The organism is Streptosporangium amethystogenes (assembly GCF_000721075.1).
GTDB classification, from domain to species: domain Bacteria; phylum Actinomycetota; class Actinomycetes; order Streptosporangiales; family Streptosporangiaceae; genus Streptosporangium; species Streptosporangium amethystogenes.
Map to the genome: position 1 here is coordinate 113767 of NZ_JOEQ01000010.1, position 57324 is coordinate 171090.

The 57324-nt window shown below is 70.1% G+C and carries 51 protein-coding genes (2 of these 51 cut by a window edge); 30 read left to right on the forward strand and 21 right to left on the reverse strand.

What is annotated here, in order from left to right:
* Positions 1-20 carry the 3' end of a hypothetical protein gene (locus tag IG98_RS0116480; protein WP_030912579.1) on the forward strand. It extends 391 nt beyond the left edge of the window, so 20 of the gene's 411 nt are visible here — the last part of the coding sequence; its start codon lies off the left edge, out of view; it ends in the stop codon at positions 18-20.
* Positions 21-81: 61 nt separating this feature from the next.
* Here the strand turns inward: IG98_RS0116480 and IG98_RS0116485 are convergent, their stop codons facing one another.
* From IG98_RS0116485 to icmB, 4 genes are all read right to left on the reverse strand, one after another.
* Positions 82-1743, reverse strand: coding sequence for a cell division protein PerM (locus tag IG98_RS0116485; RefSeq protein WP_030912582.1), 1662 nt, complete (start codon positions 1741-1743; stop codon positions 82-84).
* A gap of 339 nt (positions 1744-2082) precedes the next feature.
* Positions 2083-2958 carry a succinate--CoA ligase subunit alpha gene (sucD, locus tag IG98_RS0116490; RefSeq protein ID WP_030912585.1) on the reverse strand — a complete coding sequence of 292 codons (876 nt, stop codon included), beginning with the start codon at positions 2956-2958 and terminating at the stop codon, positions 2083-2085.
* Positions 2958-4139: an ADP-forming succinate--CoA ligase subunit beta gene (sucC, locus tag IG98_RS0116495; RefSeq protein WP_030912588.1), complete on the reverse strand. Its 1182-nt coding sequence runs from the start codon at positions 4137-4139 to the stop codon at positions 2958-2960. The genes sucD and sucC overlap by 1 nt, the downstream gene beginning before the upstream one ends.
* Before the next feature lie 276 nt (positions 4140-4415).
* On the reverse strand, positions 4416-4823 hold the full coding sequence (gene icmB, locus IG98_RS0116500; protein ID WP_030912591.1) for a coenzyme B12-dependent isobutyryl CoA mutase small subunit: 408 nt from the start codon (positions 4821-4823) through the stop codon (positions 4416-4418).
* A 220-nt stretch (positions 4824-5043) separates the two neighbouring features.
* Between icmB and IG98_RS0116505 the strand changes: the two genes are divergently transcribed.
* From IG98_RS0116505 to IG98_RS0116515, 3 genes are all read left to right on the forward strand, one after another.
* A complete protein-coding gene (locus IG98_RS0116505) occupies positions 5044-5934 on the forward strand; it encodes a hypothetical protein (protein ID WP_030912596.1) in 891 nt (296 codons plus the stop codon).
* 211 nt (positions 5935-6145) lie between these two features.
* Positions 6146-7036: a hypothetical protein gene (locus IG98_RS0116510; RefSeq protein ID WP_030912599.1), complete on the forward strand. Its 891-nt coding sequence runs from the start codon at positions 6146-6148 to the stop codon at positions 7034-7036.
* A 203-nt stretch (positions 7037-7239) separates the two neighbouring features.
* Positions 7240-8148: a hypothetical protein gene (locus IG98_RS0116515; RefSeq protein WP_030912601.1), complete on the forward strand. Its 909-nt coding sequence runs from the start codon at positions 7240-7242 to the stop codon at positions 8146-8148.
* A 76-nt stretch (positions 8149-8224) separates the two neighbouring features.
* On the opposite strand, the gene pcrA is transcribed toward IG98_RS0116515, so the two are convergent.
* Positions 8225-10480: a DNA helicase PcrA gene (gene pcrA, locus IG98_RS0116520; RefSeq protein WP_245651597.1), complete on the reverse strand. Its 2256-nt coding sequence runs from the start codon at positions 10478-10480 to the stop codon at positions 8225-8227.
* 123 nt (positions 10481-10603) lie between these two features.
* Here pcrA and IG98_RS0116525 point away from each other — a divergent pair, with 123 nt between their 5' ends.
* Positions 10604-11323 carry a PIG-L deacetylase family protein gene (locus IG98_RS0116525; protein WP_030912607.1) on the forward strand — a complete coding sequence of 240 codons (720 nt, stop codon included), beginning with the start codon at positions 10604-10606 and terminating at the stop codon, positions 11321-11323.
* 32 nt (positions 11324-11355) lie between these two features.
* Positions 11356-12153 carry an ABC transporter permease gene (locus IG98_RS0116530; protein WP_030912610.1) on the forward strand — a complete coding sequence of 266 codons (798 nt, stop codon included), beginning with the start codon at positions 11356-11358 and terminating at the stop codon, positions 12151-12153.
* Positions 12154-12163: 10 nt separating this feature from the next.
* On the opposite strand, the gene IG98_RS0116535 is transcribed toward IG98_RS0116530, so the two are convergent.
* The 5 genes from IG98_RS0116535 to IG98_RS0116555 all read right to left on the reverse strand — a co-directional run bounded on the left by IG98_RS0116535 (position 12164) and on the right by IG98_RS0116555 (position 16918).
* A complete protein-coding gene (locus IG98_RS0116535) occupies positions 12164-12949 on the reverse strand; it encodes a CPBP family intramembrane glutamic endopeptidase (protein ID WP_051752220.1) in 786 nt (261 codons plus the stop codon).
* An 87-nt stretch (positions 12950-13036) separates the two neighbouring features.
* On the reverse strand, positions 13037-13306 hold the full coding sequence (locus IG98_RS44970) for a WhiB family transcriptional regulator (RefSeq protein ID WP_037970531.1): 270 nt from the start codon (positions 13304-13306) through the stop codon (positions 13037-13039).
* A gap of 144 nt (positions 13307-13450) precedes the next feature.
* A complete protein-coding gene (locus tag IG98_RS0116545; protein WP_030912620.1) occupies positions 13451-14920 on the reverse strand; it encodes a glutamate-cysteine ligase family protein in 1470 nt (489 codons plus the stop codon).
* Positions 14921-14967: 47 nt separating this feature from the next.
* A complete protein-coding gene (locus IG98_RS0116550) occupies positions 14968-15606 on the reverse strand; it encodes a response regulator (protein ID WP_030912624.1) in 639 nt (212 codons plus the stop codon).
* Between the two features lie 97 nt (positions 15607-15703).
* On the reverse strand, positions 15704-16918 hold the full coding sequence (locus tag IG98_RS0116555) for an ATP-binding protein (protein ID WP_037970534.1): 1215 nt from the start codon (positions 16916-16918) through the stop codon (positions 15704-15706).
* Positions 16919-17060: 142 nt separating this feature from the next.
* On the opposite strand from IG98_RS0116555, the gene IG98_RS0116560 reads away from it, so the two are divergent.
* From IG98_RS0116560 to IG98_RS0116610, 11 genes are all read left to right on the forward strand, one after another.
* On the forward strand, positions 17061-18701 hold the full coding sequence (locus IG98_RS0116560; RefSeq protein WP_030912629.1) for a PspC domain-containing protein: 1641 nt from the start codon (positions 17061-17063) through the stop codon (positions 18699-18701).
* Positions 18691-18909 carry a hypothetical protein gene (locus IG98_RS0116565; RefSeq protein ID WP_030912631.1) on the forward strand — a complete coding sequence of 73 codons (219 nt, stop codon included), beginning with the start codon at positions 18691-18693 and terminating at the stop codon, positions 18907-18909. The genes IG98_RS0116560 and IG98_RS0116565 overlap by 11 nt, the downstream gene beginning before the upstream one ends.
* Before the next feature lie 51 nt (positions 18910-18960).
* Positions 18961-19536 (forward strand): CGNR zinc finger domain-containing protein, encoded by a 576-nt coding sequence (locus IG98_RS0116570; protein ID WP_030912634.1) that lies wholly within the window; start codon positions 18961-18963, stop codon positions 19534-19536.
* 297 nt (positions 19537-19833) lie between these two features.
* Positions 19834-20277 carry a VOC family protein gene (locus tag IG98_RS0116575; RefSeq protein WP_030912637.1) on the forward strand — a complete coding sequence of 148 codons (444 nt, stop codon included), beginning with the start codon at positions 19834-19836 and terminating at the stop codon, positions 20275-20277.
* Positions 20278-20292: 15 nt separating this feature from the next.
* Positions 20293-21216: a PNPOx family protein gene (locus tag IG98_RS0116580; RefSeq protein WP_051752222.1), complete on the forward strand. Its 924-nt coding sequence runs from the start codon at positions 20293-20295 to the stop codon at positions 21214-21216.
* Positions 21213-21407 carry a ferredoxin gene (locus tag IG98_RS0116585; protein WP_030912642.1) on the forward strand — a complete coding sequence of 65 codons (195 nt, stop codon included), beginning with the start codon at positions 21213-21215 and terminating at the stop codon, positions 21405-21407. Before IG98_RS0116580 ends, IG98_RS0116585 begins: the two co-directional genes overlap by 4 nt.
* A complete protein-coding gene (locus IG98_RS0116590) occupies positions 21407-21829 on the forward strand; it encodes a nuclear transport factor 2 family protein (protein WP_030912643.1) in 423 nt (140 codons plus the stop codon). The genes IG98_RS0116585 and IG98_RS0116590 overlap by 1 nt, the downstream gene beginning before the upstream one ends.
* A gap of 93 nt (positions 21830-21922) precedes the next feature.
* Complete coding sequence (locus tag IG98_RS0116595; protein ID WP_030912646.1) at positions 21923-22432, forward strand: (2Fe-2S)-binding protein; 510 nt, start codon at positions 21923-21925, stop codon at positions 22430-22432.
* Positions 22429-24939, forward strand: coding sequence for a xanthine dehydrogenase family protein molybdopterin-binding subunit (locus tag IG98_RS0116600; RefSeq protein ID WP_030912651.1), 2511 nt, complete (start codon positions 22429-22431; stop codon positions 24937-24939). Before IG98_RS0116595 ends, IG98_RS0116600 begins: the two co-directional genes overlap by 4 nt.
* Positions 24936-25805 (forward strand): FAD binding domain-containing protein, encoded by an 870-nt coding sequence (locus IG98_RS0116605; RefSeq protein WP_030912654.1) that lies wholly within the window; start codon positions 24936-24938, stop codon positions 25803-25805. Before IG98_RS0116600 ends, IG98_RS0116605 begins: the two co-directional genes overlap by 4 nt.
* A gap of 358 nt (positions 25806-26163) precedes the next feature.
* Complete coding sequence (locus IG98_RS0116610) at positions 26164-27021, forward strand: SRPBCC family protein (protein ID WP_030912657.1); 858 nt, start codon at positions 26164-26166, stop codon at positions 27019-27021.
* Here the strand turns inward: IG98_RS0116610 and IG98_RS0116615 are convergent.
* The 4 genes from IG98_RS0116615 to IG98_RS0116625 form a co-directional block, all read right to left on the reverse strand.
* The gene (locus IG98_RS0116615) at positions 27015-28118 is read right to left on the reverse strand and encodes a CU044_5270 family protein (protein WP_030912659.1); all 1104 of its coding nucleotides are present in this window, start codon (positions 28116-28118) and stop codon (positions 27015-27017) included. The two genes, IG98_RS0116610 and IG98_RS0116615, sit on opposite strands and share 7 nt — an antisense overlap.
* On the reverse strand, positions 28115-28654 hold the full coding sequence (locus IG98_RS0116620) for an RNA polymerase sigma factor (protein ID WP_030912661.1): 540 nt from the start codon (positions 28652-28654) through the stop codon (positions 28115-28117). Before IG98_RS0116620 ends, IG98_RS0116615 begins: the two co-directional genes overlap by 4 nt.
* A 219-nt stretch (positions 28655-28873) precedes the next feature.
* Complete coding sequence (locus IG98_RS48725) at positions 28874-29107, reverse strand: DUF397 domain-containing protein (protein WP_342666826.1); 234 nt, start codon at positions 29105-29107, stop codon at positions 28874-28876.
* Positions 29108-29153: 46 nt separating this feature from the next.
* Entirely contained in the window at positions 29154-31607 is a 2454-nt protein-coding gene (locus IG98_RS0116625; protein ID WP_245651589.1) for an FdhF/YdeP family oxidoreductase, read from the reverse strand.
* A gap of 276 nt (positions 31608-31883) precedes the next feature.
* On the opposite strand from IG98_RS0116625, the gene IG98_RS0116630 reads away from it, so the two are divergent.
* From IG98_RS0116630 to IG98_RS0116660, 7 genes are all read left to right on the forward strand, one after another.
* The gene (locus IG98_RS0116630) at positions 31884-32603 is read left to right on the forward strand and encodes a CPBP family intramembrane glutamic endopeptidase (RefSeq protein ID WP_030912666.1); all 720 of its coding nucleotides are present in this window, start codon (positions 31884-31886) and stop codon (positions 32601-32603) included.
* A 14-nt stretch (positions 32604-32617) separates the two neighbouring features.
* On the forward strand, positions 32618-32983 hold the full coding sequence (locus IG98_RS0116635; RefSeq protein ID WP_037970538.1) for a PadR family transcriptional regulator: 366 nt from the start codon (positions 32618-32620) through the stop codon (positions 32981-32983).
* A complete protein-coding gene (locus tag IG98_RS50560) occupies positions 32980-33126 on the forward strand; it encodes a hypothetical protein (RefSeq protein ID WP_157594364.1) in 147 nt (48 codons plus the stop codon). The genes IG98_RS0116635 and IG98_RS50560 overlap by 4 nt, the downstream gene beginning before the upstream one ends.
* Positions 33127-33284: 158 nt before the next feature.
* Positions 33285-33746: a type II 3-dehydroquinate dehydratase gene (gene aroQ / locus IG98_RS0116645; protein ID WP_030912673.1), complete on the forward strand. Its 462-nt coding sequence runs from the start codon at positions 33285-33287 to the stop codon at positions 33744-33746.
* Between the two features lie 93 nt (positions 33747-33839).
* A complete protein-coding gene (locus IG98_RS0116650) occupies positions 33840-34667 on the forward strand; it encodes a hypothetical protein (RefSeq protein WP_030912676.1) in 828 nt (275 codons plus the stop codon).
* A gap of 223 nt (positions 34668-34890) precedes the next feature.
* A complete protein-coding gene (locus tag IG98_RS0116655) occupies positions 34891-37698 on the forward strand; it encodes a bifunctional glycosyltransferase/CDP-glycerol:glycerophosphate glycerophosphotransferase (protein ID WP_084195403.1) in 2808 nt (935 codons plus the stop codon).
* On the forward strand, positions 37695-38852 hold the full coding sequence (locus IG98_RS0116660; protein ID WP_051752263.1) for a glycosyltransferase: 1158 nt from the start codon (positions 37695-37697) through the stop codon (positions 38850-38852). Before IG98_RS0116655 ends, IG98_RS0116660 begins: the two co-directional genes overlap by 4 nt.
* Here the strand turns inward: IG98_RS0116660 and IG98_RS0116665 are convergent.
* The 3 genes from IG98_RS0116665 to IG98_RS0116675 are packed head-to-tail and all read right to left on the reverse strand — an operon-like array spanning position 38842 to position 41864.
* Positions 38842-39885, reverse strand: coding sequence for a sulfotransferase family protein (locus IG98_RS0116665; RefSeq protein ID WP_030912682.1), 1044 nt, complete (start codon positions 39883-39885; stop codon positions 38842-38844). The two genes, IG98_RS0116660 and IG98_RS0116665, sit on opposite strands and share 11 nt — an antisense overlap.
* A gap of 1 nt (position 39886) precedes the next feature.
* Entirely contained in the window at positions 39887-40897 is a 1011-nt protein-coding gene (locus tag IG98_RS0116670) for a sulfotransferase family protein (protein WP_030912683.1), read from the reverse strand.
* Positions 40898-40922: 25 nt separating this feature from the next.
* The gene (locus IG98_RS0116675; protein WP_030912684.1) at positions 40923-41864 is read right to left on the reverse strand and encodes a CDP-alcohol phosphatidyltransferase family protein; all 942 of its coding nucleotides are present in this window, start codon (positions 41862-41864) and stop codon (positions 40923-40925) included.
* Between the two features lie 353 nt (positions 41865-42217).
* On the opposite strand from IG98_RS0116675, the gene IG98_RS0116680 reads away from it, so the two are divergent.
* Both IG98_RS0116680 and IG98_RS50565 read left to right on the forward strand, forming a co-directional pair.
* Entirely contained in the window at positions 42218-43000 is a 783-nt protein-coding gene (locus IG98_RS0116680) for a hypothetical protein (protein WP_030912686.1), read from the forward strand.
* Positions 42988-43131: a hypothetical protein gene (locus IG98_RS50565; RefSeq protein ID WP_157594365.1), complete on the forward strand. Its 144-nt coding sequence runs from the start codon at positions 42988-42990 to the stop codon at positions 43129-43131. The genes IG98_RS0116680 and IG98_RS50565 overlap by 13 nt, the downstream gene beginning before the upstream one ends.
* 7 nt (positions 43132-43138) lie before the next feature.
* Here the strand turns inward: IG98_RS50565 and IG98_RS0116690 are convergent, their stop codons facing one another.
* Positions 43139-46570: a bifunctional glycosyltransferase/CDP-glycerol:glycerophosphate glycerophosphotransferase gene (locus IG98_RS0116690; protein ID WP_051752226.1), complete on the reverse strand. Its 3432-nt coding sequence runs from the start codon at positions 46568-46570 to the stop codon at positions 43139-43141.
* Between the two features lie 429 nt (positions 46571-46999).
* Here IG98_RS0116690 and IG98_RS0116695 point away from each other — a divergent pair, with 429 nt between their 5' ends.
* The 3 genes from IG98_RS0116695 to IG98_RS0116705 all read left to right on the forward strand — a co-directional run bounded on the left by IG98_RS0116695 (position 47000) and on the right by IG98_RS0116705 (position 52603).
* Positions 47000-48478 (forward strand): NAD(P)/FAD-dependent oxidoreductase, encoded by a 1479-nt coding sequence (locus tag IG98_RS0116695; RefSeq protein ID WP_030912694.1) that lies wholly within the window; start codon positions 47000-47002, stop codon positions 48476-48478.
* A gap of 151 nt (positions 48479-48629) precedes the next feature.
* Complete coding sequence (locus IG98_RS0116700; RefSeq protein WP_030912697.1) at positions 48630-51479, forward strand: bifunctional glycosyltransferase/CDP-glycerol:glycerophosphate glycerophosphotransferase; 2850 nt, start codon at positions 48630-48632, stop codon at positions 51477-51479.
* Positions 51476-52603 carry a glycosyltransferase gene (locus IG98_RS0116705; RefSeq protein ID WP_030912699.1) on the forward strand — a complete coding sequence of 376 codons (1128 nt, stop codon included), beginning with the start codon at positions 51476-51478 and terminating at the stop codon, positions 52601-52603. The genes IG98_RS0116700 and IG98_RS0116705 overlap by 4 nt, the downstream gene beginning before the upstream one ends.
* Positions 52604-52606: 3 nt before the next feature.
* Here the strand turns inward: IG98_RS0116705 and IG98_RS0116710 are convergent, their stop codons facing one another.
* Positions 52607-54106, reverse strand: coding sequence for a hypothetical protein (locus IG98_RS0116710; protein ID WP_030912701.1), 1500 nt, complete (start codon positions 54104-54106; stop codon positions 52607-52609).
* A 247-nt stretch (positions 54107-54353) separates the two neighbouring features.
* On the opposite strand from IG98_RS0116710, the gene IG98_RS0116715 reads away from it, so the two are divergent.
* Positions 54354-55190 (forward strand): polysaccharide deacetylase family protein, encoded by an 837-nt coding sequence (locus IG98_RS0116715; RefSeq protein WP_037970543.1) that lies wholly within the window; start codon positions 54354-54356, stop codon positions 55188-55190.
* On the opposite strand, the gene IG98_RS0116720 is transcribed toward IG98_RS0116715, so the two are convergent.
* Positions 55094-56434, reverse strand: a complete 1341-nt coding sequence (locus IG98_RS0116720; protein ID WP_245651591.1) for an acyltransferase family protein — start codon at positions 56432-56434, stop codon at positions 55094-55096. The genes IG98_RS0116715 and IG98_RS0116720 overlap by 97 nt on opposite strands.
* 160 nt (positions 56435-56594) lie before the next feature.
* Positions 56595-57324, reverse strand: partial view of a glutamine-hydrolyzing GMP synthase gene (guaA, locus tag IG98_RS0116725; RefSeq protein WP_425428052.1) — the final stretch only. It continues 842 nt past the right edge of the window; only the last 730 of its 1572 coding nucleotides appear in the window; its start codon lies off the right edge, out of view; the stop codon is at positions 56595-56597.

A 57324-nucleotide genomic window follows, 5' to 3' on the forward strand; every position in this document is an offset into this window, starting at 1 on the left:
AGTTTCCCTTCCCTCCCTGAGCGGGCCGCCTGAGCGAACTGTCCTGGACGAGGCGGCCGGGCGCGTGATCCGCGGCGGCGCTCAGTCGCGGTCCCAGGCGTAGGGGTCGACGTAGATCACATGGCCGCCCTTGTCGTCGGTCTCGTCGACGATGTCGCGCCGGGGTGGGCGCGGCGGCTCGGGACGGTGGGCCTTCGGCGAGCTCTCCGCGGCGGCCGAGGCGTGCTCGTCCTCCCAGTCGTCCCTGATGACCGGGATCGGCTGGGTGTCGCACTCCGTGGCGTCCAGCCAGTGACCGGGGAGCTTGCGGAGCTCCTCCGACTCCGCGAAGCCGACCTTGCTGGCCACCGAGCCGGCGGCCTTGGCGATCTTGACTCCGGCCTTGCGGACCGGCGCGGTGGCCGTGCCGACCCTGGCCGCCGCCTTGGTGACCGTCGTGTTGTGCCCCCGGAAGATCAGCCACCAGTTGGCCAGCCCGGCGGCGATCCCCGCCGCGACCCCCACCTCCAGCGTCACCGAGAGCATCACCTCCCACCCTTCCGGCCCCACCGCGGACAGCCTCGTGCCACCGAGCGGGCCACCGGAGAGCGCCGCCAGCAGACCCGCCACCGCCCCGGTCGCCAGCCCGCAGGCGAACCCCCACAGCGGTGCCCCCTCGTACGAAGGGGAGGGCGAGATCCGGACGACCAGAACGCCCGCCACCGCGCCGGCCAGGAAAGGCACTGCGATCACGACCATCACCCAGGCCGAGGTCGGGCCCGCCTCCGGCAGCGCGCCCAGGATCGGCAGGCTCGGCACCGTGCCCAGTTGCACGCCTGTCGGCGCGACCAGCGTGCCGGTGCCGACCGCGAAACCAGGTCCCGCGATGTAGGCCATGCCCCAGATGACGGCGTTGAGCAGGTAGAGCCCCTGGATCAGCAGGAGCAGCAGCCCGCCCACGAACCCCGGAGAAAGGATCCCGGACAGCTCCCCGACCTGCCCGAAGTTGACCGTGACGGCCCCGAGCACCATGACGGCGCCCGCCACGAGCATGATCATCAGTGCGGCGAACGTACCGACCACCACCGAGCGCAGCCGCTCGGGCAGCAGGCGCAGCATCGATCGCCAGGGCCCGATCGTCCTGGCGACGGCCACGGAGCCCGCGATGAAGGCCAGTACCAGGTGGCTGACCAGTACTTCACCGAGGAAGGGCTGGGTGATCTCGTTCCTGGCGACCAGCGCGATGATCCCGGCCAGCAGCGCGTACGGCGCCGCCAGTGAGATGCCCGCCTGGGCGATCAGGATCAGCTGTGCCTTGCGGCGGGCGTTGGACGCCTCCTTGGGAGTGTTCTTGGGCAGCCGGGCGGGCAGCCGGAGCCGCAGGTCCGCGTCCCTGGCCATCCACATCCCGGCGCGGTACAGCAGGAAGGCGGGCAGGACCGTCAGTCCGAGCGGGAGCAGGCCCACCGAGCCGCCGGGGATCGCGAAGCCCGCGTGGTGCGCGGCCAGCCAGAGCTGCGAGGCGGTACGGAACACCGCGGGCAGACCGGAGCCGAGCGCGCCGCGCGGTGCGGCGATCCAGCCGACCAGGGTGAGCGTGGTGAGCACCGCCAGCCCCACGCCGAGCGTCCAGGCGGCCGCGAGCATCCCGGAGACGGGAAGCGGCCGGCGGACGTCGTCGTCGTCACCCGTGAGGCCGGGCAGGGGGATGCGGCTGAGGACGTTGCGGGGAGCCGTCCGGAGCTGATCGAAGAGGGCCGTCACAGTAGTCGATGGTCTCAGGATCTTCGGTGCGGAAGAGACTTCCGCGCCCCGCGTGTCGCGGACGGCGTGACAGAAGCGGCCTGTGGTATCCCGGCGAAGCCGGTCCGGCTCACCTCGCGCGCCGCACACGGTCCTCCCCGTGCCATCCCGGCGGTCACCGGTATGGGAGAGCGGATATCGGTGACGTCCGGAACGGTGAAGGGCGCCCGGCGGGATGCCGGGCGCCCTCGGTCGTGCTCGGTGCGGTGGAACCCGCACGGTGCCGGCGACGGGGGCGCCGCCGGATCGCGCGGCACCGTGCCGCGTTCGCTCACCCGGGACCTGCGTCCCGGCCCCCCGCTAGAGGGACTGGATGAGCTCGCGCATCAGGCGGGCGGTCTCGCTCGGGGTCTTGCCGACGCGGACGCCGACCTTCTCCAGAGCGTCCTTCTTGGCCTGGGCGGTACCGGCCGAGCCGGACACGATCGCGCCCGCGTGGCCCATGGTCTTGCCCTCGGGAGCGGTGAAGCCCGCCACGTAGGCGACGACCGGCTTGGTGACGTGCTGCTCGATGTAGGCGGCCGCGCGCTCCTCGGCGTCGCCGCCGATCTCGCCGATCATCACGATCGCGTCGGTGCCCGGGTCGTCCTGGAAGGCCTGCAGCGCGTCGATGTGCGTGGTGCCGATGACCGGGTCGCCGCCGATGCCCACCGCGCTGGAGAAGCCGATGTCACGCAGCTCGTACATGAGCTGGTAGGTCAGCGTGCCCGACTTCGAGACCAGGCCGATGCGACCGGCGCTGGTGATGTCGGCCGGGATGATGCCCGCGTTGGAGGCGCCGGGCGAGGCGATGCCGGGGCAGTTCGGCCCGATGATGCGGGTCTTGCCGCCCTTGGCGACCGCGTAGGCCCAGAACTCGGTGGTGTCGTGGATCGGGACACCCTCGGTGATGACCACACAGAGCGGGATCTCTGCGTCGATGGCCTCCTTGACGGCGTCCTTGGTGAACGCCGGGGGCACGAAGACGACCGACACGTCGGCGCCGGTCTCCTTCATGGCCTCGGCGACGGTGCCGAAGACGGGCAGGCCCTCGTGGACGGTGCCGGCCTTGCGGGCGTTGACACCGCCGACGACGGCGGCACCGGAGGCGAGCATGCGGCGGGTGTGCTTGGTGCCCTCACCACCGGTCATGCCCTGAACGATGATCTTGCTGTTCTCGGTCAGCCAGATGGCCATTACGCACCTACCGCAGCGAGTTCGGCGGCGCGCTTGGCCGCATCGTCCATGGTGTCCACCAGTTCGACGCCGGACAACTTGGCGTCGGAGAGAATCTGACGCCCGAGTTCGGCGTTGTTGCCGTCCAGCCGGACGACCAGCGGGCGGCTCACGGCCTCGCCGCGGGACTCCAGCAGCTGGAAGGCCGAGACGATGCCGTTGGCGACCGCGTCACAGGCGGTGATGCCGCCGAAGACGTTGACGAAGATCGACTTCACCGCGGGGTCGGAGATGATGATCTCCAGGCCGGCCGCCATCACCTCGGCCGAGGCACCGCCGCCGATGTCGAGGAAGTTGGCGGGCTTGGGCTGGCCGGGGAAGGCCTCGCCGGCGTAGGCGACGACGTCCAGGGTCGACATGACCAGACCCGCACCGTTGCCGATGATGCCGACGGAGCCGTCGAGCTTGACGTAGTTGAGGTCCTTGGCCTTGGCCGCGGCCTCCAGCGGGTCTTCGGCGGCCTTGTCCTCAAGGGCCGCGTGGTCCTGCTGACGGAAGGACGCGTTGTCGTCGAGGGTGACCTTGCCGTCGAGGGCCTTCACCTGACCGTCCGCGGACAGGATCATCGGGTTGACCTCGACGAGCGAGGCGTCCTCGTCGACGAAGGCGCACCAGAGCTTCTCGATGAGGTCGGCGGCGCCGTCGAGCGACGCCTCCGGCAGGCCGCCGGCCTGGGCGATCTCGCGGGCCTTGGCCCGGTCGATACCGTCCAGGGGGGAGATCGGAACCTGCGCCACCTTCTCGGGGTTGGTGTGCGCGACCTCTTCGATCTCCATACCACCCGCGGCGGAGCAGATGGCGAGGAACGTACGGTTCGCGCGGTCGAGCAGGAAGGAGAAGTAGTACTCCTCCGCGATCGCGCTGGCCTCCTCGACCAGGACCTTGTGGACCGTGTGGCCCTTGATGTCCATGCCGAGGATGTCGGTGGCCTTGCTTGCGGCGTCGGCGGCGTCGTCCGCCACCTTCACGCCACCGGCCTTGCCGCGGCCACCGGTCTTGACCTGGGCCTTGACGACGACACGGCCGGTCAGCTGCTCGGCTGCCGCCCGTGCCTCCTCCACGGTGTGCGCGACGATACCGCGCGGCACCGGGATGCCGTACTCCGCGAAGAGCTCCTTCGCCTGATGTTCGAACAGGTCCACGAGGGTCCGTCCTTGCTTGTCCGGCTGGTGTATAGATCTGAGTGGGCCGGCTCCACGATCGAAGGGGGAGCGCGGCGGTTTTGCGCCAATGAAGCGTAGCCCGCCTTATGGCATGGCCAGGTAACCGGGTCCCAGATCGCGCATCCCGAATGTTGTTCGCGTCACCGTCCTCGGACGCCGCCCGGCACCTGTCGCCAGACCGGTGTGGCCTGGCCGGCTACGCAAAGACCCGCCGGCGAGAGGAGGCGCGGGCATCCCGAACCTCGTCGGAACTCGTCAGGCGGGCGAGGGGATCGCGCTCCGCACCCAGTCGACGATCTCCTGGGTGGTGGCGCCCGGGGTGAAGATCCGCGCGACGCCCATCTCCTGGAGTGCGGGCATGTCGGCCTCGGGGATGATCCCGCCGCCGAACACCACGATGTCGCTCGCGTCGTTCTCCCTCAGCAGCTCCAGCACCCTGGCGAAGAGCGTCATGTGCGCGCCGGACAGGATGGACAGCCCGATCGCCGCGGCGTCCTCCTGGATCGCGGTGCGCACCACCTGTTCCGGAGTCTGGTGCAGGCCCGTGTAGACGACCTCCATCCCGGCATCCCGAAGCGCCCTGGCCACGATCTTCACCCCTCTGTCATGGCCGTCCAGCCCCGGCTTGGCGATGACGACGCGGATCCTCGGCACGGCGTCCATCCAGACCTCCTCCTCCGCGCTCTCCTCGCGACGTGGGAGCTGTCCACAGCGTAAGCCGGAGTCTTCCCGCCATTCCGCATTTCGCCCCCTCGGCGAGCGGTCCCGCCTGCCGTACGGCTCAAACTCGCGCAATCCGTGGCCGCGAGTTGTTGGTGCGCGCCATAGCCCGCGGGCCGGGGGTTGGCTAGCTTGGCGGATCTTGACTCCTGGGAGGAATCCGATGAGACGGTGGGTCACTCTGCTCGCGGTCGTACTGGCCGGTTCGGTGCTGCCCATGTCGGCGGCGGAGGCGGCGGGAACGGCGGGTGCCGTGGTCGCGGGGGTGGCACCGCCGCCGTCTCCGGTGACGAGGCTGAGGCAGCAGTTCGGCGAGCACACGGGGCTGCGGATCTCCGACGTCGGACGCGTCTATCGGGGCGGCAAGGCGGTGGTCACCATCTGGCGCAAGGGCCGGGTGGAGTTCGACGAGGCCGGGGTGTACGGCACGGACACGGTGGGACGGACCGAACTGGGCAAGGGGGCCGTGAAGGAGCTGGAACGACAGCTCGGCCAGCGGCTCGGCTCGACCCGGGTGATCTGTTTCCCGAACGAGGCGTACCTCTCCGGACCCGGCTACGAGACGTGGCTGCCCGAGGGGAAGACCTGGCTCGGACTGATCGGCCCGGCGAACATCAAGCAGACCGCCACCCTGCCGCAGATCGTCAACATCTTCGAGCCCGCCACCCTGGGCACGCTGCTGTCCCACACCGCCGTGCGCAGGAAGCTGCGCTCGGGCACGTTCCTGCAGGGCGCCGTGACGCTGCGCACGCTCTACAAGGTCTCCCCCTCGCTCCGCGACAGGCTGGCCGGGCCGCCCAAGGGCAGGAGCGCCGGGATCCCGGTCGGCTTCAGGCTCTGGCTGGACCGCTCGAACCTGGTCCGCAGGCTGAGCACCACCTGGCGGCAGCCGCTCAGCGGCAGTCCGGGCAAGTACACGACCACGGTCGTGGACACCCGCTACACCGGCTGGGGCTCATCCGTCACCCTCGTTCCGCCGCCTCCCGAGGACACCGCCGACGCCGGCCGGGTCGGCGCCGACTTCCCCGAGCCGGCCGTCCTGCCGATCGGCTGAATCGCGAAAAAACAAATCTGACGGTCCGTGATTGACCGGAAACAAAATATCCGCACCGCCTTCCGACGCCCCGGGAGATGTCTCTGCACGAAATATGCACGTTTAATTCAAGGTAATCCTCCAACTGCGCTATCCTTTCGTGATCTTGCACAGCGAGAGTGTGTCATCCCCTCCCCGACGGGGCGGAGGGGGCAGTCAGGAGGATTTTCCTTTGAAGCGATACATCGCCGGACTGGCGTGCGCCGCAACGGCCGTACTCGGCGCTCCGGCGCTGGCATCGACCGCGCACGCACAGGCCGCCGATCCGATCACCGCGCTGCAGGGCCAGCTCAAAAACGGCCATGGCGTCACCTACGTCGACACCATAAAGACGCAGGGCGGCTCCAAGAACACGATTGCCGGCCACCGTAAGGGTGAATTGCAGTTCGGCACCTCCGGGATCAGCGCGTCGGACCACACCACCCAGCTGCATTTCGATGAGGGTGCCCTCGCATTCAGCACCGAAGAAGACGACGCCGAGGAAACCGAGGAGCAGAAGAAGCTCAGCAAGCTGATCGCCGGACTGGCCGAGCCCGAGCGAGTCGTCCGGGTCAAGAAAAAGGCGTACCTCTCGGGCGGGGCCTTTGGCCAGTTTCTGCCGCAGGACAAGCCCTGGCTCGGATATCCGGAGGACACGCTCGGCCTGACCGGCTCGATGGGCCAGGTCGTCAACGCCGCCGAGCCCGCGACCCTCAAGGCCCTCCTCGCGCACGCCACGGTCAAGAAGCCGACCGCCTACGCCGGGAAGATCACTTTCGGCGAGCTGCAGAAGGTCTCGCCGTGGTTCCGCGCGGCACAGGGCGGGGGGAAGCTCTCCGGCGAACAGGCCAAGATCATGATCAAGTGGAAGCTGTTCCTGAACGCCGACCGGCTCCCCGCGAGACTGGCGACCTCGTACACGCAGTTCTCGGGTGGGTCGGCCTGGACCGTCGACACCCGCTACACCAACTGGGGTTCGAAGGTCACGATCGACGCCCCGCCGGCCGACCAGGTCGCCACGATGAAGGAGCTGCAGGCGGGCTTCGAGGCCGATACTCCCATCCCTCTACTGACCGTCAAGTGATCCTTCCGCACTGATCACACCCGGCACCGGACGGTCGTGCCCGGCAGGCTTCACCTGCCGGGCACGACCGCGTTTCACCCACCGGAGGCCGGTTCCCCTCGGCCATGCAGGGCCCGGCGATTCTTGATCCGATATTTCGGCATATAGGGAAGAATCTTCTTCCCCCTCCGCGACGACGCGAGGACACCTACGGGAGGACCCCTATGAGGCGAACGATCGCCGTCCTGACCGGCGCCACCGTGGCGGCCCTGATGGTTCCCGCGCTGGTGACCGCCGCCCCGGCGAGCGCCCAGACCGCGAAGACCGCTCAGGCCGCGAAGACCGATCCGGTCTCGGCGCTGAAGCGCCAGTTCAGAACCCACCGGGGTGTGAAGCTCACCGAGAACACGAAGATCGTCGGCGCGGGCAAGAAGCAGCGGGCGATCTTCACCAGGCGCAACGGCGTGCTGGAGTTCGGCAGGTCGGGTCTGGTCGCCTCGGATCTGACCACCACGTTCAACCTGCCCACCCAGGACGGCGAGTTCAAAGGCCTGTTCACCCCGTCGCGGACGATCTCGTTGAAGAACGTCTCCTACACCTCGGGCGGTTTCTTCGCCGACTCCATGCCCGAGGGCAAGAAGTGGTTGCGCGTCCGCGACGGAGGGCTGGTCCTGGTCAGTCCCGTCCAGCAGATCATCAGCACCGTCGAGCCGGGAACGCTGAAGGCGACCCTGGCCCACACCGGCGCCAGGCGCCCTGGCGGGACCTGGGACGGCACCCGGACCACCGTCCACTCGGGCACGATCACGCTGGGCGAGCTCTTCAAGGTCTCCCCCTCGGTACGCGCGATGCTGGGCGCGAAGCCCACCGGCAGGTCCGCCACCCTTCCGGTGACCTGGAAGATCTACATCGGCTCCGACCGGCTGGTCCGCCGGGTCGTGTCGTCGTACACCGAGTCCACCCGGGGCCTCAACAGCACCGAGCTGACCTACGTCAACGACACCCGCTACACCGGCTGGGGCACCAAGGTCACCGTCAAGGCGCCGCCCGCCGGCCAGGTGGCCGACTTCGACGAGCTCACCGTCGGCGCCGACCAGCCCGATGACCCCATCAGGGAACTCCTCGCGAACTGACGGAAGGGGCACGGCGAGCGGCGGCCGCCGTGCCCTTCCCCCGAGTCCGGAACCGGTGGGACCGGCCCCGGAGACCTCAGAGTTTCTCCAGTTGTTTCGCGTACGCCAGCAGCAGGACCTTCTCCCCCACCCCGCCACCGAAGTCGATCTTGGCCTTGGTCTTCTCGGCGACGCCGTCCACGGACACCACGGTGCCCAGGCCGAACTTGTCGTGGGTGACCCGGTCGCCGGGGGCCAGGTTGGGGATCTGCCTGCCCTCGGACTTCCTGACCGGGGCGGGGCGGGAGTCGCGGCGGGTGGCGGCGCTCCAGGCGCTCTTCTCCGGGCTGCCACGCCACTCGACCAGATCGGCCGGGATCTCCGCGACGAACCGGGAGGCCGGGTTGAACGCGGGCGAACCCCAGGAACTGCGGACGGCGGCCCGGGAGACATAGAGGCGCCGCTCGGCACGGGTGATGCCGACGTAGGCCAGGCGGCGCTCCTCCTCCAGCTCCTTCGGCTCGCCGAGCGAGCGCATGTGCGGGAAGACCCCGTCCTCCATTCCGGTGAGGAACACCACGGGGAACTCAAGCCCCTTGGCGGTGTGCAGCGTCATCAGCGTCACCACCCCCTGCCCCCCGTCGGCCGCTGGGATCTGGTCGGCATCGGCGACCAGGGAGACCTGCTCCAGGAACTCCACCAGCGTGCCCTCGGGGTTGGCCTCCTCGAACTCGGAGGCGACCGAGATCATCTCGTCCAGGTTCTCCAGGCGGCTCTCGTCCTGCGGGTCGTTGGAGGCGGTGAGTTCCAGACGGTATCCGGTGCTCGCCAGCACCTCCTGGGCCAGCTGTGAGGGCGACAGGTCGTCGGCCTTCACCATCAGCTCGTCCATCAGGGCGACGAACTCGGCGATGGCCTTGAGCGAGCGGGTGGCCATGCCCGGCGCGTCGTCCGCCCGGCGGAGCGCCTCCCAGTAGGGGATCCGCTCCCTGCTCGCGAACGCCTCGACCATCGCCTCGGCCCGCTCGCCGATGCCGCGCTTGGGCACGTTGAGGATGCGGCGCAGCGACACCACGTCGTTCGGGTTGGCCAGGAAGCGCAGGTAGGCCAGCAGGTCGCGGACCTCCTTGCGCTCGTAGAAGCGCACCCCGCCCACCACCTTGTACGGCAGGCCGGTCCTGATGAAGATCTCTTCGAACACCCGGGAGGCGGCGTTGGTCCGGTAGAACACGGCGACCTGGCCGGGCACCACGTCCTCGTGGTCGGTGAGCCTGTCGACCTCCTGGGCGACGAACATCGCCTCGTCGTGCTCGTTGTCGGCGACATAGCCGATGATCTTCGCCCCGGCCCCCTGGTCGGACCAGAGGTTCTTGGGTTTGCGGCTCTCATTGCGCGAGATCACCGCGTTGGCGGCGGACAGGATCGTCTGGGTGGAGCGGTAGTTCTGCTCCAGCAGGATCGTCCTGGCCTCCGGGTAGTCGCGCTCGAACTCCAGGATGTTGCGGATCGTCGCGCCGCGGAAGGCGTAGATCGACTGGTCGGCGTCGCCCACCACGCACAACTCGGCCGGGGCGACACCCCCCTCCCTGACCAGGTCTCCGTCGGCGGTGCGCAGCTCGGGGCGGCCCGCGAGCTCGCGGATCAGGGTGTACTGCGCGTGGTTGGTGTCCTGGTACTCGTCGACCATGATGTGGCGCCAGCGGAGCCGGTAGTGCTCGGCCACGTCGGGGAAGATCTGGAACAGCGTCACCGTCAGCATGATGAGGTCGTCGAAGTCCATCGCGCCGGCCTCGGTGAGCTTCTGCTGGTAGTTGCGGTACGCCTCGGCGAGCTTGCGCTCCAGGTGGGTGGAGGCCTGGGCGGCCGCCGTCTCGTAGTCGATCAGCTCGTTCTTGAAGTTGCTGACCTGGGCGGAGAAGGACCTCGGCGGGTAACGCTTGGGGTCGAGGTCCATCTCGCGGCAGACCATCGCCATCAGGCGCTGTGAGTCGGCCTGGTCGTAGATGGAGAAGCCCGAGGGGAAGCCCAGGCGCTTGGCCTCGCGGCGCAGGATCCGCACGCACGCGCTGTGGAAGGTCATCACCCACATCGCCGCCGAACGCGGGCCGATGAGCCTGTCGACCCGGTCCTTCATCTCCCGCGCGGCCTTGTTGGTGAAGGTGATCGCCAGGATCTCCTGCGGCTGCACACCCCGCTCACCCAGCAGATAGGCGATGCGGTGGGTCAGCACCCGGGTCTTTCCGGAACCCGCGCCCGCGACGATGAGCAGGGGGCTGCCGTGGTGCACGACGGCCTCGCGCTGCTGAGGGTTGAGCCCGTCGAGCAACGGGTGGGTCAGAGAGGAGGCTGGGATCGACACGTCCCCTAGGTTAGAACGACCGGCCGACAACCGGGTCCAACGGTCGTAAAGGAATGTGGACGGACCCCGCTGCGGTTGTCACGATCGAGCGTACGCGGAAAAGACGGAAGGGTTCCCATGCTGTCCGAAGGCGAGATCAACCGTGTACTCGCGGTCACCGCACATCCCGACGACGTCGACTTCGCCGCCGCGGGCTCGATCGCGCGATTCACCGACCGGGGCGTCGAGGTGACGTACTGCGTGGTCACCGACGGCGACGCGGGCGGCTTCGACCGCGAGCTGGACAACGGCGGCATGGCCGAGCTCCGCCGCGCCGAGCAGTCAGGAGCCGCCAAGGCCGTCGGCGTGACCGATGTGCGCTACCTCGGCTACCACGACGGGACGGTGACGCAGAGTCTGGAGTTGCGGCGTGACATCACCCGGGTCATCCGCCAGGTCAGGCCCGACCTGGTGATCACCCACAGCCCCGAGCGCAACCACCGGTTCATCGCCCCCAGCCACCCCGACCACCGCGCGGTCGGCGGCTGCGCCCTCGACGCCGTCTACCCCGACGCGCGCAACCCCTACGCCTTCCCCTCGCTCCTGCTCGACGAGGGCCTTGAGGCGTGGACCGTCCGCGAGGTCTGGTTGAACGGCGGCCCGGAGGCCGACCACCACGTGGACATCACCGACACCTTTCACCGCAAGCTGGCCGCGCTGCGCGCCCACGTCAGCCAGGTCGGCCACCTGGAGGACTTCGAGGGCTTCCTGCGGGACCGCTTCTCCCAGCGAGCCGTCGAGGCGGGCTTCGGCGAGGGCCGCTACGTCGAGTCCTTCCGGCGGGTCCCCACCGCCTGACCCCGGCTGAGACCACCGGGACCTCGCGCCCCTTGAACACCGTCGACCTGTCGTTCGCCACCGCCGCCGTCATCGTCCTGCTGGCCGCCGGGGCCGCCGCCGTCGCCTGGTCCGGCCACCTCGGGCACGCACCCGGGATACTCATGGCCTGCCTGCGCGCCGCCGTCCAGCTCGTCGCGGTCTCGCTCGTCATCGTGTGGGCGGTCGAACGGGCGCCCGCGGTGGCGGCCTTCGTGCTGATCATGTACGGGGTGGCGACCCTGACCGCGGGACGCAGGATCACCTCGGGCCGCGCCGCCGGGTGGGCCGCGGTGCCCATCGCGGCCGGGACCCTACCGGTGCTGGCACTGCTGTTCGGCGGCGGCATCGTCCCGCCGCAGGGCATCACGCTGATCCCGATCGCGGGCATCCTGCTCGGCGGGTGCCTGACGGCCACGGCGCTCTCGGGACGGCGGGCCATGGACGAGCTCGCCCACCGGCGTGGCGAGGTGGAGGCGGCGCTCTCCCTGGGCTTCTCGGACCGGGACGCGGCACTGGAGATCTGTCGGCCGGCCGCGGCGCAGGCCCTGGTGCCCGCGCTGGACCAGACGAGGACCGTGGGCCTGGTCACGCTGCCCGGCGCCTTCGTCGGGATGCTGCTGGGCGGGGCCGAGCCGCTCCAGGCCGGAGTGGTACAGCTCGTCGTGCTGGTCGCGCTGCTGGCCGCGGAGGCGGTGGCCGTGGTCGTCACGATCGAACTCGCCGCCCGCGGCCGCTTCGGCACCCCCGAAGCGTCGCCCGGCGCGCGCACCCGTGAGCCGGCGTGGAGACCGGGCAGGCGGAGGAGGTGAGGGCCGTGGGTCAGCGGTTCGGGGCGGGCACCTCTCCGGCCGCGGGGTCCGGCGGGGCCAGGCGGGCGAACAGGTAGCCCAGGGAGTTGGTCGCGACGTGGAACATCGCGGGCGCGGCCAGGCCGCCCCGCCTGCGCAGCTCGGTGAAGAGCGCCCCGGCGAGGCCCGTCGCGACCACGGAACCGGCCACGACGCGCGTCAGCTGCCGTCCGGGCAGGCCGGAGCCACGGCCGGGATCCTCCCCGGAGGCCAACCGGCTCAGGGCGGGGTTGGCGGCCGCCATGTCCACGGCGGGGAGGACGTGCCAGAGGCCGAAAAGGATCGAGGAAACGGCGGTCGCCGCACCGTGGCCGTGGGAGCGGGCGACGAGGGCGTGCACCACCCCGCGGAAGCCGACCTCCTCCAGCAGTACGGTGCCGACCGGCACCTGGACCAGTGCCTCCTCCAGCGCGCGGGCGCGGGAAAGCGACAGGGCGCGCTCGTCGCGGAAGAAGCGACGGGTGGCCGGGACCGCCACGCCCGCGGCGTAGGCCCCCGCCACGGCGGTGGCGAGCGCGCCACCGATCCGCAGGCCCCGCGAGCGCCGGTGGAACCCCAGATCGGACCAGGAGATCCCGGCACGGCGGGCCAGCACGAGCAGCGCACCGGTGGCCGCGGCCGAGGTCAGCGGTGCCAGCCTCGGCGCCAGGCGGTTGTTGAGCACGTTGGCCCCCACCAGCACCGCCACCGCCCCCGCCGACGTCCACGCCCCCGGTGGAGGCCCGGCACCGGTGTCCCGCGTCGGCTTCCGCTCCACCCTTCAGCCCCCTCGGACCTCGGTTCCACACCCCGCGTGCCGGGACCGCCCGAGCTCGTGGAGATCCTGTTCGAATCCGGTTCGAGGCTACGCGACCGGGGCCGGATCCGTGGCGGCCTGGCGCCAGCCGGCCGGGAAGCGCAGGTCACGGCGTTCCTTCACGGTCAGGCCGCCCCAGATCCCCTCGGGCTCGGCCGCCCGGACCGCGTACGCCCGGCACTCCTTGAGGACCGGGCACCGCTCGCAGACCGCCTTCGCCCGCGCCTCGTGCTCGGCCGATGGGGTCAGCGGAAAGAACAGTTCGGGATCGCTGGTGCGGCAGGCACCTCGCGCGGCCCAGCCGATCTCCTCGACCATTGCCCGCACGTCATCACCCCCTGATGGCTCGGCCCTCAGACTAGGCGGATCGCGGCGCCGGGACATCAACCTCCCGGCGGATTCACGCCTACTCATCTCGACGGATCGGGGAGAACGTCCCGCGTCCTTGGGGGGCCGATGCGATCAGAGGGTCGGCCACCCGTGGACCGGCTCGTTGGTGTGCATGTTCTCCATGTACCGCAGGGTCATCCGGCGCAGTGCCTCGTGTCTTTCGAGGTCGCCGAGCGCGTTCACCGCGTCGATCTGCCAGCTCGCCCCGGTCCTGCCCGTCAGGCAGCGCCGCTCGACGATCCCGAGCAGCCGGTCCCTGACGGCGGGGGCCACGTCCCACAGGTCGAGCCCCTCGTGGGCGAGCGGCAGCAGGCGGCGCAGGATCAGCTCCGAGGCGGTCACCTCGCCGAGTCCCGGCCAGAAGAGCCTGGCGTCCAGGCCGTGCCGGGCGGCGGCGTGCAGGTTGTCCCTGGCCGCGGCGAACGGCATCCGCGTCCACACCGGGCGTTCGGCGTAGGGGAGGACGCCCATGAGCCCGTAGTAGAACACCGCGTTGGCCACGATGTCGGCCACCGAGGGGCCGGCGGGCAGCACCCGGTTCTCCACCCGCAGGTGCGGGATGCCGTCCGCCACCGCGTAGACCGGCCGGTTCCACCGGTAGACGGTGCCGTTGTGCAGAGTCAGCTCACCGAGCTGGGGGGTGATCCCTCGGGTCAGCTCCTCGCGCGGGTCGGCCTCGTCGCACAGCGGCAGCAGCGCGGGGAAGTAGCGGGCGTTCTCCTCGAAAAGATCGAAGACCGAGGTGATCCACCGCTCGCCGAACCACACCCTGGGCCGCACCCCCTGGGCCTGCAGCTCCACCGGGCGGGTGTCGGTGGCCTGCTCGAACAGCGGGATCCTGGTCTCCTGCCAGAGTCTGCGGCCGAACAGGAACGGCGAGTTGGCCGCCATGGCCACCTGCGGGCCCGCGATGGCCTGGGCGGCGTTCCAGTGGGCGGCGAAGGTCTCCGGGCTGACCTGGAGATGAAGCTGGAGGCTCGTGCAGGCGGCCTCGGGGGTGATGCTGTCGGCGTAGGTCTCCAGGCGCTCCTCCCCCTCGATCGACAGGTGCATGTCCTCGCCCCTGGCCGCGAATATCTGCTCGTTGAGCAGTTTGTAGCGGGGGTTGGCCGACAGGGTGCCCTCGTGGACGTCGCTCTCCCGCAGCGTGGGCAGGATGCCGACCATCATCATGTGCCCGCCGACGGTGCGGGCCCGTGCCTCGGCGTGGTTGAGGCGGTCCCTGATCACCTTCTCCAGCCGGACCGCGCCCTCCTGCTCCAGGGACTCGGGCAGGACGTTGATCTCCACGTTGAACTGGCCGAGCTCGGTGGCCCAGTCGGGCTGGGCGATGGCCTCCAGCACCTCGGCGTTCTTCATGGCGGCCTCGCCACGGTCGTCCACCAGGTTGAGTTCGATCTCCAGCCCGGCTCTGGGCCGGTCGAACTCGAACCTGGACTCGTGGAGCATCCGTGCGAGGACGTCAAGGCACCGGCGGACCTTGTCCCGGTAGCGCCGCCGGTCCTCGCGACTGAACACCATCGCAGGTACGTCGCGTCCCATACTTCGCAGAGTCGCACATAAGTCACTGCTCGTACAGAAGCGGCCGGTCAGACCAGGCGCCGCGCCGTGGCCCAGCGGGAGAGCTCGTGCCGGTTGGAGAGCTGGAGCTTGCGCAGCACCGACGAGACATGGGTCTCCACGGTCTTCACCGAGATGAACAGCTCCTTGGCGATCTCCTTGTAGGCGTACCCCCTGGCGATCAACCGCAGCACCTCGCGCTCGCGCTGGGTCAGCGAGTCGAGCTCGGGGTCGATCGGCGGGGCCTCGCTGGAGGCGAACGCGTCCAGCACGAACCCGGCCAGCCTCGGAGAGAAGACCGCGTCCCCGTCGGCCACCCGGCGGATGGCGTCGGTGAGCTCGCGCCCGCTGATGTTCTTGGTCACATAACCCCGGGCACCGCCCCGGATCACGCCGATGACGTCCTCGGCGGCGTCGGAGACCGACAGGGCGAGGAAGCGGACCGTGGAGCCCGCGCCGAGGACCCGGCGCAGCACCTCCTGGCCACCGCCACCGGGCATGTGCACGTCGAGGAGGACCACGTCGGGCCCCAGTTCGGCGATCGCCCTGACCGCGGACTCCACGTCCTCGGCCTCCCCGATCACCTCGATGGAGTCGCCCAGCTCGGCCCGGACGCCGGAGCGGAACAGCCGGTGGTCGTCGACGATCAGGACCTTCACCGTGCTCATCGGGCCTCTCCCGCCGGTCGCGTCCGTCCGCCGTCGCACCGGGCGGCCCCACCGCCGACTCTGCCGGCGGCTCGCTCTGTCGTGGCTCGCTCGCTACTCACACCTTCTCCAGCTTCATGGTCAACATCACTTCCGTACCCTCGCCGGGCTCGGTCCGCACCCGGGCGCTGCCCCCGTGGCGCTCCATCCTGCCGACGATCGACTGGCGGATACCCATACGATCCTCGGGCACGTCCTCCATGTCGAACCCGACCCCTCGATCCCTGACGAAGATGGTGACCTCCTCCGGCTCAGCCTCGGCGTAGACGGAGATGACCTCGGACCCGGAGTACTTCGCGGCGTTGACCATGGCCTGCCTCGCGGCCTGCACCATCGCGGACAGCTCGGGGGTCAGCGGGCAGTCGCCCACGCAGACGACCTCGATCGGCACCCCGTGCGCGTCCTCCTCCTCGGCCGCCACCCGCCGCACGGCCGCGGCCACCGACGCGTCGGCGTCCTGCTGTGGTTGGTAGAGCCAGTTGCGCAGCTCCCGCTCCTGGGAGCGGGCGAGCCTCATCACCTCGCGCGAATCGGAGGCGTTGCGCTGGATGAGGGTCAGCGTGTGCAGCACCGAGTCGTGGACGTGGGCGGCCACCTCGGCGCGCTCCTCCTGCCGGATGCGCTCGCGGCGCTCGCGCTGCAGTTCCTTCCACAGGGCCGCCAGCCAGGGGGCCACGATCAGCGCGACACCGCCCACGACCACCAGCGTGAACATGATGCCGGAACGAGCCTCGACCAGCTCGTCGTTGGCCACCAGGAAGCCGATCGCGCCGACCACGACGAGCACCAGCCCGGCGAGGGTACGGACCCGGTTCTGGCGGACCTGTCCGACGGTGGTGGTCATCCAGCGCTGCCGCCGGTCCGGATCCGCCTGCTGCCACAGGATCAGCGAGCCGATGCCGCCCACCGCGATCGGCCAGGCCCCGATTCCGGCCCCCGAGGTTCCGGTGAGCAGGCCCAGGGCCAGCAGCGCCAGCCCGATCGCGGTGTACGCGGCGAGCTGACTCCAGTCCCTGGCGGGTTCCCTGCCCTCGTACGACTCGCTCGGGGTGAACATCCACAGGGCGGCGTACGCCACGGCCCCGAACCCGTCCAGGACGGTGAGCAGCACGAAGGCCAGCCGCAGCACGACCGGGTCGAGCCGGAGCTGGGCGGCGGCCCCCTGGGCCACCCCGGCCACCAACCGCCCCTCCGCCGGCCTCATCAGCCGAGGGAAGGGCGCGTCTTCGGAGGTCACGGGCGCCGTGTCATGAATTGTCGTTCGGTCAGCCATATCGTCAGCATCGTCACACGAACCACCATGCCAGCGCATCAGGCGTTCCCCTGAAGCGACCCTGAGAGAGGCGTCTCCACTCCGGGACGACTCAGGGGTGTCCCGGATGCGGCACGGGCCGGGGAAAGGCCACGATAAGTACATGAACGATACCGATCCGGCGAGCGCCACGCCCGGCTCGCCGCCCGGCTTCCCCTCGGAGGATCGCACTCTGCGGCGCAGCGACGAGGGTCGCATGCTGACCGGCGTCTGCGCGGGCCTGGGGCGGTATGCCGGGGTCGACCCGGTGCTGTTGCGAGTGGGTTTCGCGGTGCTGGTGCTCGGCTCGGGGATCGGCATCATGCTCTATGTCGCGGCCTTCCTGCTGATGCGTGAGGCCAACGGCGGTCCCGGCTACGTGGAGCAGTGGAGCCGGCGCGACTTCGACAGCGAAACGGTCCTGACCCTGCTGGCAGGGCTGTTCGCCCTCGGGCTCATCGTCAACATCTCTTCGGACGGCGTCGGCACCGCCACGGTCGTGGTCGGCACGGTGTTCGCCATCGCCCTGCTCACCGCCCACTCCCGCGGGGTGGACCTGCTGGCCGCCGCCAGGTCGCTGCCCGACCGGCTGCGCAGGCGCCGGGCGCCGTACCCGGCCGATCAGTGGCCGAACCCGTTCGGCCACGGACCGGGCGCCGCCGACGGCCGGCGTCCCGTCGGGGAGCAGGATCCGGCCGCCCGCGCCGCCGCGCCGCCGGCCTCGGGCCTCGCGGCGTACGCCGCCCGTCCGGGCGGCGAGACGGTCACGGAGCGGTACGCGCCCGCCCCTGATGCCGGCACGAGGGCCGAGACGGGGACTGAGACGGCCGCTCCGCCGTGGTCCACAGCGGAGCGGCCGCCGCCGGCCCCCGTCTCGGAGACCCGCACCGAGCCCGCCCCCGCCCCTGTCTCGAATACCTTCGCCGGGCCTGCCCCGGGCTCACCTCCCCGTCCCGCCCCGCCCCCCGGAGACATCCCACCGGAGCCCTACCGCCCCACCAGGCCGTCGTTCGACTCCTCCGGTGTGCCGTTCTCGCCGTACGGCCCCTACCAGCCGCTGGACCCCCGAAAGCGGCAGCAGCCGTACTCCCCCTACGCCCCTTACCCGCCGTCCGGGTACGGCGCGGCGGTGACAGCGCCGCCCAGGCCGCGGCGGCCCAGATCGTTCGTCGGGGGCGTCACCATCTTCCTGGCCTTGATCGTTGGAGGGATCATCGTGGCGATCCAGTCCGCTTCAGGATCGGTCAACATGACGGTCGCGGGCGGCGCGGCACTCGTCGTCATCGGCGCCGGCCTGCTGGCCGCCGCCTGGTTCGGCCGGGGAGCCGGGCTGGTCGCGACCGGCACCATCCTGTCGATCGCCCTGGTCGCGGGGCCCATGCTGGGCGGCATGCCGAAGAAGTTCGGCAACTATCACTGGCAGCCCACCAGCCTGTCCGAGATGGCCCGCAGCTACTCGGTGGGGGTGGGCGACGGGGTGCTGGATCTGAGCGAGCTGGCCCTGCCGCCGGGGTCGCGGACCATCGTGGACGTCTCGGTCTCGGTCGGCGAGATCAGCGTGATCCTGCCGGCGACCGCCAGGATCGAGGTAGAGGGCCATACCAAGTTCGGCGATGTCAAGATCGACCACACGGTGGAGGGGGGTGCCGACATCCGGCACATCAGAATCCTGGAGCCCGAGGTGCCCCCCAACGGCGACGTGGCGACCATCGTGCTGAACATCAAGGTCGGCATCGGGGATGCGGAGGTGCGCCGTGCCGCCTGAGCACGACCGGCCCGAACAGCGGCCCGTGTCCCGGCGCGTACACCGCACCGACTGGATGGCCCTGCTCAGCGGCATGCTGTTCATCGCGATCGGGATCGTCTTCATCAGCAGACCGGCCGTCCAGCCGCTGGTCATGCTCACGGTCCTGGTGAGCGGCCTGGGTTTGGCGGGGCTGGTCGCCATCCTGGCCAAGGTCATCCGGCGCTAGGGCCGTCCGGGCGTCAGAGCAACAGGTCATATCGGGCATTAGGCTCGGAGCATGTCGGCCCTGGAGTTCGTCAGCACCGTTCACGCGACGCGGACCGGTCTGACGGACCTGCTCTCCGACGTGCGGGGCATGACCGCGTGGGGCCGGGCGCACGCCGCCGAACTGGGGATCGACCCGGACTTCACCGCCTCCGAGAAGCTGCGGATCGAAGTGGTCGAGCTGCGGCAGGCGGTACGGGCGCTCTTCGCCAGGGCCGTGGCGCCGGGCGCCGCGAGTGACGCGGACGCGCACCGGCTCCCGGACTTCGCCGAGTCGCTCGACCTGGTGAACGCCACGGCACTGGCCGTGCCTTCGGCGCCGCGGCTGGAGTGGCCCGCCGGACAGGCGCCCTGGGCGCGGACGGTCCCGGGTGTCGGGGCGACGGAGTCCGAACGGATTCGGGCCGCCCTCGCGACGTCGGCGATCGAGCTGCTGGCCGGGCCCCGGCGCGAGCAGATCCGCGTCTGCCCCGCCCCCCGCTGCGTGCTCTATTTCATCAAGGAGCACCCCCGGCAGGAGTGGTGCTCGGTCGGCTGCGGCAACCGGGCCCGAGCCGCCCGCCACTACCGCCAGCGCCGGGACGGCTGACACCGGCGCCAGATCATGTCGCCGCACCCGGTGACGTCTGTCCGTACGCCTGGCAAGGTCGCACTTTCCTGACCGCGCACCAGGGTGACGTCGCCTCCGGTGGTCACCCGTTCCCACCTGGCGCGCGTCCATTCGGCGGGCTCCCCCCTCGGCTGCTCTCCTCATCCGGCCTCATCCCCGCCCATCAGGGGTGACTTATGCCACATTTTTCTAACGTGACAAATGCCGATTTTGCGTTAGATTACGGGCAGTAGATCTAACGGATCGAGCCGTTAGAAAACGTAGAGGAGAGATCAGATGACCTTCCAGACCGGCCATGTCGGCCTCAACGTGTCCGACCTCGACAGGTCCAAGGACTTCTACCTGAAGGTCTTCGGCTTCGAGATCTTTGGCGAATCGGACCAGCCGGACCGGCGCTACGCCTTCCTCGGTCTCGACGGGAAGCTGATGCTCACCCTCTGGCAGCAGAGCGAGGGCCGCTTCGCCACCGGACTGCCGGGCCTGCACCACCTGTCCTTCCAGGTACCGGACATCGAGGCGGTCCGCCAGGCCGAGACCGTGATCCGGGGACTCGGGGCCAGGCTCCACCACGACGGCGTGGTCCCGCACGGGGAGGGGGCGTCCTCGGGGGGCGTGTTCTTCGAGGACCCGGACGGCATCCGGCTGGAGATCTTCGCGCCCAGCGGCGCCGACGAGCGACCCGCGCCGACCACCGGCGCCCCCACCTGTGGCTTCTTCTAAGACACCGAGGAGACCATGAAACACGCGGGAGAGACGGCGGTGCGACGGCGAGCCGGGACGCACCTCGAGGCGTGGGGATCGGCCACGGCCACGCCGGAGATCCCGGCGGCGGCGGCCGACTTCCTGAGCCGGCAGCGGATGTTGCTGATCGGGGCCGTCGGCTCGGACGGACGGCTGTGGGCGAGCCCGCTGGCAGGGGCCGCGGGGTTCGCCCAGGCCGTGGACGAGCGGACGATCGTGATCGAGGCGGTACCGGGTGAGCACGATCCGCTGGCCGGACTGGCCGGCGGTGAGATCGGGATGCTCGCGATCGAACCGCGGACCAGGCGCAGGATGCGGGTCAACGGCACGGTCCGGCGGGAGGGCGGGCGGCTGATCGTCCGTACCGAGCAGACCTATGCGAACTGCCCCAAGTACATCCAGACGCGCGACATCTCAGCCGAGGCCACCGGATCTCCCGCGATCGCCTCGGTGGCGGAGGTGCTCGGCGGCGAGCACCGGGCATGGATCGAGGGTGCCGATACGTTCTTCGTCGCCACCCGGGTTTCCGGGCTCGGCGCCGACCTGTCCCACCGGGGCGGTAACCCGGGGTTCGTCCGGACGGTGGACGACCGGCGGCTGGTCTGGCCCGACTACGCCGGCAACTCGATGTTCATGACGCTCGGCAACCTGGAACTGGACGAGAGCTGCGGCCTGCTCTTCCACGACTGGGAGAACGGTGACGCGCTGCACCTGACCGGGCGCGCCCGCGTCGACTGGGATCCGGGCGACGTCCCGGGGGCACAGCGGCTGGTCGGCTTCGAGGTGGACCGCGCCGTTCACGTCCGGGGGGCCAGCCCGCTCCGCTGGACATTCGAGAAGTACTCCCGGTTCAACCCTCCGGCGCGCACCCCTCCTACAGGTGATGCAACGGGATTCAGAGGGAAGGAGAACTCATGACGAGGGTCATCGTGGACCGGGCGCTGTGTCAGGTGCACGCGCAGTGCGTGTTCGCCGCGCCCGAGGTGTTCGAGTTGGACGGCGACGACCAGCTGGTCTACGTCACCGAACCGGACGACACGCTGATTGACGCGGTCGAGGAGGCCGCGCGAGCCTGCCCCGTGCAGGCGATATCTCTGGAGGAAGTGTGATGTTCACCGAGGAGACGGCCAGGGCCAAGGTCCAGGCCGCCGAGGACGCGTGGAACACGCGCGACCCCGAGCGGGTCTCGCTCGCCTACACGCCCGACTCGGTCTGGCGCAACCGGGACGAGTTCCTCACCGGGCGCGCGGAGATCAGGGAGTTCCTGAGCCGCAAGTGGGCCAGGGAGCAGGACTACCGGCTCCGCAAGGAGCTGTGGACCTTCGGGGGCAATCGCATCGCCGTACGGTTCCAGTACGAGTGGCACGACGCGGACGGCCAGTGGTGGCGCAGCTACGGAAACGAGCTGTGGGAGTTCGCCGACGACGGTCTGATGCGGCGCCGCGAGGCGAGCATCAACGACCTCGGAATCGACGAAACGGACCGCCGTATTCTCGGCGACCGCGAACCTGAGGAACTTCCGTTGGCCTGAGGCCAAAGGGTTGACCGGGAAGAACAGGGGCGTAAGTTCTCATTTACCGGTTCTCACTTCTCCTGTACCCCAGTGGTTGCCGTTGGAGGACGTATGCCCCGAATAACCGTCAACGTCGATGGAATCGCATACGAGGAGGAGGTGGAGCCGCGCCTCCTCCTCGTCCATCTGCTACGAGATCGGCTGGGCAAGACCGGCACGCCCATCGGCTGCGACACCGGTAACTGCGGCGCCTGCACCGTGATGCTCGACGGCCAGAGCGCGAAGAGTTGCTCCGTGCTCGCCGTGCAGGCCGACGGGAGCGATGTCGTCACGGTCGAGGGCCTGGCGCGGGGAGGCGAGTGGCATCCCATGCAGCGGGCCTTTCACGAAGAGCACGCCCTGCAGTGCGGGTACTGCACCCCCGGCATGATCATGGCGGCGATCGACCTGCTCAGGGACGATCCCGATCCGTCGGAGGAGGCGGTCCGCGAGGGGCTGGAGGGCAACCTGTGCCGGTGCACGGGGTACTGCAACATCGTCAGGGCGGTACGGCGCGGCGCGGCGGAGATGTCCCGGCGGAGCGCGTCGGAGTCGTCCGCGCAGGAGGTGCCGGCGCCATGACCGAGCAGCTCGTCGAGAACGCCCCGTCCGCCGCCCACGAGGTCGGCAAGGCGCGCAGGCGCAAGGAGGACGCCCGGCTGGTCACCGGCAGGACCACCTGGACCGACAACATCCAGCTCCCCGGCATGATGTACGTGGCCTTCCTGCGTAGCCCGATGGCCCACGCCAGGATCACCCGCGTCGACACCTCGGCCGCGAGCGGCCGGCCGGGCGTGGTCGCCGTCTACAGCGGGCGCGACTTCGCCGACGAGCAGGGCAGCCTGCCCTGTGCCTGGCCGGTCAGCGAGGACGTCGTCATCCCCGACCACCCGCCCATGGCGGTGGACGAGGTCCGCTACGTCGGCGAGGCGGTGGCCTGCGTGGTCGCCACCGACCGCTACAGGGCGGCCGACGCCCTGGAGGCGATCGAGATCGACTACGAGCCGCTGGACCCGGTGCTCGACATGACCGAGGCGCTCGCCGAGGGGAGCACAAAGGTCCACGACGCCGGAAACCAGGCGTTCACCTGGAAGTTCGCCGGGGGCGACATCGAGGAGGCGTTCCGCGACGCCCCCGTGGTGATCGAGCGCACCTACGTGCAGCAGCGGCTCATCCCGAGCGCCATGGAGCCGCGCGCGGTCGTGGCCACCACCGACGGCGACGCCTTCACGCTCTACTCCGCCACCCAGATCCCGCACATCCTGCGCGTCATGCTCGCGCTGACCACGGGCATCCCCGAGCACAAGCTGCGGGTGATCGCCCCCGACGTGGGCGGCGGCTTCGGTTCCAAACTCCAGGTCACCGCCGAGGAGGTGCTCGCGCTGCTGCTGACCCGCAGGCTGGGCAGGCCGGTGAAGTGGACCGAGTCCCGCTCCGAGGGCAACCTGACGGTGCACCACGGCCGCGACCAGCTCCAGCGGATCTCCGTCGCCGCCGACCGGGACGGGCGGGTGCGGGGCGTCAAGGTTGACCTGCTCGCCGACATGGGCGCCTACCTGATGCTGGTCACGCCGGGCGTGCCGCTGCTCGGCGCGTTCATGTACAACGGCATCTACAAGATGGACGCCTACGACTTCAGCTGCACCGGCGTCTTCACCACCAAGATGCCGACCGACGCCTACCGGGGCGCGGGCCGTCCCGAGGCGACGTTCGCGATCGAGCGGGCGATGGACGAGCTGGCCCACGAGCTGGGCATGGACCCCGTCGAGCTGCGGCGCCGCAACTGGATCACCCACGAGGAGTTCCCGTACACCACGATCTGCGGGCTGACCTACGACTCGGGCAACTACGAGGCGGCGACCGAACGGGCTCTGGCCCTGCTCGGCTACGACAAGCTCAGGGCCGAGCAGGCGGACCGGCGCGACCGGCGCGACCCGGTCCAGCTCGGCATCGGTGTCTCGACGTTCACCGAGATGTGCGGGCTGGCGCCCTCGCGGGTGCTCGGCAGCCTCAGCTACGGCGCGGGCGGCTGGGAGCACGCCTCGGTCAGGATGCTGCCCACCGGCAAGGTCGAGGTCGTCACCGGCTCCTCGCCGCACGGCCAGGGACACGAGACGGCCTGGAGCCAGATCGTCGCCGACGCGCTGGGCGTGCCGTTCGAGGACGTCTCCGTGCTGCACGGCGACACGTCCGTCTCGCACAAGGGCATGGACACCTACGGCTCCCGCTCCCTGGCGGTGGGCGGCGTCGCCGTGCTGGCCGCCTGCGAGAAGGTGAAGGACCGCGCCAAGGAGCTCGCCGCGCACCTGCTTGAGGCCTCCGCCGACGACATCGAGTTCGCCGACGGCACGTTCAAGGTCCGGGGCACCGGGGCGGGCCGGACCATCCAGGAACTGGCGCTGGCCACCTTCGCCGCGCACGACCTGCCCGACGGCTTCGAACCCGCGCTGGACGCCGACGCGACCTTCGACCCGGACAACTTCTCCTTCCCGCACGGCACCCACCTGTGCGCGATCGAGGTGGACACCGAGACCGGCGCCTCCAAGATCCGGACCTACGTGGCGGTCGACGACGTGGGCTCGGTGGTGAACCCGCTGATCGTCGAGGGCCAGGTGCACGGCGGCATCGCCCAGGGCATCGCCCAGGCACTGTTCGAGGAGGCGGTCTACGACACCGAGGGCAACCTGCTCACCACCACGATGGCCGACTACCTCATCCCTTCGGCGGCCGACCTGCCCGACTTCGTCACCGACCGTACCGAGACCCCGGCGACGACCAACCCGCTGGGCGTCAAGGGCGTCGGCGAGGCCGGGACCATCGCCTCCACCCCCGCCGTGGTCAACGCGATCGTCGACGCGCTGCGCCCGTACGGGGTGAACGACGTGCGGATGCCCTGCACCCCGGAGCGGATCTGGCGGACCGTCACCGAGGCGGACCCGGCGATCTGGGCGGGACCGACCGCGGCGGGAAACAACATCGGCGACAGCGCCGGACCGCCCGCGACCGGAGGCGATACCACCGACTGGGCCGGGCCCACGGTGGCCGGCGACGACATCACCGGCTCTGCCGCCGAGGGAGGCGCCCGATGATCCCCGCGTCGTTCGACTACGTCAGGCCCTCCTCGGTGGAGGAGGCGTGCCAGGTGCTCGCCTCAGGCGACGACGTCAAGGTGCTGGCCGGCGGCCAGTCGCTGCTGCCGCTGCTGCGGCTGCGGCTGGCCTACCCGTCGGCGCTGGTGGACCTCGGGCGCCTGCCCGGACTGCGCGGCATCGAAGACCATGGCGACCACGTGTTCGTCGGCGCGCTCACCACCCACGACGAGGTGCTGCGCTCAGCCGTGATCAAGGAGCGCGTCCCGCTGCTCGCGCTGGCCACGGCCACGGTGGCCGACCCCGCGGTACGGCACCGTGGCACGTTCGGCGGTTCCATGGCCCACGCCGATCCGGCGGGGGACCTGCCGGCCGTGGCCCTGGCGCTCGACTGCGTCTTCGTCGCCCGCTCCGTCGACGGCGAGCGGGAGATCCCCGCCGCGGACTTCTTCGTCGACTACCTGGAGCCCGCGCTCGAACCCGGTGAGGTGCTGATCGGCGCCCGGGTGCCGGTACTCGGCCCCGGGTGGGGTTTCCACTACGAGAAGTTCCACCGGACGGCTCAGGCGTGGGCGATCGTCGGTGTCGCGGCGGCCGTACGGCGGAGCAACGGGACCGTCGAGGAGGCCAGGATCGCGCTGACCAACATGGGCCCCACCCCGGTGCGGGCGAGTGCGGTGGAGACGGCGCTTCGCGGGGTGGACCTCGCGTCCGCCGCCTCCGGCGGCACCGACCCCGTCGAGGAGGCGTGCGCCGAGGCCGACGACGGCACCTCGCCTCCCGCGGACCTGCACGCCAGACCCGACTACCGCCGCCATCTGGCCCGGGTGCTGACCCGCAGGGCGGTCAGGGCCGCGAGCGGATGAGTCCCGCGGCTACGGGGGGAGAACCCGGGGCGTTCTCCCCCCGTAGCCACCGTGACTTCCCCCCTACGGCCGAAGCCGTCGGCAACCGCCCGCCCGTGCGGCCCCGTGCCGCGTTTCGTCCCCGGAGCCGAGGCCCGGGGTCTCCACGCTGAAAACGACTTTCGTGCCGCCCGGAGCCCTGGAAGCGCCTCGCGGGAGGGCGGAGGCATCTTTCCCTCCCGGAGGGGCAGGGGGAAGCGGACGCCGACCGACACGTACCGACGTGTGGCGGTCAACCGGCCCCGTGGCGGCATACTGGTAATACGCCCCCGTGTAGTCGTAATGTCGCAACAGCGGCCGACCGACAAGGAGCGGATCGATGGCGATGCGGTTCGAGCACGAGTTCACGGTCCCCGTGCCTGTCGAGCAGGCGTGGCCGGTGCTGCTCGACGTCCAGCGGATCGGCCCCTGCCTGCCCGGTGCCACCGTGGACAAGGTCGAGGACGACTCCTTCACCGGCAGGATGAAGGTCAAGGTCGGGCCGATCACGGTGACCTACCAGGGCCGGGCCTTCTTCGAGAAGGTGGACGAAGACACCCACTCCATGACCATCAAGGCCTCCGGCAAGGAGGCCAGGGGCTCGGGCACCGCCGGTGCCACGGTCGTCGCGCGCCTGCACCCCGAGGGGCGGAACACCAGGGTCACCGTCGACACCTCCTTCAACGTGACCGGCCGCCCGGCCCAGTTCGGCCGGGGGGTGATGTCCGAGGTCGGCGAGAAGCTGATCGACAGGTTCGCGGCCAACCTCTCCCTGCTGCTGGGCGAGAGCCCCGGCGTGGAGACCGCCGCCGAGACGCCTGCCGAGACGCCGGGCACGGGCGGCTGGAGTGCTCCCTCCCAGCCCGGCCCGGACGACGAGGTTCCGGTGGTCTCGGCGGCCTCGGGCCCCGGCCCCGCGACCCCCGCCGGACCGGAGGAGACGAGCGTGTCCGGGCGGCATCTCAGTGCGGTGCCGACACCGCCCGGCCTCGTCGTCGACGAGAGGTCCGGGTCCCGCCAGAGCCACCCTGCGGGCACCTCACGCACCTCGCTCAGCCCCGACGAGGAGGCCATGAACCTCCTGGAGGTGGCGGGCCTGCCCCTGCTCAAACGCATCGCCCCACTGGTCGCCGCCCTGGCCGCTGTCATCCTGATCGCCTGGCTGATCAGCCGCGCCCTACGCCGAAACCGTCAGTAAACACACCTCTCGGCGTCCTCCAACGTGCAGCCCTTGGGCATACGCGGCGACGTATCGGTCCAGCCGGACTTCTGCACGGTGATCGTCGTCGTCACGGCGCCTGACGGCATGCCGTCCCTGGCCGTTACCAGCATCTTGCGAAGGCCGAGCGGGTCACCGGTGGAGGGGTCGATCAGGATCCGGCTCTCCGTACCCTCAAAGGAAGAGCTGCGTGCCAGCGCGATCGCCGCACGACCATGAGGCCCCTGAGCCGTGCCGATGATCCGGGCATCGGGAAGGCCCGCCAGCATTCGGTAGACGGCCGCGCCCGTGCCCGGGGAGATCGGCGCGTCCCACAGCAGGGAAGTTCCAACCGACCAGAGCCAGTCATCCACCTTCTCGGCCGGTCCCTTCGGCTGTGTCCTGCTGTAGACGGGCCAGTACGTGAGGAGTCTGGCTTTGAGATCCACCGGGTTCTTCGGCAACTCCCTGATCTCCTTCAGGTCCAGCCCGACACCAAAAACCTGCAGGGGACGCGCCGGCCGATTCGGCGGGTCCGGCATGACGAGGGTCCGGTCGACCGGCGGCAGGTGGTCGTCACCGCAGCCCCTGGTCAGCTCGCAAAGCTCCGGTGAACCGGCACGCTCCCAGGCGGCGCGGTCCTCTTCCGTGGACGGCACCGTACCGAGCCTGGTCCATTCGCGCACCGTAGGCAGAGTTGGGCTGTACCAGAGCGTCTGCCGGCCCCAATCGTCGACGACGTAGCCGTTGACCCGCACCCGCAGGAAGATCTCGGTGGTCGTCCGCCAGTACCGGCTCTCGACAGGCTCCGGTCTCGCCGCCGCCCGGTCGGCCACCGCCTCCAGCACCTCCCCCGGCCCGCCTGCCGGGGGTGCGGTGTCCGTCCCCAGGCGGGGCACGGTCATGACGAACGCGACCACCGTTGCCGTGGCGACGGCCGCGACCGCCCATCCGAAACGGCCCCGGGACCGCCCCTCGATCCGTCGTCGTGAGAGCCTCGCGCCGTTCAGCGCCCTGGCCTTGGTCTCGGCTACCCGCACCGGATCGGCGAGCGGGACGTCCGGCATCGCATCGTCAATGAACTGGAACTCGTTCAACAGACCTCCACTCCCAGCGTGTCGCGCAGCTTGGTCCTGGCCCGGCTGAGCCGGGAGGCCACCGTGCCGTAGGCGACCCCGAGCGCCTCGGCGACCTCCTCGTAGGTCAGCCCGCCGTACGCGATGAGCAGCACCACGTCCCGCTCCCCCTTGGACAGCCGGGCCAGCGCCCCTGACAAGCGGCCGACCGTCACCCCCGCCGTGACCCGCTCGGCGACCCGCTGATCATGACCGTCGTCGTCGGGAGGCGGCCCGGTCCTGGCCAGCGCCCGATAGCGGCGGATCTCGGCCCGGCGATGACGGCCGATCAGGTTGGTGGCGATGCCGTACAGCCAGGGCCGGACCCCGCCTCTGGCCGCGTCGAACCGGCCGCGCCGGTGGAAGGCGATCAGGAACGTCTCGGCGGCCAGGTCCTCGGCGACATCGAGGTCGAGCCGCCGCCCGATGTAGCGGCGGATCTCCTCGTAGTGGGCGTCGAAGACGGCGGCGAACCGCTCCCGGTCGACCACCGAGGCCACCTCAGAAACAGCGATCATGCAAGGGACTCCCTTGCCGGAAGGACAGGACACCCCTTCTTGCCCGGCGACCACCCCACCCTTCCCTTATTTCTCACCGCCCCTTTCAGCGGAAACAGCCGGAACCTCCGGGCAGCCGCTACGGGCCTGGTGAACGTTCAGGTCGGTGTGTCAGACAACGATGGGTCGACAGTGGTAAAGGACGTTGCCGGAGCCGAAGGTCCTGGTCTTCAATCGAATTCAGCAAGAGTCGAATTCGTAGGTCTTGATACCGCCGATGAAGGCCGCCCACTCGGCAGGGACGAACAGGGCTGTTCCGGCATCGGGACGGTTGGAGTTACGGACGGCGACAGCACCATCGCTCAGGAAGGCGACTTCCACACAGTTGTGGTCACTGCCGCTGAGGCTGCTTTTTCGCCAGGTGGCATCGGACAGATCTGATCGAGACACACCGCCGCTCTCTCTTTCCGTCACAACTTGTCGGCCATACCGTCGATCCTCTCGTGGAAGTAAGCACGGCTCAGCGGCCGCCCCGGCCGGTCACCCGTTCCCGCTCCGCCTCGCGCCAGGCCTCGTCCGCCACGCGGCCCGCCATCGGGGTGATCTCGACGATGAGGTGTTTGGCCAGTGGCTGCCCGCTCTGGGGGCTGAAGTCGACGAGTGCGCAGAGCACGTTCAGCTCGGGCATGTAGCCGATCGCGCTGCCGCGCGGGATGTCGTACCCGAAGGCCCGGTAGCCGTAGACGCTGCGCCTGCTGCCGTCCCTGGCGATGCTGGTGATGTCGACGAGGTCGGCCTCGGCGAGACCCCGGTCGCGCATGTCCTCGCGGTTCATCAGCACCAGGGTGCGCAGGTTCTCGACGCCCCGGTAGCGGTCGTCGTCGGAGTAGACGGTGGTGTTCCACTGGTCGTGGGAGCGCACCGTGCCCAGCGTCAGGCGGCCCGCCTCCGGGATGACGTTCGGAACCGGGGCGGTGGAGAACTCGGCGCGTCCGGACTCGGTGAGGAAGACCAGATCGCGGGCGGGCTGGTGGATCCGGAAGCCCAGCGGCATCCGGACCCTGCGGTTGAAGTCCTCGAACCCGTCGAGGACCTGGGCCATGGTGTCGCGGATGCGGTCGTAGTCGTCGACGTACTCCTGCCAGGGCGTGGCGCTGTTCGGCAGGGTCGCCCGCGCCATCCCGGCGATGATCGCCGGTTCGGAGAGCAGTTGCCGGGAGGCCGGGTTCCGCATGCCGATCGACATGTGCACCATGCTCATCGAGTCCTCGACCGTGACCCCCTGCAGCCTGCGGCGCTGCCAGTCCTTCTCGGTACGGCCGAGGCAGGGCAGGATCAGCGCCTTCTCGCCGTGCACCAGGTGGCTGCGGTTGAGCTTGGTGCTGACCTGCACGGTCAGCTCGCAGTTGCGCAGTGCCTGGCAGGTGTACGGGGTGTCGGGCGTGGCCAGCGCGAAGTTGCCGCCCATGCTCACGAACACCTTGACGTCGCCCCGGTGCATCGCCTCGATGGTGCCGACGGTGTCCAGGCCCGGGGCTCGCGGCGGGTCGATGCCGCACACCTCGGCCAGCCGGGAGAGGAACTGCCGGCCCGGCCGGTGGTTGACCCCGCAGGTACGGTTGCCCTGGACGTTGCTGTGCCCGCGAATGGGGCACGGACCCGCGCCCTCGCGGCCCACATTGCCCCGGAGCAGCAGCAGGTTGACGATCTCGCGGACGGAATCGACACCGTGTTCCTGCTGGGTGACGCCCAGGCACCAGCTGATGATGGTGCGCTTGGAACGCAGGTAGACGTCGGCGAGCTCACGGATCCTCGCCTCGTCCACGCCTGACTGGCGCTCCAGCTGCGGCCAGCCGGCCTCGGTGCACGCCCGCCGGTAGTCCTCGAAGCCGTGCGTGTAGTTGTCGACGAACTCGTGGTCGATGGCCTTCGGGTCGGTCTCCGCCGCCTCGAACACGGCCTTCGCGACCCCGCGCAGCAGGGCCAGGTCGCCGCCGATCCTCGGCTGCACGTTGAGCGTGCCGGTCCTGGTGGCGTGGAAGGTGCCCATCGAGAGGAGGTCATGGGGCACAATCGTCTTTCCGGCCGCCGCCTCGATCAGCGGGTTGATGTGCACGATCTGGGCGCCCCGCTGGTACGCGTCGACCAGCGCGGTCAGCATGCGCGGCGCGTTGGAGGCCGCGTTGGAGCCGAGCAGGAAAAGCGTGTCGGCCTTGCCCCAGTCGTCCAGGTCGACGGTCCCCTTGGCAGTGCCCAGGGCGGCGTTCAGCGCCCGGCCGCTGGCCTCGTGGCACATGTTCGAGCAGTCCGGCAGGTTGTTGGTGCCGAACTCGCGGGCCCAGAGCTGGTAGAGGAACGTGCCCTCGTTGCTCAGCCGCCCTGAGGTGTAGAACGACGCCTGGTCCGGGCTGCTCAGTCTCCTGAGCGTCGAGCCGACCAGCTCGAACGCGGCCGGCCAGGAGATCGGCCGGTACCTGTCGGATTCCGGGTCGTAGACCATCGGCTCGGTCAGCCTGCCCTGGTCCTCCAGTGCGAAGTCGCTCCAGCCGGACAGCTCGGTGACGGTGTGCTCGTCGAAGAACCGGCGCCCGACGCGCTTGGGGGTCATCTCCCAGGTGACGTGCTTGATGCCGTTCTCGCAGATGTCCAGGCGCAGGCCCTTCCTGTCGTCCGGCCACGCGCATCCCGGGCAGTCGAAACCGTAGTTCTCGTGGTTCATCCGGAAGATCGCCCGAGTCCCCTCGACCGGCTCCCGGGTCTTGGCCAGCACCTTCCCGACGCTGAGCGCCGCGTCCCAGCCCGCCGCCGGGTGCCGGTAGTCACGCCTGGAGAAGGGCGCGCCGGTGTTGGGTCCACGCCCCCGCGCCGGAACCCCCGGCATCCCCTGTCCGAAGTTCTCTCTTGAGGCAAGGAAGTCGTCGGCCATGAGTGGTCCCCCCGGGGTGGCGCAGTCGAGCCCGACATGCGTGCACATGCCGCGATATTCCCGGTCTACCGCCCCCGCCCCCACCCCAGCCCCAAACAACCTTCCACCCTTGCCCAAGCTTGGGCCACCGTAGGCCCCCTCAGCGCGGCCCTGTACGGACGATCGCGTCCGCACCGACCGAATCCGGCGAGCCTGAGCCGAGGCTCCTGACCATCGCGGCCCCGGAGGGCGGGGTACCTCCGTATCCCCTCACTGCAATCTAGATTGAATGCCTAACTAGGTTGCTTTACGGTTTAGATAGCAGAGCACCCACGGAGGCTCCCCTTGTCATCCCCCTTGTCCCTTGTCCTGACGGTCATCCTCATCGGCTACCTGGCTGTCGCCAGCCCCCTGCTCGGCAAGCGCGCCTACGACAGGCTGGGCCGCACCCGCGACCAGGACCCCATGCTCTACCGCCGAATGTTCACGCTCTGGAGCGCCGAGCTGTGGTCGCTGGCCGCCGTGGCGCTGATCATCGTCGCCGCGGAGCCGAACCTCGACGCCACGGACATCGGCCTGGTGATCCCGGAGCCACTGGACGACACCCTCCGCATGATCGCCTATCTCCTGGTAACCGTCGTAGTCGGCATGCTCGTCCTCAAGTGGCTGGCCGCCAAGGGCAAGCCCATCCCCGGCCAGCAGAACGTCAACCACCTGCTGCCGCGCACCGCGGCCGAGCGCTGGTACGCCGCGGGCCTGTCGGTGACCGCCGGCATCACCGAGGAGATCGTCTACCGAGGTCTGCTCATCGCGGTCGGCATGGGCGCGCTCGGCCTGAGCAAGGAGGTCGCGGCCTGCTGCGCGCTGGCGGTGTTCGTCGCCGGCCACCTCTACCAGGGCTGGCGCGGCATGCTCTCGGTCACCCTGGCCGGCTTCGCCCTGACCTATCTCTACCTGATGACCGGCAGCCTGCTCATGCCGATCCTGGTGCACACGCTGATCGACCTTCGCGGCCTGGTGTTCACCCCGCAGCCGCGACGTGAGCCAGTCGGGAACGCAGCCTAGATAGGATCGCTACCATGGCGAGCGACCGACGTGCGAGCTGGCTCAAGGGCGTACTCGACCTGCTGGTTCTCGCCAGCCTGACGGCCGGCGAGAACTACGGCTACGAGATCGCCAAAGACCTCGCCGAGGCCGGCCTCGGTCAGATCAAGGGCGGAACGCTCTACCCGGTGCTCAACCGGCTGGAGGAGGCGGGACTGGTCACCGCCGAGTTCCGGGTGACCGAGCGCGGGCCCGGCCGCCGCTACTACCGGCTCACCGACCAAGGCAGGCGAACACTCGCCGAGCAGGGCGGGCTCTGGCTGAACTTCAACGATTCGGTACGCGCCGTACTGGCCAAGGGCCTCACCGAGGCGGGTTCACCTGAAGGGAAAGTTCGATGAGCGGCTACTTCGACGAGCTCGCCGTGGTTCTGGCCAAGGCGGGCATGCCCGCCGACCGGGTCGGGGCCATGCTGGACGACCTCGCCGGATACCTCGCCGAGAGCGGCGGCGGCGACCCCGAGGAGGAGTTCGGCCCCAGGTAACTGGGGAATGCGACCATTACCCGCCCCCGGTTCCGCGGGGTTCCGACCCGCACGCCGCAGGCTCCGCCGGGTGTGACCGGAGCGGCACAGAGACGGACCGCGGCCTTGGAGATCGCCGCTCGACCTCCTGGCACCGCCGGTCCCGCTGATGGGCGAGAATGATCCCCGTGACCGGCGTATACGTGCTCAACGGCCCGAACCTGAACCTGCTCGGCACCCGCAGACCCGAGGTCTACGGCACCATGACGCTGCCGGACGTCGAGGAACTGTGCCGCGAGGAGGCCACCCGGCTCGGCCTGGACCTTCTCTTCCGTCAGTCCAACCACGAGGGCCGGCTGATCGACTGGATCCACGAGGCCGGGGCGCGGGTCAAGACCGGTGAGGTCATCGGCGCGGTCTTCAACCCCGGGGCCTACACCCACACCTCGATCGCCCTGCACGACGCCATCGAGGGCACCGAACTCCCCGTCGTCGAGGTGCACATCTCCAACGTGCACCGCCGCGAGTCCTTCCGCCACCACTCGTACATCTCCCCCGTCGCGCGCGGCACCATCGTCGGCCTCGGCGTGGACGGCTACCGCCTCGCCATCGACGCCCTGCACAGGATGTCCCTGGGGTGACCCTCATACTCCCTGCAGGAGACCAGAGCGGTTCTTGAACACTCGCAGGACAGTGGCTTGACCGGCGTTGATCGTGATCGCGATAGTCGTTTCATGACATACGGGGAGACCGACGAGCTGTCCTTCGGCGGGGAACGAGAGCCACGGCTGCGGACCTGGGTCGCCGCGCATCGGCGGTTGCTCGCGATCACGGTGGCGGTGGCCGTCGTAGTGGCGGGACTCGGCACCGGCGGGTGGTATCTCCACCGGCGGTCGTTGCTGCCTTCCCCGCCGCCGGACGGGGCGTTACCGCCCGCGGTCGGTTTCGGCGTCCTGCCCTGCCTGGAGAAAAGCACGTTCTGCGAGGAGGGTCCGCTCGAACAAACGGCCGCGCTTGTTCGTGGGATCCCCGAGGTGGCATCGTCCAGAGTGATCACGTACGAGGAGATCCTGGCGCGAGCCGGCAGGATCCTGCCCACCGGGGAGGAGCAGCCAGAGCAGGTCTGGCCTCCCCAGATCGAAGGCAGGTTGCGCCGTACGGAGGACTACGAGGCGGTCAGCCGGCAGCTCGTCGGAAAACCCGGGGTCCGGGGTGTGTACCGGTTCAGTGAGAATTTCTGGAAGGGCAAGGCCGATCTCCAGGTGAACCTGTGCGGGAACGTTCGCGTCCTCGCGGCGTGCCTGAACGGCGCCGCCACCGCCGCGCAACGTGACGCGGTCGTGGTGCGCCTGCGGGAGCAGGACGGGGTGGAGGAGGTGTTCTTCCAGGACCAGGCCTTCGCGCTGTGGTTGAGCAGGCACTATCCGCCTGAGACGTACCGGACGACCAACGACGTCTCCGAGCAGCTCTACGCGCGCCTGGACGATCCGGCCAGAGCCGAGGCGGTGGGCCGGGCGGTGCTCGGGATGCCCGGCGTCGAGTCGGCGAACATGGTCAGGTGAGCGGACAAGGCCGGGTGGCAGGTGCGGGCCGGACCGGCGAGCGAGGTCAGCTGACGGGGGTGGGGCCCCTCTGCTTACCCCCGCTACCTTGCGACTCACCGTAGCCCTGACCTGGCAGCCAGAGAGCCGAAGCGGGACTGCTTGTTTCACAGAACCCCAAAAACAGTGTCAGTAGTGAACAAGGGGGACAAGAGGTTACTTTTTCCCGGGAATACCTCAAGGCGTGATCAATGTCCCGGAGTGCAGTGTTGTGGTGATTACCTATAACGATGCCGCGCGGCTGCCCAGGGCCGTGCGGTCGGTGCTCCGGCAGTCGCTGCGCAACGTCGAGGTGATCATCGCCGACGACGCGAGCACCGACGAGACGGAGCAGGTCGCCCGGGAACTGCAGCGCAAGGACGCTCGGGTCCGCTACCTGCGTGGGAAGGTCAACAGCGGGGGGTGCGGGACCCCGCGGAACCGGGGCGTGGCGGCCGCACGGGCGCCGTACCTGATGTTCCTGGACAGCGACGACGAGCTGACCCGGCATGCCTGCAAGAGCATGCTGCTGGAGATCGAGCGGACCGGCGCCGACTTCGTCACCGGGCAGATCGCCCGGCTGTACGAGAAGAGCGGGAAGACCGCGCGCTACTACCCGGCCCTGTTCGCCAGACGCCGGACCGTCGAGGGGATCGCCGAAGAGCCGGAGATGTTCCTCGACTCCTTCAGCACCAACAAGCTCTACCGGGCCGAGTTGCTGCGGCGGTTGCCGTTCCCCGAGGACATGCATTACGAGGACCACGTCTTCAGCACCGCCCTGTACTGCGCGGCGCGGCGGTTCGCCGTGGTTCCGTGGGTGGTCTACCTCTGGCACCGGGCCTCGGCGGAGAGCGACGCGCGGCTGTCGATCTCGCTGAGCCTGACCGACATGTCCAACGTCCGCTCCAGGATCAGGGCGGCCCGGCTGAGCGACGACATCCTGCGCGACAACGGCCTCGGTGATCTGGTGCACGAGCGGCAGCGCCGGTTCCTCCGCCAGGACCTGCGGGTCTACCTCAACCCGCTGCCCATGCGGGACCTCACGTGGGTCGAGGAGTTCGTCTCGGTGGTCCGCCCCTACCTGTCCGAACTCGACCCGGCGGTGTTCGAGACGATCGACCCGCTCATCCGGGTCTGCTGTAGTTTCATCCTCGCCGGCCGGCCTGACGAGCTCATGGTGGCCGCCGCTTCGCTGAACGGACCGAAGGCACCACCGCGCGTCGCCCTGCGCGAAGAGGGGCGCACCTACTGGGGAACGGTCCCCGACGAGATGCGGGAGATCACCTCGCTCCGGATGGCCGAACTGCCCTACAGCGCCTCCAGGTTGCGCCACGAGGCGGTCGTCACCGGCCAGGGCACCGTGATCAGGCTGGTGATCAGGACGTACGACCCTTTCGGGGTGCTCGCCGCCACCCCGGGCTGGGCCGCGTTCCTGCGCATCGGGAAGCACCGGGTACGGCTGGCACCGCGCGAGCAGGACGACGGCGGTCTGCTGAGCGAGGCGACGGTCGACCTCGCCACGCTCAGCCCCGGCCACCTGGGCTTCGACGGGCGCCACGAGCCGGTGGTGGAGATCGTCAACCCCGACGGGAGGGTCACCACCGACCAGCTGCTGGTCGATTCGTCCAGCCCGCCGTTCGTCGTCGTCGTCCCGTGGCACGAGGTCACCGTCGGCGCGGAGGGGATCGCCGCGGTCCTGCGGTTGCGCTGGCGCCGCCGGGGAGCGCTCAGGCAACTGGCCCGGGTGGGGCGGTTCGGCCGCAGGCTGCTGCGCAGGGTGGACGGCCCCGAGCTGAAGCTCCGCGTCTACAAGGGGCTGATCTCCGTACTGCCGCCCCGCCGGGACCTTGCCCTGTTCGAGTCCGACGTCGGCGCCGGGTACACCGGGAACCCGCGCTACATCTACGAGGAGCTCAGACGGCGGGGCACGCCGTTGCGGATGGTCTGGTCGGCGGCCGGGACCGCGCACGGCTTTCCTCCCGACGTCAGGCTGGTACGGCGGATGAGTTGGCGGCACATCTGGACCATGGCCAGGGCGGGCTACTGGATCGACAGCCACGGCATGCCGCTGGCCTATCCCAAGCCGCCGCGCACGCGCTACCTGCAGACCTGGCATGGCCAGGGCATCAAGTCGGTCGGCTTCGACTCGCCCGACCTGCGCGCCGACTTCGACGGGCCGAGGGCGACCTGGCGGGCCGCGGTGGAGCGCTGGGACGCGCTGGTCTCGCCCAGCGCCGAGTTCGAGCGGGTGTTCGTGCCCTCCAACGGCTACCGGGGACGACTGCTGCGCCACGGCTCGCCCCGCTGCGACGTGCTCGTGCACGGTGACCGGGAGGCGGCCAGACGGGCGAGGGAGCGGCTGGAGATCCCACACTGGTCCAGGGTGCTGCTGTACGCCCCCACCTACCGCGACCGGGCCAAGGGGTCCGGCGAGTCGGTCAGGGCCGACCTGTCCGCGATGGCCGAGGCCCTGGCCGGCGACTGGACCGTGGTCCTGCGCACCCACCCGGTCGAGCGGTTCGAGGTGCCCGAGCAGCTGCGCCACTTCGTCCGTGAGGCCGGATCGTACCCCGAGGTCAACGACCTGATACTGCTCTCGGACGCGCTGCTGACCGACTACTCGTCGCTGATGTGCGACTACGCGATCACCGGGCGGCCGATGCTGTTCCTGATCGACGACTGGGACGAGTACCGCAGGGTGGAACGCGGGGTCTACCACGACCTGCCCGCGATCGCCCCCGGCCCCTGCCTGACCACCACCGAGGAGCTGATCGAGGCGCTGCGCGACCTCGACGGCGTGACCGCCTCCTTCGCCGCCAGGTACATCGCGTTCCGCAGGCTGTGGTGCGCGGAGGAGAAGGGCCACGCCTCGGCGAAGGTGGTGGACGCCTTCTTCGAGCCCCCCTCGGTCCGGATCCCCGCACAGACTCCCCGGGAGTGGCGCGCTCCGGCCGGACTGGGACATCTGTCGGGGGTGCGGCGGCCGATCCAGCCGCCCCGGTGGTCGGGGTGAGCGGCGGGCACGCGGGAGCGGTCGTGTTCGCCTGCGTGGACGCCGACACCCTGGGCGGCATCCAGCGGGTCACCCACACCGTGGCCCAGGGCCTGGCCGAGCGGGGCCGCGAGGTGCACGTGATCGGACTGCACCGCGCCAGGAGCCCGTTTCGCCACGTGGAGCGGCCGCGTTACACCAGTCACGTGATCCACCGCACTCCGGTGAGCACGCTGTCACCGCTGGGCCGGCGCCGCGAGCACCGGGAGCTCGGCAGGCTGCTGCACGAGGTGGGGCCGGGGTTCGCCGTGCTCTCCTCGCCCAGCGTGGTCACCCGGATCAGGGCCCTGTTGCCCGAGCGGCTGCTGCCGATCGGGCAGTACCACGGGTCGTACGAGCACGCGCGGGGCTCCTGGCACCTCGACTCGGTCCGCGACCACTACGGCACCCTGGAGAAGGCGGTCTTCCTCAGCGAGCGGGACGCGTGGCTCTTCGCCGAGCACGCGCTGCTGCCCAACACCTGGTCCATCCCGAACCCGCTGTCCGTCTGGCCGTCGGGGACCGCCGAGCTGACCGCCCGCCGGGTGCTCGGGGTCGGCAGGCTGGAGGGCGTGAAGCGGTTCGACCGGCTGATCTCGGCCTTCGCCCAGGCCTGTGGCCGTTCCGTTCCCGGTGAGCCCGAGTTGCGGGCGGACCTCGCCGAGGCCCGTCGCGAGGTGGGCGAGGGCTGGGAGCTGCACCTGATCGGCGAGGGGGGCGAGCGGCAGCGGCTCACCTCGCACGCCGCGGAATGCGAGGTGAGCGACCGGGTGGTCTTCCGCGGCACGGTGCCCGCGCCCCTGATGGGCGAGGAGTATCTGGGCGGATCGGTGCTGGCGCTGGCCAGCGAGCACGAGGGGCTGCCGCTGGTGATCGGTGAGGCGGCGTCCTACGGGGTGCCCTCGGTGGCGTTCGACGTGTCGGGCGGGCTCAGGTCACTCGTACTGGACGGGGAGACCGGGGTGCTGGTGCCCCCGGCCGACGTGACCGCGCTCGCCGCCGCGCTGGCCGAGCTGATGGCCTCGGCCGAGGAGCGGCGGCGGCTGGGGGCCGCCGCCCGCGCTCATGTCGAGGCGTTCCGGCCCGATCGCGTGCTGGATCGGTGGGAGGCCCTATTCGAGCAGGTCACCCGGTGACCGCCACCGGCTCGTTGCGCGGCATCGGCACTCCCGCCAGCACGATCTGGGCGGAGGTGAGCCGCGCTCCCAGCGGGTTCGGCTCGCGGAGCCGCATCAGCCGGTCGAAGGTGATCCGCTTGACCCGGGCCAGCTTCCGCTTGGCCGCGGTCCGCTCGTAGCAGACCAGCCGGGAGGTCTCGACCCTCGGCGCCCCGCTGAGCTCGTACCCGTAGGTCTCCAGGCGGTCGCCAAGTACGCTCTCGCAGAGCGAGACCTCGCCGGGGTCGAGCCGCTCGTGCCAGGAACCGGTCCGCGCGGTGGTCACCTCGCCGTAGGTGCGCGCGTGCCAGGTCTTTCTGGCGGGTACGGCGATGCCGGCCACCGCGGCCGGGTCGCACATGGCCGGGTGGAAGTCCTCGCCGAGGAACTCGCACAACCTGCGCAGGTGAGCCTCCGGCTCGGCGGTCAGGTCCTCGTAGCGCAGCTCGTGGTAGCTGCCCTCGGGAAGCCTCGGCGCGCCGTGCCTGGCGAAGTCGATCGCCTCGGCCCAGGCGGAGACCGCGCTGTAGACGCTCCCGTTGTACCAGGGCATCTCCTTCAGCGACGCCACGCAGTCGCGGCCGTCCCTGACCAGGTGCACGAACTGGGCGTCGGGAAAGAGCCGGAGCAGCACGTCGGTGTACTGGAAGTACGAGGGCCGCTTGTCACCCCAGCGCGGCTTGCCGTGCCTGGTCGCGTAGGCGCGCAGCACGATGCCCAGCGCGGAGCCGAGCGTCGGCGGCCCGTCGACGATCTGCCCGAGCACCTCGTCGCGGTCCAGGTGCAGCTCGTGGAAACGCGTCTGGTGCCGGTCGACCACCCACTCGGCCAGCTCGCGCCGGTGCTCCGCGTCGTTGAGGTCGCCGAACTGGAGCCGCCGCTGGTAGGTGGAGACCATGAACCGGGTCTCCGGCGGGATGGCGACGCGCGGGTGGGCGTGCAGCATCAGCTGCAGCATCGTCGTCCCCGAGCGGGGACAGCCCAGGATGAAGATCGGGCGGTCGGGCTTCACGTCAGACCTTCGCCAGCTCGCCGAGTTGCCGGCTGGTGAGCCTCGCGGCCACCGGGCTCGGCTCGCGGAACCGGTTGACGCGGTCGCGGAACTCCTTGCGCCTGCGCGCCCAGCGTCGTTTGGCGGCGGCCTTCTCGCACGCCTGAATGTGGGCCTTGCCCGCCTTGGGCGCGCCGCTCAGCTCGTAGCCGTTGGCGGTCAGCCGCTCGGCCAGGACCGTCTCGCAGACCGAGATCTCCCAGGGCTCCAGCCTGGCCTTCCACGAACCCGCCCTGGCGGTCGTGACATCGCCGTGGGTGTTGCTGTGCCAGACCTTGTGCTGCGGGATCGCCACTCTGGCGACGTGGTACGGCTCGGACATCGCCGGGTCGTAGTCCTCACCGAGGAACTCGCAGAGCTTGCTCAGCTCGGTCTCCGGATAGGCGGTCAGGTCCTCGTAGCGCAGCTCGTAGTAGCTGTCGGCGGGGAGTTTTTTGGCGTGGTGGCGGCCGTAGTCGATCGCCTCGCTCCAGTTGACCACCGCGTGGAAGACGTCCTTGGTGTACCAGGGCATCTCCTTCAGCGACGCCACGCAGTCGCGGCCGTCCCTGATCAGGTGCACGAACTGGGCGTCGGGGAAGAGCCTGGTCAACAGGTCCACGTGGTGGTAGTAGCTGGGCCGCTTGTCACCCCAGCGGCTCTTGCCGTACTGCTCGGCGTACGAGCGGAAGGTGATGCCCATCGCCGAGCCCAGCGTCGGCGGCCCCGCGACGATGTCGTCGATCAGCCTGTCCCCGTCGAGCTTGAGCTCCTTGAACTTGGTGTCCTTGTCGCTCACGATCCACCGGCCGACCCTGCGCCGGTTCCGTTCCTCACGCAGGTCCCCGAAGGAGAACCTGCGGTAGTAGCCGGGCACCACGAACCGTGTCTCCGGGGGCACCGCGATACGTGGATGCGAGTGCAGCATCAGCTGCAACATGGTGGTGCCTGAACGTGGACAACCGATCACGAAGATCGGGCGGTCGGACTGCATGACAACGAACCCCCGTAAAGCTTGGTCAAACAGATACGCGCGGCACCTTCTCCACCAGCGGCGCGGCGGGCACCACCCGGGAGAAGAGCCACATTCGATAGATCAGGAAGACCTCGTTCAGCAGAAGCAGCGCCCCGGAGGCGACCGCGAGGGGCACCAGGGCGACCCTCCCGACCAGCGGGGCGACCACGAACACCGCGGCGTGGAACTCGATGCCGCTGATCAGATGGCTCCGCACCCGGTAACGGGCCAGCAGGCGGCCGAACCTGCGAGGCAGCTTCGGCCGTTTGCCGCCCCGCGACCTCGGCCTCCGTTCCTCGAAGGGGACGATCCGCATCGGCTCGCGGGGCGTGATGGCCTCGCGGGGCATGACGACCTCGACGGGCCTGACGTGCCCGGCGTGTCCGGCGGCCACCACGGCCTCCGCGGGCCTGACGTGTCCCGGGGCCACCACGGACTCGACGGCCGCCAGGCGGCCGAGCCGGTTCTCCTTGACCACCTCGCGCACGCGCTTCATCTGCGGCGCGTTCACGTAACGGAACAGGTCGAGCACCGCCACCCCCGCGCCGAGCAGGATGTAGGCGACCTCCCCCGTCACCGCGTACTGCCCGGACGCCAGTCCCGCGGCGCAGCAGACCACCCTGATCCGGTCGCCCACGTAGTCGAGCCAGAGTCCGAACGCGGTGCCCGTCCCCTTGAGCCGGGCGATCTTCCCGTCCATGCAGTCGACCATGAAGCTCAGGTAGAACAGCGCTGCCCCCGGCACCAGCCGTCCGGCCGCGAAGCAGATCGCCGAGCACATCCCGAGAATCAGGGAGAAGCGAGTGAGCCCGTTGGGGGTGATGGACGTGTGGTTGGCGACGAGCAGGGTGAGCCTGCACGCCACCGGATCAACCAGGAAAACGGTCCACCAGGAGTCTTTTCGTTTCCGGGTCGCGTGGACGTCGTCCAACGAATAGGCCCTCATGCCTTCCAGCATGGCCACGCCACGTCTCTTGTCATCTACGCTCTGTAACTACTAGAAGATCTCCATGCCACTTCTTGACCGGCCCGCGCCACATCGATCGGCGGCTTTGGAGGCACGAAGGGCCGGAGAGGGATTCCCCGGCCCTTCGCCGTGCCCACCGCCTCCCGGCGCCGTCCTCGCGCCGGGCAGCCGTATCGACCACACGGGACCGGGCCGGGCCCGGGTGCGCTGTCGCAACCGGCTCCGGCCGGACCTGAACGGAGCCAGGGCCGACGACCCCAAGAAATCCTCAACTAGGACGCAAGTCGCTCTAAGGATCATGAATTTCCTCTACCGGCACATGGAGGAACCTCATGATCAGAAAAACGGCGACGCTGTTGAGCGCGCTACTGCTCGGCGGTCTGCTGAGCGCCGCTCCCGCCCAGGCGGACACGCCCCCCGCCGGGCCGCCCACACTGTCAGCGCCGGGAGCGCCGGCCGAGGACGGGACGTCGGCACAGAGCGCCGGCGACCTCGCACCGGCCAACCTGAACATCCGCTACATGCTGACGAAGCTCTTCCGCGGCACCTGCGACGGCTCCTTCCCGCTGACGGCCGAGGCGATGATCATGTCGGACGTCGACACCGACGTCGAGTACCGGATCGTCGTCGACGGCCAGCCGAGTCCGACCAGGACGCAGCGGGTCAGAGCCGGGGTCAGAAACTACCTCAGCGACTTCTGGTACAACACCTCGATGGGCCCCGGCAGCGGCCGGGTGCGCATCGAGGTGCTGAACCACAACATGCCGTTCAAGGAGGAGGCCTACAGCTGGAAGTGCATGCTGCCCACGACGGACCCCGTACGCATCGGCGAGATCTCACCGACGGCCTACTACGGCGACTGCGCCGAGGCGCCGTACCTGACCGCGTACGGCGCCTTCGAGGCACGGCCCGGCGTGGTGATCACCTATCGCTGGAGCATCGACGGGGTGCAGACGCCCTCCAACACGCTCGTCGTGCCGTCGAACGGGGTCCTCGAAGTGCAGGCCCCCTACTGGTGGCGGGAACCGAAGCAGAGCGGGAGCATCGGGCTGGAGGTGCTGAACCACCAGGTGAACAAGCTCTCGGCGACCTACCCCGTCACGTGCCGGAGCTAGGCGGTGATCCGCTTCTGACCGGCGCGGGCGTCGCGGCACTCGCCGGGTACATCGAAGCCGGGCCGCGCAAGCACGGCTTCACCGTCGACCTCCCGCAGAGCCCGGTGACGACGGCGGATCGGCCGGCCTGATAGTGCGCTAGTGGAAGATCCGGTCCACCGCCCGCGCCGCCGCGCCGCCGTCCTCCAGCGGGCAGAACCTGGTGGTGAAGGCGTCGTACAGCCTCAGGTACTTGGTGCGCACCTCGTCGATGTCCCGCACGGCTTCCACCACCTCCTCGGTCGTGCGCAGCAGCGGGCCCGGGGCCTCGGCCTCGAAGTCGAAGTTGAAGCCGCGCACCTCGTCGCGGTAGCGCTCCAGGTCGTAGGTGTAGAACAGCATCGGCTTGCCGGTCACCGCGAAGTCGAACATCGCCGACGAGTAGTCCGTGATCAGCATGTCCGCGACCAGGTAAAGCTCCTGGATATCCGGATATATCGAGACATCGAGGACGAAGTCCCTGCCGGCCCGGGGGACCCTGTCGGTGACGCTCGGGTGCTTGCGGATCATGAGCACATGGTCGTCACCGAGTTCCTCGGACATCCGCTGCAGATCCAGGCGCAGGTCCAGCCGGTAGCGTCCCCTGCTGTAGAACTTGTCGTCGCGCCACGTCGGGGCGTACAGGATCACCTTTCTGCCCTCGGGCAGGCCGAGCCGCTCCCGGATCTGCGCGGCCCGCTCCCGGATCTCCACGGCTCCGCCACGGCGGAGCAGGTCGGCCCGGGGAGAGCCGATCTCCAGGATCTCCCCCTCGAAGCGCAGGGCACTGTCCAGGACCGAGGTGCACCAGGGGCTCGGCGAGATCAGATGGCTCCACCTGGCGACGGTCCTGGCCAGCCGCTCGTGATGGTCGGGCCTGGCGAACAGCACCTTCTCGATGTCGAAGCCGACGCGCTTCAGCGGGGTGCCGCGCCAGGTCTGCAGCACCCTCTGGTCCGGCCTGCGCTCGAACCAGGAGGGCAGGTGGCTGTTGGTGACGACGTACCGGCAGCGGGCCAGCGCATCGTAGAACTCCCGCCCGTACCGCCGGATCGGTGCCACCCCCTCGGGCAGCTCCACCTGCCCGTCCCTGACCACCCACATGAACTCCAGGTCGGCGCCCCGCCGCACCAGCTCCTCGTAGATCGCCTTCGGGCTGTCGGAGAACTGCCTGCCGTCGTAGCTGTCGAAGAGGACGGCGGGCCGCAGCGCCTCCTGGCACTTGGCCGGATAGAAGTCCTCGCGCAGCAGCCGCTGCTGCTTCGGCCGGCCTGAGGCGCGCAGGTCGTCACTCACCGTGAAGACCGCCTCGGAGGTCAGGTCGGTGTCGAAGGTGAACGTCCGGGTGGCGGAGACGTGCTCCAGCGGCGCGGACAGCCGGAACTCCACCCGCATGTCACCCGCGTCGGTACGGATCGCGAAACCGTGGGTGCCCGCCGGCAGCGGCAGCCGGCCGCCGAGCGTGGCGGTCCCCTCGGGCGTCACCGTGGCGCTGCCGCCGACGATCGGGAAGAGCCGCTCGTTGAACCGGTTGCGCGAGGTGAGGACCAGCCACGCCTGGCCGTCGATGGGGCGCATCGCGGCCCCGGTCAGCGCCAGGTGCCCCCGCTCGGTCCACTCCACCCGCTCCACGTAGAACGTCGGCCGCTGCTCGCGCAGCACCAGCCCGCCCGTCCGTGACCTGTCGAGCACCACATCCCGGCCACGGAGCCGGTGCAGGCCGCGCTCCACGTCGCGCTCGACGATCAGCGGCCGGGCCTCGCCCTGTTCCGGGACGATCTCGAAGTGCCATTCGGCCCCGGGGTTGAGCGCGCTCATCTCCAGGCTCGCCGGGTCCAAGCCGGGCCAGCGCTCGGACAGCACCTCGTCGAGGTCGATCACCACCTCGAAGGTGCCGTCCGAGATGGCCATCGGGTAGCGCCGGTCACGGCCGCCCTGCGGCCGGGTCAGCCGCAGCACCGGTGCGGCGCCGAGGTCGTCGCCGCACCGGCCGGTGACCCGCAGCCTGCCCTCGGCCACCCGGTGGCCGGTGACCCGGCCGCCGGGCCGCTCCACCCTGAGCCTGAACTCCTCGGCCGGCGTCCACTCCGTCCACGCCACGCTCCCCGACTCGTCCTCGGTGAGCTCCAGCCGCCGCGCGGCCGGGCTCGGCTGGGCCAGCCTGCCTCTCCGCAGCAGGCCCCGGGACAGTACGCGCAGGTCGACGTGCCAGGACGAACCGGCGGGGAGCCCTGCCGGGTCGACGGCCAGCCGGAACCCGCACCAGTCCTTGCGCCTGCGCGGGCCCGTGTCCACCAGTGACAGACCACGTTTGACCGTGACCGGGAGCCGGATCCTGCGCCCGGCCCCCTCCGGAACCAGCCAGGCGAAGACGTGCTGCTGGATCCGCCGGCGGGGACGCAGGTAGCGCAGCGAGATCCTGCCCTCGACGACCAGCCTGTCATCCTTCCAGTCCAGGCTGTCCACCCGCTGCCGCAGGTCGAGCTCCTCGCGCATCCGGGTGGCGGACCGCTCGACGGGTACCGGGCTGTTGAGGTGGTACCCGCGGATGCCTCCGCCGCCGACCCGGACCGTCGGCTTGACCGTCCTGTCCCACTCCAGCAGCTGGACCAGGTCGTCCATCCGGCGCTGTCGTACCAGAGCCCACTTCGCCCGGCGCTGCGCGGGGATGCGCGAGAGGACCTTCGGCCCCGCCTGGTCGAGGTAGGCACAGGCCAGGTCGAGGAAGCGCTGCTGGAACTCCTCGCCCGCCTGGTCGAGCACCTGCAGGAAGTTCGGCAGGTCGCTGTCGAGGACCATCCGGTCCCATGCGGGCAGGTGCTCGGCCCTGCCGGTGTCGATCAGGAAGCGGCGTACGGAGTTGACCGCGGCGAACCGGTCCTCGATCCCCTTGACGTGCCCCCGGTTCTGGGTGATCGAGACGCTCTCCCCCTCCCGCTCCCGCCACAGGTAGACCGGGGTGGAGAGCACGTCCACCGCCCCGGCCAGGAAGTGCGCGGGCAGGGAGACCGCGATGTCCTCCCAGAGCACCCCCTCGGGAAAGCTCAGCCCGTGCTCGTCCCAGAAGGAGCGGCGCCAGAGCTTGTTCGTGACCAGCCGGTCCTTGAGCAGGATCTCGTCACGGGTCACGTGGGTTCGCCGGGCGGAGTTGGCGAAGATCGTCTTGTGCATCGCCGACTGGCGCACCCCCTGCCCGCTGAAACGCAGCACGTTGCCGGTGGCAAGATCGGAACCGCTCTCCTGAAGAGAGCACACCATCGTCTCGATCGCCGTCAGCGGGAGCATGTCGTCGCTGTCGACAAAGGCGAGGAACTCGCCGGTGGCGTGCCTTATGCCGGTGTTGCGCGCGGTGCCCAGGCCCGCGTTCTCCTGCCGGATCAGCCGGAACCGCGCGTCACGCGCGGCGAACGCCTCGGCGATCTCCGCGCTGGAGTCGGGAGAACCGTCGTCCACCATGACGACCTCGATGTCACTCCAGGTCTGCGCGACCAACGACTCCAGGCACGCCTCAAGGTACGGTTCCACGTCGTAGATGGGCACGATGATGCTCACTGGGGCCACGATCGGTCCTCCGGTAGTCGAAAGCTCACAGTCCGGTCCGTCCGCGCGAACACCGGACACGCCACGCAGGTGAAGATCCACTCATCGTGGAAGACGTCCCGGGTGCCCGCCGGCACGACCCGGCGGCCATGCGCGCGAGGTGGACGTCACGTCAGCAGCATGGCTCCGCGGCCGATGGGGCGTGCCCAAAATATGACCGCGATGGACTGAGCAGACCGAGACTTGACCATCCCTCGCACCCGGCGGGCCCCCGCCTGCGGCCCGCGGTGCGGCAACGCCTTCACCATGCCCTGGTCAAGGCTGGGAATGCACACGTCCTAGTAAGTCGTAATGACCCATCGGTCCCCCCGGACCGTCCGACACCATCGGGTGACCGAGACGGGCGAGATCGCAGGAAACGGCATTCGCGGGGGGAAGCGCATGGACTCAACAGTCGTCGTGGGAGCGGGACCCGCCGGGCTCACCGCGGCCTACGAGCTGGCCCGGCGAGGACACCCGTGCGAGGTCTTCGAAGCCGACCGGGTGGTCGGCGGGATCAGCCGGACCGAGGAACGCGACGGCTGGCGCTTCGACATCGGCGGACACCGCTTCTTCACGAAGGTGTCGCGGGTGACGGACTTCTGGAACGAGATCCTCGGTGAGGAGGACTTCCTGCTCCGCCCGAGGATGAGCCGCATCCACTACGGGGGCCGTTTCTACGACTACCCGCTCAGGGCCTCCAACGCCCTGCGCAATCTCGGTGTCCTCGAATCCGCGCGATGTGTCGGATCCTACGTCTGGGCCCGGATCAGGCCGCCTGCGGACCAGTCCACCTTCGAGGGCTGGGTCACGGCCAGATTCGGCAGCCGGCTCTACGGGATCTTCTTCAAGACCTACACCGAGAAGGTGTGGGGCGTTCCCGCGGAGAGCATCCAGGCCGACTGGGCCGCGCAGCGGATCAGGAACCTCTCCCTGGGCAGGGCGATCGCCGGCGCGCTGCTGCCCGGCAGGAACAGCAAGGAGGTCACCAGCCTCATCGAGGAGTTCCGCTACCCCAAGCTGGGGCCGGGCATGATGTGGGAGGCCTGCGCCGACCGGGTCCGCGAGCGGGGTTCCACGGTGCGCCTCGGCACCCGGGTCGAGCGCGTCCGCCGCCACCGGGGCCGGCTGGCCCTCACCGTCCGCACGGGTGAGGGCGAGGGCACCACCCGCGAGGTGTACTGCGACAACCTCATCTCCTCGATGCCGCTCAGCGCCCTGATCCACGCGCTCGGGCCCGACGTGCCGGACATCGTCGCCGAGGCGGCCGCGGCGCTGAGGTATCGCGACTTCCTCACCGTCGCGCTGGTCGTCCCCGAGCGGTTCTCCTTCCCCGACAACTGGATCTACATCCACTCCCCCGAGGTACGGCTCGGCCGGGTGCAGAACTACGGTTCCTGGTCGCCGTACCTGGTGCGGGCCGGACGGACCTGCCTCGGCCTGGAGTACTTCGTCAACGAGGGCGACGACCTGTGGCGGATGCCCGACGACGACCTCGTCGCGTTCGGCACCCGGGAGCTGGAGCACCTGGGCCTGGTCACCCCCGGTGAGGTCCAGCGGGGCTACGTGGTGCGGATGCCGAAGGCCTACCCGGTCTACGACGCCGGCTACGTCCACAACGTGGAGGTGCTCAGGAAGTACCTCGACGTGGAGTGGCCGCGGATCCACCCGGTCGGCCGCAACGGCATGCACCGGTACAACAACCAGGACCACTCCATGCTCACCGCGATGCTGACCGTGGAGAACCTCGTCGACGGCGCCAGGCACGACGTCTGGGAGGTCAACGTCGACGCGGAGTACCACGAGGAGCGCGCGGGCCACCGGACCACCAGGGGCACCGGCCGCGACGCCCCCGTCCTCCCCTGCCCGACGGCCCCCTGACCTGAAGGCCGCTCATCCACCACCCGTCATCGACGGACGCCGACAGACACCGGCGGAACACCGAAACCGGCAATCCCATGACGCCTTGCCCGGCCGCTGCAGGCCGTTGCGGGTCAAGGCTCTCCTCCCAGCCGCCCTGGAGTTGCGCATCATGACACAGCGTTACACGGTCCCGGACGTCAGCGTGATCGTCATCACCTACAACGACGCGCCCCGGTTACCCCGGGCGGTACGCTCCGTACTCGACCAGACGCTCAAGAACCTCGAAGTGATCGTCGTGGACGACTGCTCGGGCGACGACACCCCCGCGGTGGCCAAGGCGCTCGCCGAGGAGGACGGCCGGGTCCGCTACCTGCGGCTGCCCGCCAACAGCGGCGGTTGCGGCGCCCCCCGCAACGCGGGCATGGACGCCGCCCGCGCGCCCTTCCTGATGTTCCTCGACAGTGACGACGAGTTGCCCAGGCACGCCTGCAAGAGCCTGCTGCTGGAGGCGGAGGCGACCGGCGCCGACTTCGTCATGGGCACCGTGGAGCGCGTCGACGAGGCCAGTGGCGCCGTCACCCTCTGGTACCCCCGGCTGTTCGCGGAGCGCCGGCTCGTGGACGACATCCGCGCCGAACCCGAACTCCTCTTCAACTGCCTGGCCACCAACAAGCTGTACCGGCGGACCTTCCTGGACGGCATCGGCATCCGGTTCCACGAGGACATCCACCACGAGGACATCGTCTGGTCGACGGAGCTGTTCTGCCGCAGCAAGCTGTTCGCCGTCGTCCCGTGGCCCGTCTACCGCTGGCTGCTCGCCGCCACGCCCGCGACCAGGTCGATCTCGTCGCGGCGGCACGAGCTGGAGAACGTGCGCCAGCGCGTCACGGCCGCCGTGCTGAGCGACCGCGTGCTGGCCGCCACCCACTCCCTCGATCTCAAACAGGACAAGGACTTCCGCTTCCTCTCCCACGACCTCCGCCTCTACCTGGGCGACCTGCCTCAGCGTGACCCGGCGTGGATCACCGAGTTCGCCGACCTCGTCATCCCGTACGTGGACACCCTCGAACCCGCGGCGATCAGACGGCTGAGCAGGGCCGAGCGGGTCTGCCTCCAGCTTGTCCGCGAGCGGCGCGGCGCCGAGGCGGCGCTCGCCGCCGTCGAGCTGGGGGCCAGGCACTCGGTGCCGCCCCGGGCGGTCACCGCGGAAGGCGGGCGGGTGTTCTGGGGGGCGACGCTCCCGCTGAACGAGCAGGGCAGGAGCGAGCTGGACGTCACCGAGCTGCACCTGGCGGAGCAACCGCTGGCCGGCGCGCTGCTCCGGCACGAGCTCGTCGACCTGAAGGCGTCGAGGGACGAGGTCCGGTTGCGCCTGCGGACCTACGACCCCGGCCGGGTGCTCGACGGCCGCTCGCTGACCGCCCGGCTGCACATCGGCGGCAGGAAGAAGACGATCGCCTCGATCCCCTTCGAACCGGCACCCGTCGTGACCGAGCCACCCCAGGGAACGCGGGAGCGACGGGGGCTGGAAGGACAGTGGGACCCGGAGGAGGCGGAGGGCACCCAGATCCCCGAGGGGACGGGCATCCTGGAGGCGACGGTGTCGATCTCCCTGCCCGAGCTGGACTGGCCGGACAACGCCGTCAGGCCGCAGGCGGTCACGATCTCGCTCCACGAGGGTGAGCGCCGCAACACCAGGCCCCTGCTGGCGCCCCCCAACCTGTCGTTCACCTCCGTGGGCACGGTGGGCACGGGCCGCCTGGTCCTGGAGGCATCCGCCGACATCCCGTTCCGGCTCATGGCTCGCAGGCTCGGCCACGTGCCCGCGCGACGCCTGCCGAGCATGGCGGAGCTCTGCCGACACCTGCTGTCCGACCTGGCCACCCCCCGCAACCTGGGTCGCTTCTACCGGCTGGTCAGCGCGACGGTGCCGGTCAACCGCCGCCTGGTGCTCTTCGAGTCCGCCGAGGGGAACGCCTACACCGGCAACCCGCGCTACATCTACGAGGAGTTGCAGCGGCGCGCGGGCGGTCTGCGCGCGGTCTGGTCCCACGCGGGCGTCCCCGAGCGCTTCCCCGAGGACGTCGACCTCGTCCGGCGCGACACCTTCCGCTACGCCTGGACCCTGGCACGCGCCGGCTACTGGGTGGACAGCCACAACCTCCCCTACTGCTACCGCAAGCGCAAGGGCACCCGCTACCTGCAGACCTGGCACGGCCAGGTGTTCAAGAAGATGGGGCTGGACGAGCCCCGCCACCGGACGCAGCCCGCCCTGGCCAGGAAGTACGCCGAGGCGGTGGCGCGCTGGGACATGCTGCTCACCCCGGGCCGCGACTTCCGCCGGGACTTCGCCGAGGCCAGCGGCTTCAAGGGCGAGCTGCTGCACGCCGGCTACCCGCGTACCGACGTGCTGGTGCGGCACGCCGAACCGGCGCAGCGCGAGCGGGCGCGGCAGGTCAGGGAGTTCTTCGAGATCCCGGCCGGAAAACGGGTGGCCCTCTACGCGCCCACGTACCGCGACAACGGGCGTTTCAGCGGCGAGTCACTCCGGATCGACCTGCCGGCCCTCGCCGCCACGCTCCGCCCGGACTGGGTGATCCTGGTCCATGCCCATTTCTACGACCGCTTCACGGTGCCCGACCCACTCGGCTGGCTGGCCCGGGACGCCTCGGCGTATCCCGAGGTCAACGACCTGATGCTGGCCTCCGACGCGCTGGTGACGGACTACTCCTCGATCATGTTCGACTACGCCTGCCTCGGCCGGCCGATCCTCTACTACGTCGACGACCACGAACGCTACGCCGCCCAGCGGGGGGTCTGCTTCGACCTGGCCGAGGTCGCCCCCGGGCCGCTGCTGCGCGACCCGGGTGAGCTCGCCGCCGCGCTGGCGGAGCTCGATGAGATCACCGAGCGGTACGGGCGGCGCTACGCGGAGTTCCGCGACCGCTGGTGCGGCCTCGACGACGGGCAGGCGAGCGGCAAGGTCGTGGACGCCTTCTTCCCGGAGGTCGTGCGATGAGAGCGCGAAACGTCATCTTCCTCAGCACCGACGGCGACTCGATGGGCGGGTCCCAGCGGGTCATCCACACCCTGGCCCAGGGTCTCGCCACCCGCGGGCACCGGGTGACCCTGGTCAGCATCAACCCCTCCAGGCAGCCGCAGACCTACTTCGCCGACCCCCTCTACCGGCACGCCACGCTGTACGACACGCCCGCCCCCGAGGCCGCCCCCCGCTCGCTCCCGTGGCGCAGGGCGAAGGCGCGGCGGACCCCGGAGGAGATCGCCACCGCCAGGCAGCGGCTGCTCCGGCTGACGGACCGGATCGACGGCGGCTACCTGGTCATCGCCTCGCCCTGGGCCGCCCACTGGATCGCCGACCTGCCCATGCCGCACATCGCCAAGGTCGGCCAGTACCACCAGTCGTACGCCGAGGCCGTGGACTCCCCGAACCTTCGGTTGATCAAGAAGCACTACGCGCACCTCGACAAGGCGCTCTTCCTCTGCGACGACTACGCCGCGTCCTTCACCAACCACCGGCTCGCCAACTGCGGGACCATGCTGAACCCGGTCAGTGTCTTTCCCGAGCAGGCCGCCGCGCTGCGCAACCCGCGGATCGTCTCGGCGGGACGACTGGTCAGGGTGAAGCGGATCGACCTGCTGATCGACGCCTTCGCCGCCGCGGCCCCCGCCGTCGCCGAACCGTGGGAGCTGCACATCATCGGCGACGGGCCGCTCAGGGCGGCGCTGGAGGCGCAGGCCGCCGGGACCGGCCTCGGCGGCCGGATCGTCTTCCGCGGGCAGGTCGAGAACGTCGAGGCCGAGTATCTCGACGCCTCCATCGTCACCCTGAGCAGCGACTTCGAGGGGTGGGGGCTGGTCCTCGCCGAGGGCGCGGCCTGCGGGCTGCCCGCCGTGGCCTGCGACGCCTCGGCGGGGGTCAGGACGCTGGTCGCGGACGGCGACAACGGCGTACTGGCCGAACCGGGGAACGCGGGGAGCTTCGCCGCCGCCCTGGAGCGCCTCATGTCCGACGCCGAGTTGCGCGGACGGATGGGGGCCAGGGGCAGGGAACGGATGAGGGCCTACCGGCTGCCCCGCGTCCTGGACCGCTGGGAGGCGCTGTTCGACGAGATCGACCGCTGAGGCTCATCGCCGGGGCGGCAGGGGCCGTACCTCCCGCAGCAGGAGCGGCACGAGCAGGACACCGACGAAGATCGGCGCCACCATGAACCGGAAGTCCGGCGCGGTGTTGGTGAGGATCACGCCGAGCTGCTGCCCCGCGACCACGGCCGCCCCCGCGAGCGCCGCTCCGCTCCCGGTCCGCCGCCATGCGAGCACGGCCGCCGCGTAGCCGAGGTAACACCAGAAGGGCGCCCGCCACAGCAGCCACTCAAGCTGCCTGACCGTGCTCGCGTCCAGCGCGGACAGCCCGGCGGCCCGCAGACCGGCGGAGAACGGCCGCTGCCGCATCGCCGAGGCCGCCGGGGTGCCCGCCCAGCCGTCCGGGAGCCGGGGATCGCGCAGCGAGAAGCGGTAGAGCTCGCCGCCGGGCTCGCCCGAGGTCGAACCGACCTGCCAGGCGAGCGCGGCGCGGCAGACCCGGGCGCTCAGCATCACACCGGGCGCGCGGACCAGCAGCCCGCGCCAGAGTTCCAGCACGTCGGAGATCCGCTGCTCGGCCCGCGAGTGGCTGAAGGCGGGGTCGAAGAAGACGCGCGCCATGGTCTGGCAGGTCGCCCCCCGCCGCCAGACGTACAGCGGGGCGATCGTGGCAAGGAGTGTCCGCTGCTCGCGGTCGAAGAGCCGGGGGCGCTCCCCGTACGCCACGGCGAGGTCGCCGAACACCGTCTGGTAGGCGAACGAGCGGGACGGTGGCGCGATGCCCATCGCCGGGTAGCCGGCGCCCAGCAACAGCAGCGGCGTCGCCACCGCCGCCGCCGAGGCCACCGCCGCCAGCGGGCGGCGGGCCGCGGGCAGCAGCGGGAGCAGCAGGATCGCGGCGATCAGCGCGACGAGGAAGCCGTTGTTCCTGAACAGCCCCAGCCCGGCGAGTTCGGCACCGAGCGCGGCCAGCCGTGGATCCCAGGTCCACCCACCCTTGAGCACCCTGTTCCTGAGCGTGTCCCGCGGCCCGGCCGCGCGCCGTACGACGGCGGGCCCGGTCGCGAGCCGCACGGCGGTGCCCGCGGCCAGCACCGCGCACACCGTGAACGGCACGTCCTTCCACATCGTCACCGTGAAGGCGCCGAGCGGCGGTGACAGCACCGCGCATCCCAGCGCCGCGAGCAGCCCACGCCCGCGCACGCCCAGCGACCTGAGCGCGCCCGCGAGGTGGGCCAGTGCGGCGGCCATCGCCGCCGTCTGCGCGAGGGTGACCGGGGACAGGTCGCCGGTCACCCTCAGCGAGAGGCCGAGCAGGGCGTCGTAGGCGACCGACTGGCCGGCCACCCAGGGGCCCGTCGTGACGTGCGCGACGTAGGTGACGGAGTCCGGGCTCATCAACCCGGGGTGGAAGGCGAGCCACCAGCCGAGCAGCACGAGCTGGCCGGTCGCGTAGCAGGCGAGTGTGAACCGCCGGTCGCGGGTGTCGCGAACACCGCCCCGCTCCCCCTCGACCGAGGGCGGCACCGCCGTGGCGATCGTCATGCTCTCCCCAGCGTTTTACGGCAGGGGGCCGTTGCCCATCATCGGGCGGCGGCGGGACGCGTCCACGCCGCTATACACAGTTATGACCTGGGGAGACGGCAAGTTTGCGGTAGGGCGCACGCGGTGCCGCGATCACCGGAGCAGATGGGCTTTCACAGGACATCGTGACGCTTCAGCCCCAACAGCCATCAGGCATCTCGATAGGATGCCCACTCGACCGACGTCGATTTGACCCGGAGATCCCCTCATGAAGTCTCCTGTCCGAATGTTGCTGGCCACCTCCTGTGCGCTGGCCATGATCGCTACCCCGACCGCCGCGTGGAGTGCGGAACAGCCCAAAACGACGGCCAGGGCGGCGAGCAAGGCCAAGCCCGCCCCCAAGCCCGTGCCGGTGGACTGCGCGAAGGTCAAGTGCATCGCGCTGACCTTCGACGACGGCCCCGGCAAGTACGCCGACAAGTTGCTCGACACCTTCAAGAAGTACAACTCCAAGGCGACGTTCTTCCTTGAGGGTCAGTACGTGAAGTCCCGCCCCGCGTTCGCCAAGCGGATGGTCGCCGAGGGCCACGACATCGGCAACCACAGCTACAGCCACCCGCACCTGCGGGAGCTGTCCGAGGACAGGATCCGCGAGGAACTGACCAAGACCCAGGACATCGTCAAGAAGTCCACCGGGAAGTACCCGACGACGATCCGGCCGCCCTACGGCGAGTTCGACCAGCGGGTCGCGGCGATCGCCACCGAGATGGGCATGCCGATCGTCCTGTGGAACGGCGGCTCCCGCGACTGGGCGACCAAGAACGAGAAGGCCATCTACGACGAGGTGCTCAAGAACGCCAAGCGTGACGGGGTCATCCTCATGCACGACTGGGTCGAGCAGACGGTCAAGGTGATGCCGAAGCTGCTGACCGCGCTGCAGAAGCAGGGCTACCACGTGGTGGCGGTCTCCTCGCTGCGCGGCGCCAAGGCCACGAAGGCCGGAGAGGTCTACCCCGTCGGCTCCGAGAAGGACGAGGACCTGACCTCCGAGTCGCCCACCGGCGACCCGGGCGACTTCGCGGAGTCACCCGAGGACGACAGCTGAGCCGCCTCACCCGAGGACGCCCTCCTGGCCATCTCAGCTGAGGGCGTCCTCTCGGCGATCTCGTCCGCGGACCGCCGCCGAGCCAGCCGCCTGCCCAACCGCTGCATGGGAAGCTCCACGTAGCGGTGGGTGAGCAGGCTCAGGCCGAGCACCACCAGCACGAACGCCGCGGACAGGGAGAGCTGCAGCACCGGCCCGGCCTCTCGCACGTCCCCGACAACGGCGTGCGCGATCCGCAGCAGCGGGTGATGCAGCAGGTAGACCGAGTAGCTGACCAGCCCCAGCCAGACGAGGAACCTGGGCAGCCGGCGCTCGCGCAGGGCCATCGCGCCCGCGAACGACCCCCCGGCCAGCGCCATGGTGACGAACCACGGTCCCGGCTGCACCCACCACCAGCCGGCCTGCTCCGACCAGACCGGGGCCAGCGCCACGAGCACCGTCGCGACCGCCACCGGCCAGAGGGGACCCTCTCCGTGCTCCCAGCGGCGGATCGCGGTTCCGGCGAACATCACCGCGAGAATCGCCGCCCCCAGCCACGGCACGAAACCGGAGAAGATCAGCAGCACCACGGCCATCGCGCCGAGGACATATGCGGCGATCTTCGTGAACCGCCCGCCGATCAGGCAGGCCAGACCCACGAAGAACAGCACGCCGGACACGTACGCGGGCCCGAAGCCCTTCATCGGCGGCGCCGTCAGCACCAGCCCGGCCACGACCGCGACCGCCCCGAACCCGATGGCGAAGGCACCGCTCGCACGGTGCACCCCGCCGACGAACAGCGCGGTGACGATCAGATAGAAGACCATCTCGTACGAGAGCGTCCACATGGTGTCGGCCAGGCCGCCCAGGTGCACCACGTCCAGCAACATCGTGGCGTGCGCGGACACCGAGGCCAGGTCCCTGGGCACCTGCTCACGGACGGGCATCCAGATCGCCATGACCAGGACGCCTACCGCGACCAGCAGGTAGATCGGGTAGAGCCGGAACACACGGCTGACCCAGAAGGCCCGCACATCACCGCGCCGCTCCAGCGAAACCGGGATGATGTACCCACTGACCAGGAAGAACACCAGGACGCCGTACATCCCGAGGTTGAACCAGTACGGCCGCAGGGCGGGCATGAACCAGGGCAGCATGTGCTCCAGCAACACCGCGACCGCGCCGATCCCACGCAGCGCGTCAAGCCACGCCAGACGGGGAACGGGGGTCCTGGCGGAGCTCGCGCCGATCATTGGGGAGGACACCCGCACCAACCTACCCCTCGGCACTCCGAGAAACCCCGCCATCGGCGGGACCGGCACGCGAAGATCGGCACCGGCCCTGACCTCGATGCTCGCTACCCGGTTCCGCGCCTTCGGAACCGGGGACACCGGGCCGCCGGTCGACCGCGTTCCGGCGAAGCGCCTACTCCCACTCGATGGTGCCCGGGGGCTTGCTGGTCACGTCCAGCACCACCCTGTTGACCTCGCGGACCTCGTTGGTGATGCGGGTGGAGATGCGGGCGAGCACGTCGTAGGGGACGCGGGACCAGTCGGCGGTCATGGCGTCCTCGCTGGAGACCGGGCGCAGCACGACCGGGTGGCCGTAGGTGCGGCCGTCGCCCTGGACGCCCACCGAGCGGACGTCGGCGAGCAGCACGACCGGGCACTGCCAGATCTCCCGGTCGAGCCCGGCGCGGGAGAGCTCCTCGCGGGCGATGGCGTCCGCCTCGCGGAGGATCTCCAGACGCTCGCGGCTGACCGCGCCGACGATGCGGATGCCCAGCCCCGGACCGGGGAACGGCTGACGCCAGACCATGGCGGCGGGCAGGCCCAGTTCCTCGCCGGCCCGGCGGACCTCGTCCTTGAACAGCGCGCGAAGCGGCTCCACCAGCGAGAACTGAAGATCGTCGGGAAGACCTCCGACATTGTGGTGGGACTTGATGTTGGCGGTGCCGGTGCCGCCGCCCGACTCGACCACGTCGGGGTAGAGAGTGCCCTGAACGAGGAAGTCGACGGGGCCGTCGGCGATGATGGCGCGCTGCTCGTCCTCGAAGACCCTGATGAACTCGCGGCCGATGATCTTGCGCTTCTCCTCGGGGTCGGTGACCCCCTCGAGCGCCTTCAGGAAGCGCTCCTGGGCGTCGACCACCCGG

What these genes read in the sequence shown, in the direction of transcription:
- sucD (WP_030912585.1), bottom strand. Translation starts at nt 2,958, where the DNA reads ATGGCCATCTGGCTGACCGAGAACAGCAAGATCATCGTTCAGGGCATG.
- icmB (WP_030912591.1), bottom strand. Translation starts at nt 4,823, where the DNA reads ATGGACGCCGTGCCGAGGATCCGCGTCGTCATCGCCAAGCCGGGGCTG.
- IG98_RS0116505 (WP_030912596.1), top strand. Translation starts at nt 5,044, where the DNA reads ATGAGACGGTGGGTCACTCTGCTCGCGGTCGTACTGGCCGGTTCGGTG.
- IG98_RS0116515 (WP_030912601.1), top strand. Translation starts at nt 7,240, where the DNA reads ATGAGGCGAACGATCGCCGTCCTGACCGGCGCCACCGTGGCGGCCCTG.
- IG98_RS0116525 (WP_030912607.1), top strand. Translation starts at nt 10,604, where the DNA reads ATGCTGTCCGAAGGCGAGATCAACCGTGTACTCGCGGTCACCGCACAT.
- IG98_RS44970 (WP_037970531.1), bottom strand. Translation starts at nt 13,306, where the DNA reads ATGGTCGAGGAGATCGGCTGGGCCGCGCGAGGTGCCTGCCGCACCAGC.
- IG98_RS0116545 (WP_030912620.1), bottom strand. Translation starts at nt 14,920, where the DNA reads ATGGGACGCGACGTACCTGCGATGGTGTTCAGTCGCGAGGACCGGCGG.
- IG98_RS0116550 (WP_030912624.1), bottom strand. Translation starts at nt 15,606, where the DNA reads ATGAGCACGGTGAAGGTCCTGATCGTCGACGACCACCGGCTGTTCCGC.
- IG98_RS0116555 (WP_037970534.1), bottom strand. Translation starts at nt 16,918, where the DNA reads ATGGCTGACCGAACGACAATTCATGACACGGCGCCCGTGACCTCCGAA.
- IG98_RS0116560 (WP_030912629.1), top strand. Translation starts at nt 17,061, where the DNA reads ATGAACGATACCGATCCGGCGAGCGCCACGCCCGGCTCGCCGCCCGGC.
- IG98_RS0116570 (WP_030912634.1), top strand. Translation starts at nt 18,961, where the DNA reads ATGTCGGCCCTGGAGTTCGTCAGCACCGTTCACGCGACGCGGACCGGT.
- IG98_RS0116575 (WP_030912637.1), top strand. Translation starts at nt 19,834, where the DNA reads ATGACCTTCCAGACCGGCCATGTCGGCCTCAACGTGTCCGACCTCGAC.
- IG98_RS0116580 (WP_051752222.1), top strand. Translation starts at nt 20,293, where the DNA reads ATGAAACACGCGGGAGAGACGGCGGTGCGACGGCGAGCCGGGACGCAC.
- IG98_RS0116585 (WP_030912642.1), top strand. Translation starts at nt 21,213, where the DNA reads ATGACGAGGGTCATCGTGGACCGGGCGCTGTGTCAGGTGCACGCGCAG.
- IG98_RS0116590 (WP_030912643.1), top strand. Translation starts at nt 21,407, where the DNA reads ATGTTCACCGAGGAGACGGCCAGGGCCAAGGTCCAGGCCGCCGAGGAC.
- IG98_RS0116595 (WP_030912646.1), top strand. Translation starts at nt 21,923, where the DNA reads ATGCCCCGAATAACCGTCAACGTCGATGGAATCGCATACGAGGAGGAG.
- IG98_RS0116600 (WP_030912651.1), top strand. Translation starts at nt 22,429, where the DNA reads ATGACCGAGCAGCTCGTCGAGAACGCCCCGTCCGCCGCCCACGAGGTC.
- IG98_RS0116605 (WP_030912654.1), top strand. Translation starts at nt 24,936, where the DNA reads ATGATCCCCGCGTCGTTCGACTACGTCAGGCCCTCCTCGGTGGAGGAG.
- IG98_RS0116610 (WP_030912657.1), top strand. Translation starts at nt 26,164, where the DNA reads ATGGCGATGCGGTTCGAGCACGAGTTCACGGTCCCCGTGCCTGTCGAG.
- IG98_RS0116620 (WP_030912661.1), bottom strand. Translation starts at nt 28,654, where the DNA reads ATGATCGCTGTTTCTGAGGTGGCCTCGGTGGTCGACCGGGAGCGGTTC.
- IG98_RS0116625 (WP_245651589.1), bottom strand. Translation starts at nt 31,607, where the DNA reads ATGTGCACGCATGTCGGGCTCGACTGCGCCACCCCGGGGGGACCACTC.
- IG98_RS0116635 (WP_037970538.1), top strand. Translation starts at nt 32,618, where the DNA reads ATGGCGAGCGACCGACGTGCGAGCTGGCTCAAGGGCGTACTCGACCTG.
- IG98_RS50560 (WP_157594364.1), top strand. Translation starts at nt 32,980, where the DNA reads ATGAGCGGCTACTTCGACGAGCTCGCCGTGGTTCTGGCCAAGGCGGGC.
- aroQ (WP_030912673.1), top strand. Translation starts at nt 33,285, where the DNA reads ATGATCCCCGTGACCGGCGTATACGTGCTCAACGGCCCGAACCTGAAC.
- IG98_RS0116650 (WP_030912676.1), top strand. Translation starts at nt 33,840, where the DNA reads ATGACATACGGGGAGACCGACGAGCTGTCCTTCGGCGGGGAACGAGAG.
- IG98_RS0116670 (WP_030912683.1), bottom strand. Translation starts at nt 40,897, where the DNA reads ATGCAGTCCGACCGCCCGATCTTCGTGATCGGTTGTCCACGTTCAGGC.
- IG98_RS0116675 (WP_030912684.1), bottom strand. Translation starts at nt 41,864, where the DNA reads ATGAGGGCCTATTCGTTGGACGACGTCCACGCGACCCGGAAACGAAAA.
- IG98_RS0116680 (WP_030912686.1), top strand. Translation starts at nt 42,218, where the DNA reads ATGATCAGAAAAACGGCGACGCTGTTGAGCGCGCTACTGCTCGGCGGT.
- IG98_RS0116695 (WP_030912694.1), top strand. Translation starts at nt 47,000, where the DNA reads ATGGACTCAACAGTCGTCGTGGGAGCGGGACCCGCCGGGCTCACCGCG.
- IG98_RS0116700 (WP_030912697.1), top strand. Translation starts at nt 48,630, where the DNA reads ATGACACAGCGTTACACGGTCCCGGACGTCAGCGTGATCGTCATCACC.
- IG98_RS0116705 (WP_030912699.1), top strand. Translation starts at nt 51,476, where the DNA reads ATGAGAGCGCGAAACGTCATCTTCCTCAGCACCGACGGCGACTCGATG.
- IG98_RS0116710 (WP_030912701.1), bottom strand. Translation starts at nt 54,106, where the DNA reads ATGACGATCGCCACGGCGGTGCCGCCCTCGGTCGAGGGGGAGCGGGGC.
- IG98_RS0116715 (WP_037970543.1), top strand. Translation starts at nt 54,354, where the DNA reads ATGAAGTCTCCTGTCCGAATGTTGCTGGCCACCTCCTGTGCGCTGGCC.